Source organism: Rhodococcus indonesiensis, from assembly GCF_047782815.1.
Taxonomy (GTDB): Bacteria; Actinomycetota; Actinomycetes; order Mycobacteriales; family Mycobacteriaceae; genus Rhodococcus; species Rhodococcus indonesiensis.
Genome location: NZ_CP180630.1, coordinates 1,982,537 through 2,039,608 on the forward strand (window position 1 = coordinate 1,982,537; position 57,072 = coordinate 2,039,608).

Genomic DNA, 57,072 nt, shown 5'->3' on the forward strand with positions numbered 1-57,072 from the left:
GAGGCGACGACGTGGCCGGGGATCGTCTTGGCCAGATCCGAGAGTCGCGCAGCCTCGTTCACCGGGTCGCCGATGACCGTGTACTCGAATCTCTCGTGAGCCCCTACGTTTCCGGCCACCGCGAGTCCGGCTGCGACCCCGATACCGGCGTCGCACTCGGGGACGTCGGTGCGCAGTCGTCGTGCCATCGTCCGGGCTGCCGCGAGGGCGTTGCCTGCGGGATCGTCCATTGCCACCGGTGCACCGAAGATTGCCAGGGCCGCGTCGCCCTCGAACTTGTTGACGAAGCCCCCGGCCCGATGGACTTCCTCGACCACGACCTCGAAGAAGCGGTTGAGCAACTGTACGACCTCGGTCGGCGGACGATCCGCCGCCATCGCCGTCGAACCGATGATGTCGATGAACAGCACCGCGACATCACGTTCTTCGCCGCCGAGGCGCGGTGACGACGCCAGCGCCGCCCGAGCGACATCCTGACCGACGTGCCGACCGAAGACGTCGCGGATCCGCTCGCGCTCGCGCAGGCCGTCGACCATGCGATTGAATCCGGCCTGCAGCTCTCCGAGTTCCGTCCCGTCGTAGACGACGACCTCCGCATCGAGGTCACCCCGCTCGATACGGGCCATGCCGGCCCGCACGGACTCGATCGGCGCGACGCTCCTCCGGGCGGTGAGGAACATGAGCAGCGATCCCAGCACCAACGCCAGTCCGCCGATCGTCAGGATTGTCACCGCGAAGCGTACGGGCGACACGGGACGGACGAAGCTGAAGACCGCGACGAGCATCAATCCGATGACGGGAACGGCGCTGCCCAGCACCCACGCCACCATGATGCGTCCGCTGGTACCGGTGAGGCGGCGCCGCGGGGTCGCGCCGGCCTCGAGGGCCCGGGCCGCGATCGGCCGCAGTGCGAACTCGCTGAAGAGGAAGACGAAACCGCACACCGTCAGTCCCGCGAGAGCGATGGTGAATGCGACCTTCGGGATGGTGCGCGGATCGAGCACCCCGAAGGCGGTCGCGAACAGCACCAGCCCCAGGACCCAGAACGCGCCCTGCTGGGCGGTGAGCCGCATCGGCAACCGCATGGTGGCGCGACGTTCCTCCGGTGTGGGATCCCGGTCCTCGAGGATCCAGCGCAGTTGCGCGAGCCCACGCCGCGTCCCGACGATCGTTCCCAGGACGATCGCCCCCACGACGTAGACCGGCGCGACGACACCGGTGACGACGACGAACTCCGGGCGCAACACCGAGGGGCCCGGGATGACGACATTGATCAGCACCGCCGTGATCGCAGCTCCCGCGATGTTCGTGCCGAGCAACAGCAGGGTGAGCAACGTCTGCACGCGAACCCGTTGGCGCTGGACGGATTCCGCGGGTGCGCCGAGCAGCGGCGAGCCGAGTGGCGAGATGCGGCGAGTGCGAGGCATGGTCGTTCGAGAGTAGTCCGGGGCGATCCTCTAGGGTGGCAACGTGCGCCTTGTGATTGCCCGCTGTCGAGTCGACTACATCGGACGTCTGACGGCACACCTGCCGATGGCGCGTCGGCTGCTCCTGGTCAAAGCCGACGGATCGGTCAGTGTGCATGCCGACGACCGCGCCTACAAGCCCCTGAACTGGATGAGTCCGCCGTGTCGGCTGGTCGAGGAGTCTGCGGAAGAGGCGCACGCTCTGTGGGTGGTGACGAACAAGGCGGGTGAGCAACTGCGCATCACCATCGAGGAGATCGAGCACGATTCCAGTCACGAACTGGGCGTGGATCCCGGCCTGATCAAGGACGGGGTGGAGGCGCACCTGCAGGAACTGCTGGCCGAGCACGTCGAAACCCTCGGGCGCGGCTACACCCTCGTCCGGCGTGAGTACCCGACGGCCATCGGCCCGGTGGATCTGCTGTGCAGGGACGCGGACGGCGGCACGGTAGCCGTCGAGATCAAGCGACGCGGCGAGATCGACGGCGTCGAACAGCTCACGCGCTACCTCGAGCTGCTCAACCGGGACCCGCTGCTCGCCCCGGTCAGCGGAGTCTTCGCGGCACAACAGATCAAGCCGCAGGCCAAGACCCTGGCGACCGACCGCGGCATCCGCTGCCTCGTACTCGACTACGAGGCGCTGCGCGGCACCGAGAGCAACGAGTTCCGGCTGTTCTGAGATGCCTCGCCGCAACACCCCCCGATCACAGCGCAGGCGCCGGCCCGAGACCGGCGCGTCGGCGTTCTCCGGGGCGACGTCCCGTACCGAATCGGGCCCGTCGGGTGCGGAATCCGAGCGCTACACCGTGCGCACTGTCCCTGGCTCGCGAGCCACGAAGGCCTACCGGTGCCCCGGATGCGATCACGAGATCGCGCCGGGAACGCCGCATGTGGTCGCCTGGCCCACCGACGACATAGGGGGAGCAGACGAACGCCGGCACTGGCACAACGGCTGCTGGGCCGGCCGCGGGACCCGCGGCCCGACCCGTCGTTGGTCCTGACGGCTCGCCGTCGTGGTCCTGACGGCGACTCAGTCGTGGTTCGGACAGCGAGTCAGTTGCGGACCTTGCTGGCCACCGCGGGTGACCGGCCGAGCCGGTCGGTCGCAGGTGCTTGTGCTTCGTTGCCGGTTCGCTTCTCCTGCTCGCCCGCGCCGCTCTTCCGGCCGCTGTCCTCGGACGTGCCACCCGCCGGTAGTTCCTCGGTGGCCGGTTCCTTCTCGGATTCTTCGGTGGCGATCTCCGTGGTCGCCTCGGTGTCGCCCTCGGTGGTGGACGTGGTGTCCCGGTCGCGGTCGAGCAGCTCACCCTCGCGCGTCACAGCCGCCAGCATCGACGGCACCGCCTCGAGCTGACCGCGCACCCCGTCCAGCTGGCTGAGGATGCGGCCACGCAGCACCCGCAATTCCTCGGTCAGATCGCGAGCGTTGGCGATCTTCCGTTCGGACTGTTCGGTGGCGATCTCGAGCCGGCGCGCCGCCTCGCGTGAGGCGATCTCGAGACGCTGTTCGGCCTCGGCCTTGCTGGATCGTTCGAGTTCGTCGAGAGCGCCGAGGACCTTGCTGCGGCGCTCGCTCATGGCGATCTCGAAATCCTGCTGAACCTGGTCCCGCTTGGCCTCCGCCTCCGCCGCGAGACGATCGCGCTCGGCTTCGGCGGCGGCAATGATCCGGGCGGCATGGGCACGTGCCTCGGACATCGTCCGGGCATGCTCGGCTTCGAACGCCTTACGCCGCTCGGCGAGCTCGGCGATCATCGCCTCGTAGTCCCCGCGCAACCGGATGCCCTCCTGTTCGGCCAGGGAGATCATCTCGGCGGCATCGGCCTCGGCCCGGGCCCGCAGCTCGGACGCTTCGTCGGAGGCGAGGCGCAGCATGCGGGAGATTCGGTCGCTCATACCCTCGGCCGTGGTGGGCGGCACCGAGAGACGATCGACATCCTTGCGCAACTCGTCGATCTCGTTGCGAGCGTTCTCCAGCTGTCTCGCCAGGTCGCGAGCCTGGGCGGCGGCCGCATCCCGGTCCGTCGCGGTCACGCGCAGCTCGGCTTCGAATCTGGCGAAGTAGTTGGTCACCTCGTCGCGGTCGAAACCCTTGCGCACGATGGAGAAGGGCAGGTGGCTGGGGGTGCGATCGCGATCGAAAACCATGGCGCCAATCTACCTGCTCGCGGCAGCCGGAGCTGCGCGTGCCGCGTCGTTGTGCTAATGCTGCGGCAGCGCAAACCGGGTGGGTCGGCCGGGCGAGACGCGGGTTGTCAGTGCGATCCGTGTGCGGCCGGTTCGACGAGTTCGACCAGTACGCCGCCGGCGTCCTTGGGGTGGAGGAAGTTGATGCGCGAATCGGCGGTGCCACGTCGCGGGGCGTCGTAGAGCAGGCGCACGCCCCGAGCGCGGAGCTCGGTGGACACGGCATCGATGTCGCTGACGCGGTAGGCGAGCTGCTGCAGACCGGGGCCGCTGCGGTCGATGAACTTCGCGATCGTCGAGTTCTCGTTCAGCGGGGCGAGCAGCTGGATCGCGGTCGCGCCCGCCGGCGAGCCGGGAACCGACAGCATCGCCTCGCGCACGCCCTGCTCCTCGTTGACCTCCTCATGGGTCGAGACGAGTCCGAGGTTCTCGGCGTACCAGGTGAGAGCGGCGTCGAGGTCGGGGACCGCGATGCCGACGTGATCGATGGCGGTCACGAGCCCGGAGCTCAGAGCCGCAAGCGGAGTCGAAGTGGGGGACGTCTCAGTCATGAACAAAGACGTTAGCGCTAACGTTAGATCAGTATGCGTCGGGATGGGGCTCGTCCGCCCGCAGCCCCGCGCAGGAGCCGTGACCCCACCACCGGAGGAACCCTCGTGACCAGTTCTGTCATCGTTGCCGGAGCCCGGACCCCGATGGGGCGTCTGCAGGGCGCCTTGAAGGACTTCTCCGGCTCGGACCTCGGCGGGGTCGCCATCGCCGGGGCCCTGGCCAAGGCCGGGGTCGCCCCCGAGCAGGTCGAGTACGTGATCATGGGGCAGGTGCTCACCGCCGGCGCCGGGCAGATCCCGGCCCGGCAGGCCGCCGTCGCCGCCGGCATCCCGATGGACGTCCCCGCCCTGACCATCAACAAGGTGTGCCTGTCGGGCATCGACGCGATCGCGATGGCCGACCAGCTCATCCGCGCGGGCGAGTTCGACGTCGTCGTCGCCGGCGGCCAGGAATCGATGAGCCAGGCCCCGCACCTGCTCGAAAAGTCCCGCGCCGGGTTCAAGTACGGCGATGTCACCCTGCGCGACCACCTGGCCTTCGACGGGCTGCACGACATCTTCACCGACCAGGCCATGGGCGCCCTGACCGAGTCCGCCAACACCGGCGCGGCGGCGGTCTCGCGCGCCGAGCAGGACGCCTTCGCCGCCGCCAGCCACCAGCGGGCGGCCCGCGCGCACAAGGACGGGCTGTTCGACGCCGAGGTGGTGCCGGTGTCGATCCCGCAGCGCAAGGGCGACCCGCTCGTCGTCGCCGCCGACGAGGGCATCCGCCCGGACACCACCGCCGAGTCCCTGGCGAAGCTGCGTCCGGCGTTCGCCCCGGACGGCACCGTCACCGCCGGGTCGGCCTCGCAGATCTCCGACGGCGCGGCGGCGGTGGTGGTGATGTCCAAGGCCAAGGCCGAGGAACTCGGGCTGTCCTGGCTGGCCGAGATCGGCGCGCACGGGGTGGTCGCCGGTCCGGACTCGACGCTGCAGTCGCAGCCGGCGCGGGCGATCGCGAAGGCCTGCGCGCGGGAGGGCATCGACCCGAAGGATCTGGACCTGGTGGAGATCAACGAGGCGTTCGCCGCGGTGGGGATCGCCTCGACCCGCGAGCTGGGCCTGGACCCGGAGCGGGTCAACGTCAACGGCGGGGCGATCGCGCTGGGGCACCCGCTGGGGATGTCCGGGGCGCGGATCGTGCTGCACCTGGCCCTCGAGCTGGCCCGCCGCGGCGGCGGCGTCGGGGCCGCGGCCCTGTGCGGCGGCGGCGGGCAGGGCGACGCCCTCATCGTCCGCGTCCCCAAGGCGTAAACCGCTACTCACTACTCCTGTCACGGCCTCGGCGCAGCGCGTCGGGGCCGTGACGTCTCTCACAGCAACGACAGGTCGTCGTAGTCGATCGGCACAATGGTGTACATGGCGAACTTCTTCGATCTCAGCACCCCGGCCAAGCGGTTCCGCTTCGTCGCAATTCTCGAGGCCTTCACCTGGGCCGGCCTGCTCGTCGGTATGGCGTTCAAGTACCTGCCGGAGAACGGCAACGAGATCGGCGTGAAGATCTTCGGGCCGCTGCACGGCGGCGTGTTCGTCGCTTTCGTCCTCGTTGCTCTCCTCACCGCACGGGCGCTGAAGTGGAACCTGGTCACCACGGGCTTGGCTCTGATCTCGTCCATCCCGCCGTTCGGCACGATCGTCTTCGAGTGGTGGGCCGTGCGTACCGGGCGTCTCGCGGAGTTGTCCGCGCAAACGCGTCCGGCCGACGCGCCCGCACTCGCCTGACCTGCTGTCACCTGTCGCGCGGAACGTGACAGACTGGACACCGTGACTCGACCAGGTTCCCGTCCGTCAGCACGTTCCGCCGCGACCGCCGCGGCAATGTCCGGCGCGGTGGATCTCGCGCCCCTCAAAGAGCGGGCCACCGCACCCCCATCTCCGCCGCCGGCCGACTCCGGCGCCGGCACCGCGACCGGCCTCGCGCCCGTCGTCGACGTCACCGAGGCCACGTTCGAGGCCGAGGTGCTGCAGCGCTCGATGCAGGTCCCGGTCATCGTGGACCTGTGGGCCACCTGGTGCGGCCCGTGCAAGCAGCTCTCACCGGTTCTCGAGAAGCTGGCGCACGAGGGCGGCGGCAACTGGGTTCTCGCGAAGGTCGACGTGGACGCCAACCCGCGGATCGCTCAGGCGTTCGGCGTGCAGTCCGTGCCGACCGTCGTCGCGATCGCCGCGGGACAACCCCTCGCCGACTTCCAGGGCGTCCAGCCCGAACCGCAGCTCCGGCAATGGCTCGACGCCATCCAGGACGCGGTCGCCGGCAAGCTGTCCGGTCCGCCCGGTGCCGACGCCGCGGAGGAACCGGCGGAGGATCCGCGATTCGTCGCCGCCGAGCAGGCCCTCGAAGCGGGGGACCTGGCCGGTGCCGAAGCGGCGTACGAGCTGATCCTCAACTCCGAGCCCGCCAATGCCGACGCTCTGGCCGCGTTGCGGCAGGTCCGGTTCCTCGCCCGCGCACAGTCGGTGCCGGCCGACGCGATCGCCCGGGCGGACGCCGCCCCGGCCGATCTCGAGTCGCAGCTCGCTGCGGCCGACGCCGAACTGTTCGCGCAGCAGCCCGAGGCCGCGTTTGCGCGGCTGATCGGGTTCGTGACCCGCAGTGCGGGTGACGAGAGGAACGCCGCCCGTGCGCGGCTGCTCGAACTGTTCGAGCTGTTCGACCCGGCGGAGCCGTTCGTCGTCGCGGCGCGGCGCAAGCTGGCGTCGGCACTGTACTGAGGCGTCCCCTGTGCGGTGGGCGGTCCGTTTTCCGGATCGTCCACCGCACTGAGTTCTTTCAGCGGTGGCGTTCTTTCAGCGGGGGCGTTCTTCAGCGGTGGCGGATCAGTGGTAGCGCCCTGAGCAGGCGGCCTCCCCGCCGAGGACCCCGGTGCGGAACGCGTCGACCCGGGAGAATCCGCTCGGTACGGTGTTGCCGTTGACATCGCTGGCGGCGAGACCGTCGGCCAGCAGACCGGAGACGGCCTCGTCCAGGTCTCCCGGCGACAGCCACACCATGTCCTCGGCCGGTTGCGAGCCGGTGCTGTCGGGGCTCAGTTCGGCGCTGATCACACCGGCGAGGCAGGCCGCCCGCAGCGCCGTGCGTGGCTCGACGAGCGACTGACCGGCGGCGTTCTGCACTGCCAGCGCGTAGCGCGAGGCGAGCAGGACGTACGCGGCGTAGTCGCCCCGCACGTCGGTCGTGATGCCCCCGGCGCCGGTGTGCAACGGGGTGCCGCGGTCCGCCAATTCCTCGACGTCGACGCCGATGGTGTTCGTGGCGGGACAGTACGACACGGGCGACGTGGGCTTCGCGTCCGGACAGCCGAGGTCGGCCCCGGACAGGTCCAGTTCCGGCTGCTGCGGCAGATCGAACACCCGGCGGAACGACGCCATCAGCGCCTCCACCGATTCCTCGGTCACCGGAAGCTCGCCGTCGTCGGAACTGTCGAAGAACTGCGGCAGATCGGCACGCCGGGACTCGATCTCGCCGGCGTCGATGCGGGTGCACGATCCCGCACCGTCGGTGAAGCCGATCTGGAACGCGGTGACGCGTTCGAAAGCCGACCCGTGGATCGCACCCGGGTCGTTGGGGTCGCTGTCGCGGAACGACACCATCGACGCCAGCACCGAGTTCAGCCCGTCCGAGGTGTTGAGCCGGAAGTGCTCCGAGTTGCCGGCGGCGACGTGCCGCATGAATGCGCCCGCGAAGCAGTCCGCCTGTTGTTCGAACACGATGCCCGGATCGTCCTCGGCGACCGTCCCGGCCTTGAACTGCACGGCGTGGCCGTACTCGTGGGCGAGCACCGTCACGGCCGCCATGGGACCGAACGTCTCGATGAGCTGCGGCATGAGGTAGGTGCGGTCCCAGCCGATGACGTCGTCGCGGTTGCAGTATGCGGCGTTGACGAATTCGAAGGTGGATTCCCCGCAGAACTTCGGGCCGCGCTCGTCGGGATCCCACGAGACGATCGTGCCGACGGGCTCGAACCCTCCTCGGGCGATGCGGGGGAACTCTTCCTTCCAGTAGGCCTCGATGTCGGCGACGGCATTGCCGGCGAGCACGTCGACGTCCCCGCCGTCCGAGTTCTCGATCGTCACCTGCGCGTCCGTGGCGCCGGGCCGCGGACCGCTGGGGCCCGAGGACACCGGCAGGCCGGCCACGGAGAACGGGTTGTCGTAGATGGACACGGCGGTGCCCTCGATGCGAGCGGCACATCCGGCGAGCACCATCACGGCCAGCGCCGGTACCGCGAGGCGGAACGGCAGCCGCGTCCGAGTCACCTGGTCTTCTCCTGTCGTCCGAGGACGGCGGTCACCGCTGCAGCGTCAGCCAGATCGCACCGTAAGCAGGCAGCGTCACCTCCGCCGACGCCGGGCGCCCGTGCCAGGAGCGTGCCGTGGCCGTCACGGAACCGAGGTTGCCGATGCCGTTGCCCTGGTAAGCCGTCGAATCCGTGTTGAGGATCTCCGACCACTGTCCTGTTTCGGGTAATCCGACACGATAGTCCGAATGGGTCGATCCGGAGAAGTTGAACAGACACGCGACGACCGAACCGTCGCTTCCGTGCCGCAGGAAGCTCAGCACATTGTTGGCCGAGTCGTTGGCGTCGATCCACGAGTACCCGCTCGGCGAGGTGTCCAGCGTCCAGAGTGCGGGATGCTCCCGATAGATCCGGTTGAGGTCGGCCACGAGCCGGTGGACGCCCTGGTGCAGCGGTCCGTTGTGCGGATCGTCGAGCTGCCACCAGTCCAGGCCCCGCTCCTCGGACCACTCCGCGGTCTGGCCGAACTCCTGTCCCATGAACAGCAGCTGCTTGCCGGGGTGGGCCCACATGTACGCGAGCAGTCCGCGCAGACCGGCGGCCTGCTCGCGGTCGCCGCCCGGCATCCGGGTCCAGAGCGTGCCCTTGCCGTGCACGACCTCGTCGTGGCTGATGGGCAGGACGAAGTTCTCACTCCACGCGTACACCAGGGAGAAGGTGATCTCGTGGTGGTGGTACGTGCGATGCACAGGGTCCCGGCCGATGTACCCGAGCGTGTCGTGCATCCACCCCATGTTCCATTTCATGGAGAAGCCGAGACCGCCCGCATGGGTCGGCCGGGTCACGCCGGGCCAGGCCGTGGACTCCTCGGCGATCGTGACGACACCGGGGTGGAGCTTGTGCACGGTCGCGTTCATCTCCTGCAGGAACGCCACCGCTTCGAGATTCTCCCGCCCGCCGTACACGTTGGGTGTCCAGCCGCCCTCGGGCCGCGAATAGTCGAGGTAGAGCATCGAGGCGACGGCGTCGACACGCAGACCGTCGATGTGGAACTCGTCGATCCAGTACAGCGCGTTGGCGACGAGGAAGTTTCGCACCTCCCGGCGCCCGAAGTCGAACACGTACGTGCCCCAGTCCAGCTGTTCGCCGCGGCGCGGGTCCGGATGTTCGTAGAGGGCGCTGCCGTCGAACCGGGCCAGCGCCCACTCGTCCTTCGGGAAATGCGCGGGCACCCAGTCCACGAGCACGCCGATGCCGGCGGCGTGCAGCCGGTCGACGAACGCACGGAACTCGTCGGGCGTGCCGAACCGCGCCGTGGGTGCGTAGTACGAGGTGACCTGGTAGCCCCACGAGCCGCCGAAGGGGTGCTCGGCGACCGGCAGCAGCTCGACATGGGTGAAACCAGCCTCCGCGACGTAGTCGGCGAGCTGGTCGGCCAGCTCCCGGTATCCGAGACCGGGACGCCACGAGCCGAGGTGCACCTCGTAGACGCTCATCGGCTCCTGCCACGGGCGCGAGTCGGCCCGGGCGGCGAGCCACGCGTCGTCGCTCCACTCGTAGCTGCTCTCGTTGACCACCGAGGCCGTCGCCGGTGGTACCTCGGTGGCGAACGCCATCGGGTCGGCCTTGTCCTGGACGGAACCGTCGCGGCCGTGGATCCGGAACTTGTACAGCGCACCCGGCTCCACGTCGGGCAGGAACAGTTCCCACACGCCGCTGGAACCGAGGACCCGCATCGGCGCGAGCCGGCCGCCCCAGCCGTCGAAGTCGCCGACGACCGTGACGCCGCGCGCGCCGGGCGCCCACACCGCGAACGACGTGCCCCGGACCGGGCCGTCGGGGGTCTCGTACGCACGCTGATGCGCCCCGAGGATCTCCCACAGCCGCTCGTGCCGGCCCTCGGCGAACAAGTGCAGGTCCAGCTCCCCGAGCGTGGGCAGGAAGCGGTACGGGTCCGCGACGACGACGGTGTGCTCGAACGGGTAGGTCACCACGAGCCGGTAGTCCGACAGGTCGTGCACCGGGACGAGTGCGCTGAAGAGGTCGTGACCGAGGGGCTCGAGCGGATGATCGATGCCACCGATGCGCACTGCCACCTTCTCCGCGTGCGGACGCAGAGCCCGGATGATCGTGCCTTCGGGATGTGGATGGGCGCCGAGCACCGAGTGCGGATCGTGGTGCTCGCCGGCCGCCAGCCGGGCCAGGTCGTGCGGGCTGGGGGAGTAGCGTCGAGTCGGGGGCACGGTCACGAGTTCCTCCTGTAGGCGAGGGTGGTTCGCGTCGGCACCCCGATCGGCGGCAACGCCAGAATGTGCGCGACCGCGCGCCAGGGTTCGAGCCGGACGAAATTGGCCTGACCCCACGAGTACTGCGCGCCGGAGACCTCGTCGAACACCGTGAGCTGGTCGTGCCATTCGTGACCGAGCGCCGGCATGTCCAGCCAGATGGTGCCCTGCTCGGCCCCGAAGGGATTGAGGTTGATCACGGTGAGAACCGAATCCCCGGTCCGGGGATCGAATTTCGAGTACGCGATCAGGGCGTCGTTGTCGATGTGGTGGAAGTGGATGTTGCGCAGCTGCTGCAGTGCCGGGTGGGCCCGCCGGATGCGGTTGAGCGTCGCTATCCACGGCTCGAGCGATTCCCCGCGGCGGCGGGCCTCGTCGAACCGTCGCGGACGCAGCTGGTACTTCTCCGAGTCCAGATACTCCTCGCTGCCCGGTCGCAGCGGGACGTGCTCGTAGAGTTCGTAACCGGAGTACACCCCCCACGACGGGGCGAGCGTGGCGGCCAGTGCCGCGCGCAGCGCGAACATTCCGGGGCCGCCGTGCTGCAGCGTCTCGTGCAGGATGTCGGGGGTGTTGACGAACAGGTTCGGCCGCGCCTCGTCCGCCTTCGCCGCGATCTCCTGACCGAACTCGGTCAGCTCCCACTTGGCGACGCGCCACGTGAAGTACGTGTAGGACTGCGTGAACCCGCGCCGGGCGAGCCCGTACATGCGGGCGGGCCGGGTGAAGGCCTCGGACAGGAACAGTACGTCGGGGTCGGTGCGCTTGACCTCGGCGATCAGCCACTCCCAGAAGTTCGGTGGTTTGGTGTGCGGGTTGTCGACGCGGAAGATCTTGACGCCGAGGCTGATCCAGTGCCGCACCACGCGCAGTACCTCGGCATAGATGCCGTCCGGATCGTTGTCGAAGTTGACCGGATAGATGTCCTGGTACTTCTTGGGCGGGTTCTCCGCGTAGGCGATCGTGCCGTCCGGCAGGACCGTGAACCACTCCGGATGCTCCTTCGCCCACGGGTGGTCCGGGGCGCACTGCAGCGCCAGGTCGAGGGCGACTTCGAGATCCAGTTCGCGCGCACGTGCGACGAAGGCGCGGAAGTCGTCCTCCGTGCCGAGCTGGGGATGGATCGCGTCGTGGCCGCCCTCGTCGGAACCGATGGCCCAGGGCGAGCCCACGTCGTCGGGGCCGGCGGTGAGGGTGTTGTTCGGCCCCTTCCGATTGATCTTGCCGATGGGATGGATGGGCGGCAGGTACACCACGTCGAATCCCATCGCGGCGACCCGCGGCAGCTCCGCCGCGGCGGTGGCGAAGGTACCGTGCCGGGGTGTGCCGTCCTCGTTCCAGCCGCCCGTCGAGCGGGGAAAGAACTCGTACCAGGAACCGAACAGGGCCCGTTCCCGGTCGACCACGGCGGTGTACGCCTTCCCGCGGGTGACCAGCTCACGTAGGGGATTGGCCCGCAGGATCTCGGTGATGTCCGCGGCGAACGCGGGCGCGATCCGGTCGGACAGCGGCCGCTCCGAACGCAGCGCCGCGGCGACGGCGAGCAGGGCCGGCCGATTGGGACGCGGCGCGGTCCTGGCGGCCTTCTCGAACAACCGGGCGCCGGTCTCGATGTCGTTCGCCAGGTCTTCCGGGCCCTGCCCGGCGTCGACCTTCGCGTCCACCGCGTGCCGCCACGTGGTCACCGGGTCGCTCCAGGCCTCGACGCGGTAGGTCCACAGTCCCGGACTGGTGGGGGTGAACACGGCGTGGAAGGTGTCGGGTGCCTCACCGGGAACCATCGGGATCCGGATCAGCTTTCCCTCGCTCTCCGGGTCCGAGCCCGGGCCGCGCACGGCCAGGGTGGCGGCGACGGCGTCGTGGCCCTCTCGCCACACGACCGCCGACACGGGAAGCACCTCCCCGACAACGGCCTTCACCGGATGTCGCCCTCCCGAGATGTCGGGACGGACATCGTCGATGCCGATTCGACCTGTCACGCTCGCTCCGTTCCGTCTGTCACGCTGGCTCCGTTTCCTCGCACGGACTGCTGACGAGCCCGTCGGACGCGGCCCGTCTCCAACCGTAGTGGAGGGGCGCACCGCCGTCCCCTCGTGCGACGTGCTGTGTCGCCGGAGTTCCGACACAGCTGTTACCCGGGGTCGACGTGACTAAACGAAAGGAACGTCGGCACGTTCGTCGGGATCACCCGGTGGCACGAACCGCCCCGTCGAGACGCGGTGCGGAAACGCCCCCGGCCTGTCCTCCGGACACCCGGCCCGGCCGGCGGACACCTGCCGTATTTGCCGGTCTTCGCATACGGCGGATTGTCGGTAGTCTTCCCGGGGTGAGAGCCTTGCGTCGGTTCACCGTACGAGCCCACCTTCCCCAGCGGCTGGCCGGACTGGGCCCGCTCGCCGTCAACCTGCGCTGGTCGTGGCACACGCCCACGCAGGACCTGTTCGCCTCGATTGATCCCGGCCTGTGGCGCCGCGTCGAGCAGGACCCGGTGCGGATGCTCGGCGAGGTGCCGCCGGCCCGCCTCGACGCGCTCGCCGCGGACGAGGAGTTCCTCGCGCGGCTCGACGCCGAGTCGGCCGATCTCGACGACTATCTCGCGAGACCGCGCTGGTACCAGCACGAACAGAACGAGGGCGTCCGGCTGCCGTCCGGCATCGCCTACTTCTCCATGGAGTTCGGCGTGTCCGAGGTCCTGCCGAACTACTCCGGCGGACTCGGCATCCTGGCCGGTGACCACCTCAAGGCGGCCTCGGACCTCGGGCTGCCGCTCATCGGTGTCGGCCTGCTCTACCGTTCCGGCTACTTCCGGCAGTCCCTGACCGCCGACGGATGGCAGAGCGAGCACTACCCGAACTACGACCCGCAGGGACTGCCGTTGCGGCTGCTGACCGAGGCGGACGGCACCCCCGCGCTGATCCAGGTCGCCATGCCCGGCCATCGCACCCTCACCGCCAGAGTGTGGATCGCCCAGGTCGGTCGCGTCCCGCTGCTGCTGCTCGACTCGGACATCGCGGAGAACGACGAGGAGCTGCGCGGGGTCACCGACCGTCTCTACGGCGGCGACCAGGACCATCGCATCAAGCAGGAGATCCTGGCCGGGGTCGGTGGCGTGCGCGCCGTCCGGGCCTACACGCGCATCGCGGGACTGCCCGATCCCGAGGTGTTCCACATGAACGAGGGACACGCCGGGTTCCTGGGCGCCGAACGCATCCGCGAACTGGTCACGGGCGCCGGTCTGGACTTCGACGAGGCGCTCGCCGCCGTCCGCGCCGGCACCGTCTTCACCACGCACACCCCGGTTCCCGCAGGCATCGACCGGTTCCCTGCGGACCTCGTCCGGCACTACTTCTCCGGCCCGAACGGCGAGAACGAGTCGGCACTGCTGCCGGGCCTGGGGGTGGACCGCATCCTCGCCCTCGGCCGGGAATCGGATTCCCGGGTGTTCAACATGGCTCATCTCGGTCTGCGGCTCGGCCAGCGCTGCAACGGCGTGTCGAAGCTGCACGGCCGGGTCAGCCGCGAGATGTTCGTCGAGCTGTGGCCCGGCTTCGACGCCCGCGAAGTCCCGATCGGGTCGGTGACCAACGGCGTGCACGCGCACACCTGGGCCGCCCGTGAGTGGCTCGAGTTCGCCAACCGCCTCGCCGGTCCCGACCGGGTGGAGGAGGCCAAGGGCTGGGAACTGCTGCAGACGGTCGAACCGCGCGAGCTGTGGGCCACCCGCAACACGTTGCGCGCGCAGCTGGTGGAGGAGATCCGCCGGCGGCTGCGCCGGTCCTGGCTCCAGCGCGGCGCCACCGAGGCGGAACTCGGGTGGGTGGACGGGGTGTTCGACCCGCACGTCCTCACCGTCGGTTTCGCGCGCCGGGTGCCGACCTACAAGCGGCTCACCCTGATGCTGCGCGACCCGGAACGACTGCGTGCCCTGCTGCTCGACGAGGAACGCCCCGTGCAGCTCGTCGTCGCCGGCAAGAGTCACCCGGCCGACGACGGCGGGAAGGCACTGATCCAGCAGGTGGTGCGGTTCGCCGATGCCGCCGACGTGCGGCACCGCATCGTCTTCCTGCCGGACTACGACATGTCCATGGCCCGGTACCTCTACTGGGGCTGCGACGTGTGGCTGAACAATCCGCTGCGCCCGCTCGAGGCATGCGGGACGTCCGGGATGAAGTCGGCCCTCAACGGCGGGCTCAACCTCTCCATCCGCGACGGCTGGTGGGACGAGATGTACGACGGCGAGAACGGGTGGGCCATTCCCACCGCCGACGGGGTGATGGACGAACATCGCCGGGACGATCTCGAGGCCAGCGCCCTGTACGAGTTGCTCGAGCGGTCGGTCCTGCCGCGGTTCTACGACCGGGACGGCAGCGGGGTGCCCACGCGATGGATCGAGATGGTGCGGCACACGCTCCAGAACCTCGGTCCGAAGGTGCTCGCTTCCCGCATGGTCCGGGACTACACCGTGCAGTACTACGCGCCGGCCGCCGCCGCCGCACGGGAGGCGGTCGCCCACGGGTTCGCGGGGGCGCGGCAGCTCGCCCACTACCGGCGCCGCGTCGAGGCCGCATGGCCGGCCGTGCGGGTGGCCCAGGTCGACAGCGCCGGACTGCCGGACATCCCGGAAATCGGGTCCAAGCTCGCCCTGACGGCTCACGTGTACCTCGGCGGTCTGCGCGCCGACGACGTAGTCGTGCAGGCCGTCGTCGGCCGGGTCGGGCCCGACGACACCCTGTCCGACGTGGTGACGGTGCCGATGCGGCACACCGGTACGGACCCGCTCGGCGAGGTCTTCGAGGTCGAGGTCGCGTTGCCGATGGCGGGGTCGGTCGGCTACACGGTGCGCGCGCTGCCACACCACGAGCTGCTCGCGTCGGACGCCGAGCTGGGCAAGGTCGTGCTCGCCTAGCCGGCCGATCGGGACGGTTACCCGTTGTCGTGCGCGTACTCCCGGGTCCAGGTATAGCACCGCACTGCGGTGGGTATACAGCCGTTGCGCCCGACCGGGGTGCATCGGAGATCCGAGGAGGAGGATGTACTCGCGAGACGCCTCGCACGCATTCACATCGACCGGGTTGTTCTATCGCGGGGTCCGCGCCGAGCCGGGTCAGGTGACGATGCTGCGCCAGGCCCTGGACCGCTGGCTCGGCCGCCTCCGTCTCGGGGCGGAAGTGGGCCAGGACGTGCTGCTCGCCAGCTACGAAGCGCTGGCCAACGTCGTCGAGCACGCCTACTCCGACGGGCATGGAGATCGCCTCGGTGCGGTCGACCTGGAGGCCGTGTACCGACCCGACGAGTGCTCCGTCGAGGTGATCGTCACCGACCACGGCCGATGGCGTACCCCGGACGACGCGTCCGGCGACAGCTGCCGGGGCCGCGGGCTCGCGCTGATCCGGACTCTGACGTCGCACACCGATGTCGTCTCCGTCCCCGACGGCACCTCGGTCACGATGAAGTGGGACGTGTCGGGTTGCGCTGCGCTCGTCGCTGCACCGTGACCCGAGAGTGACGGATCACCGACTTCCGGAAGCGCCCCCCTGCGGCGCTGTCCGGAAGCCGGTGATCCGGTCGGAGACCACCGGCGCCGGGAGAACGCCGGTGGTCAGCTTCCGGTGCCGCGCCGACTCGACGCCCATCCCGGGCGCCGCCGGGCCGCGGCGGGTGTGCGGTCGGCGCGCGTGTGGTCGTCCGCGAACATCGCGTCGATACGAGCCTTGATTTCGATCGTGCTCATCGCCGAACCCGGGGCTGTGCTCCGGTGGGCGAGGTGATCAGGGTGGTTCATCGCGTCCTTGCTCGGGTGGGCCCGGCAGAGCCGGTCGGATCGGGTGATCAGGGGCGGATCATCAGGGCCGCGCCCGCGACGGTTGCGACGGTGAGAAGCGCCGCAAGCACGCCGAGGGCGAGAGATTGGCTGATCGCGACGACGAGCCCGCACGAGAGGGCGCCCGCGCCGGTGACGATCACCGGCACCGAGAGCAGCGGCGAGCCGTCGGTGTGAGTCGAGCGAGGAGCGACGTAAACCATGGGTGTTCCTTCTTCGCGGAGCATGTCCGGGAGGTACACCGCCGTGGAACGGCGAGCAGCCGGCCTAGCGCGGTGTTCTCCGAGACCTGTCCACACGATGCGTGGAGAGCGAGAGGGGGAGCACCGGGGGTCGGGGCGGCTCCGATTCGAGCGTCGCCGGGATCTGGGGCGGAAGCTCTGGCTACCAGGGTAGAGGATGTGACGTAGGCGGTGCCACGGAACCTGTGTGATTTGTGTCACTATCGAGGGGGCGACCGGAAGGAGCGCACCGGTGTTCGACCAGGACGAATTCATGGCGGTACTGTCTCGATTTGCGCGCCGGCTGCCGACCTCCTACGACGTCGGCGCGGCCCTCGACGAACTCGTCGACGGCGTGACCGCCGTTCTGGGCCTGCTCGGTTGCGGGGTGAGCCTGCAGTGCGAGGGCCGGCTGCAGTTCGTCACCGCGGCCGCGGAAGTGGTCGGGAAGATGGAACGCTGCCAGGAGGACGCCGGTGTAGGACCGTGCCGGTACGCGTTCGATCGGGGCGAACCCATCGCGGTCGCCGATGTACGGACACGGCCGGACCTGTGGCCGGAGTTCGCAGGGAAGGCGCGGGAGTACGGGATCGCGGCGGTGGCCGGGATCCCGATGCAACTCGCGGACGAGAAGATCGGCGCCCTCGACATGTATACCTGCGAACCGCGTGACTGGACGGATCGCGAGATCGCGGCGGCGCAGGTGTGCGCCGACATGGCCACCGGCTACATCGTCAACGCCAACAAGCTTCGGCAGCACGAGCAGTTGAACGCGCAACTGCAGACCGCCCTCGATTCGCGCATCGTGATCGAACAGGCGAAGGGCGTCATCGCGCAGGCCCGGAACATCACCCCGGACGAGGCGTTCCGGCTGATCCGCGGCCACGCCCGGCGGAATCAGGCACCCGTGCGCTCGGTCGCCAAGGCCGTTGTCGAAGTGGGCCTGCGGGTCTGAACACCGCGGGCGGCGGCAGCGCCCTGCGTTCTCACGCTGGGCGGACGTTCTCCGCCTGAGGTCCCTTCACGCCCAGCCCGAGTCCGAACTCCACGCGCCGGCCTTCCGCCAGCGAGCGGAAGCCCGTGCCGGCGATCTCCGAGTAATGGACGAAGCTGTCGGGGCCACCACCGTCCTGAGCGATGAACCCGAACCCTTTCTCCTCGTCGAACCACTTCACGATGCCCTGTGGCATATCCGAAAGCCCCTGTCCCTGCGACCACCGGGCCGCTGCGCCTTCTCCGATGCTGCCGCGAAACAGCCGTAAATTCAGGGGATCTCGGGAACATCTCGGGATCGGACCTGTGGCGGCACGATCAGCCGCGCAGCCGGGTGAGCGCTTTGCGCACCACCTGTGGATCGGTGGTCTCCCAGAACGGCGGCAGCGACGCGCGCAGGTATCCGCCGTACCGTGCGGTCGCCAGGCGGGGATCGAGCACCGCCACGACCCCCCGATCGTCCGTGCTCCGCAGCAGTCGCCCGACGCCCTGCGCGAGCAGCAGCGCCGCATGGGTGGCCGCCACCGACAGGAAACCGTTGCTCCCGCGCGCCTCCACGGCCCGCTGCCGCGCGACCAGCAGCGGATCGTCCGGCCGCGGGAACGGAATCCGGTCCAGGATCACGAGTGAGAGCGACGGCCCCGGGACGTCCACGCCCTGCCACAGCGACAGAGTCCCGAACAGCGACGTCGGTTCGTCGGCTGCGAACCTGTCCACCAGGGCGCCGGTCGCGTCCTCGCCCTGGCACAGAATGGGTGTGTCCAGACGCTCCCGCATCGCCTCCGCGGCCGCCTTCGCGGCCCGCATCGACGAGAAGAGGCCGAGCGTGCGCCCACCGGCCGCCTCGACCAGCTCCGCGATCTCGTCCAGGTACGCGGGGGAGAGCCCGTCGCGGCCCGGCGGCGGCAGATGCCTGGCGACGTACAGGATGCCGGACTTGGCGTGGTCGAACGGCGATCCCACGTCCAGGGAGTTCCACCGCAGGTCCCCGTCGTCCGACGGCGGTTCGGTCCCCGACGCTGCACCCGTGTCGCTGCGTGCCGGCGACTCCGGCGGCAGCCCCCAGTTGACGGCGAGCGCGTCGAACGAACCGCCCACCGTCAACGTCGCCGACGTCAGGACGACCGTCGCCTCGGCGAACAGCCGGGAGCGCAGCAGGCCACCGACGGACAGCGGCGCCATCCGCACCGTGTGACGGACGTTGCCGCGGAACTCGTCGGCGGCGTGCCACACGACGTCCCGCCGCGCGGCGGGATCGGTCTCCTCGAAGGCCGTCAGCACCCGCACCGCGCAGTCGTGCACCTCGTCGACGTCGGCGAGCGCCTGGTTGCGGGCGGCGGCGGCCTCGGCGTCGAGGCCGGGCTTGGGCGGCCCCAGCGCGGTGCGCACGGACCAGGCCGCGTCCCGGATCGCGGCCAGCGCCGCGCCCGCCCCCTCGGGCAACTCGTCCCACCGTCCCGGCGGCAGCTCCTCGAGCAGCGCCTCCCAGTTCTCGGCGGCGCCCTCGAGCCGGTCCACGTCCGCGTCCTCGATCAGTTTCACGCAGCGCCGGGCGGCGGCCGAGACGGTGCCGCCGGACAGCTCGGCCGTCGCGACCCCGGTGACGCGGTCCACGAGCTCGTGCGCCTCGTCGACCACCACCACGTCGTGCTCGGGGAGGATCGACAGCCCGCTGATCGCATCGATCGCCAGCAGGGCGTGATTGGTGACGACCACGTCGACCTGCCCGGCCTCTGCCCGGGCGATCTCCGCGAAGCAGTCCTCACCGACCGGGCAGCGCGACTTGCCCAGGCACTCGCGGGCACTGACACTCACCTGACGCCACGCCTGATCCGACACGCCCGGGACGAGGTCGTCCCGGTCGCCGGTGTCGGTGGTCGACGACCACTCCGTGACCCGCCGCACCTCCCGGCCGATCCGCGACAGCGCGAACGCGTCGAACAACTGGTCGTCCACCGGAGGCTCCTCCGCCAGACCGGTGTGAATCTTGTTCAGGCACAGGTAGTTACCGCGGCCTTTGAGAATCGCGAACCGGGGGCGCCGGCCCAGCTCCGTCGCCAGCGCGTCGGCCAGTCGCGGCAGATCCCGGTCCACCAGCTGGCGCTGCAGCGCGATCGTCGCGGTGGAGACCACCACGGTCCGGCCCGTCTGCACCGCATACCGCACCGCCGGCACGAGATAGGCGAGCGACTTGCCGGTGCCGGTGCCGGCCTGGACGGCCAGGTGCTCACCGGTGTCCAGCGAATGCGCCACGGCCGACGCCATGGTCAGCTGGCTGCGCCGTTCCTTACCGCCCAGCGCGTGCACCGCGGTGCGCAGCAGTTCCGGCACATTCGGGAGTTCGGGCACCGCGCCAGGGTACTGGGCACCACCGTCAGGCTCGCGGGCCGACCTGTCCCACCAGCTCCACACCCGCCTCGCGGAGCGACGAGAGTGCCGACTCGACGGTCGTCGCGCTCACCCCCGCGGTGTACGGCAGCAGCACGCGGGTCTCGAACCCCGCGGCCGCCGCGTCGAGCGCGGTCGCGCGCACGCAATGATCGGTGGCGATGCCCACGATGTCGACCTCGGTGACGCCGTGCCGGCGAAGCCACTCGTCGAGCGACTCGCCCGTGTCGTGACTGCCCTCGAAGCCCGAGTACGCGGCCTCGAACGCCCCCTTGGAGAAGATCGCCTCCACGCGGGTGGTGTCGAACGCCGGGTGGAACTCGGCACCCGGGGTTCCCACGCGGCAGTGCGGCGGCCACGAGTCGACGAAGTCCGGCTCGTCGGAGAAGTGCGCCCCCGGATCGACGTGGTGGTCCCGGGTGGCGACTACGTGCGCGTAGTCCTGCGCGTGCGCGGTCAGGTACCGGCTGATATCGGCGGCGACCGCGGCGCCGCCGGCCACGGCCAGCGACCCGCCCTCGCAGAAGTCGTTCTGAACGTCGACGACGACCAACGCCCGCGACATCGTCCTCACCTCACGAATCGGGTCGGCACCGCCGCGTCACCCGCCGACAGGGTCAGACCCTCCCAGGGGAGACTGATCAGCCCGTGGGCGAGCAACGCCCGGCTCTCCTCCAGCGTAGCCACGTCGTCGACCCGTTCGCCGTCGCAGATCAGAGGCACCATCAGCTCGTGCACCACCTCGCCGTCACCCTCCGGGACGGGTGCTTCCGCCGGGTAGATCACCTCTTCCACCAACGTGCCGGTCGGGCGCGCGAACCGCACCGCCCGCTTGGCGCCGCCCCGGGACTCCTTGTGGGCACTGCGCTTCTCCACCGGGATGCCGTCGACCTCGACCAGCTTGTAGACCATTCCCGCCGTCGGTGCGCCCGACCCGGTGACCAGCGACGTGCCCACGCCGTACACGTCGACCGGCTCGGCGCGCAGACCCGCGATCGCGTACTCGTCCAGGTCACCCGACAACACGATCTTCGTGTTCGTCGCGCCCAGCCCGTCGAGCTGCTCACGCACCTGCCGGGCCAGCACGCCGAGATCACCCGAATCGATCCGGACGGCCCCGAGACCGGTGCCGGCCACCTCGACGGCCGTGCGCACCCCGTTGGTGATGTCGTACGTGTCCACCAGCAGCGTGGTTCCCACCCCGAGCGTCTCGACCTGGCTGCGGAACGCCGCCGCCTCGTCGCGACCCGCGCCCGTCGTGTGCACCAGCGTGAATGCGTGCGCCGCGGTACCTGTGCCCGGCACCCCGTGCCGGCGCACCGCCTCGAGATTCGACGTCGCATCGAAGCCCGCCAGGTACGCGGCCCGCGCACACGCGACCGCCGCCTCCTCGTGGGTGCGGCGCGACCCCATCTCGATCAGGGTGCGGCCGTCCGCGGCGCTGACCATCCGGGCCGCCGCCGAGGCCACCGCGCTGTCGTGATTGAGGATCGACAGGATCAGCGTCTCGAGCAGGACGCATTCGGCGAACGTGCCGCGTACCGCCAGCACCGGCGAACCGGGAAAGTAGAAGTCGCCTTCGCGGTAGCCCTCGATGTCGCCGGAGAACCGGTAGCCCCGCAGCCACTCCACGGTCGACGCGTCGAGGAACTGTCCCGCCACCGCGAGTTCCTCCTCGCCGAAGCGGAACGTCTCGAGCGCGTCGACGAGCCGGCCGGTCCCGCCGACCACGCCGTACCGGCGCCCGGGCGGCAGACGCCTCGCGAACACCTCGAACGTGCAAGGGCGCGAACCGGTACCGTCCGCGAGGGCAGCCTCGAGCATCGTCAGCTCGTAGACGTCCGTGAACAGGGCGGTACTCGCCGTCGTGGTCGACCGAAGAAGGGAATCGGGCACCCGCTCACTGTAGAGGGGCACGGTGGGATGCCGCTGTATCGGCGGGCGCGGACGCCGTACCCTGGAGACATGGCGATGTGTTCCTCGACAAGCCCGTTCGACACCGCCCCCACGGAGCTGTCCGACGCAGTTACCGTGGCCTCGTTCCCCACGGTCACCCTGGCGGCAGGGCAGGCAATGCCGGCGGAAGCCGAAGCCGTCGAGGAGATCGAAGCCGTCGACCGGCCCTGGGTCACCGTCGTATGGGACGACCCGGTCAACCTGATGCACTACGTCGCATACATATTCCAGAAGCTGTTCGGGTACAGCAAGGCCAAGGCCACCGAACTGATGCTCAAGGTGCACAACGAAGGCAAGGCCGTCGTCTCGAGCGGTTCGCGTGACAAGATGGAACACGACGTGCAACGCCTGCACGCCGCCGGGCTGTGGGCGACGATGCAGCGGGCCGAGTGACCGGCCGCCCGCTCGCCGACAATTCCGACCGCGGAGCCAGGAGGAGCCGACCGACGTGCGGCAGTGGAGCAGGAAGAACTCGCTCGGAGGCGTGAAGCTGCGATCCGAGATGGACGCACACGAAGCGTCGGTGCTGCGCTCGCTCGTCGCATCCGTCCTCGGCATGCTCGAGGAACGCGCCGCCGGCGCCCCACAGGACGACCTCGCCGCGCTCACCGGTCTGCGCACCGGCAACTCCACCCCGCCGGACGTCCCCGCCCTGCAACGGCTGCTGCCCGACTTCCACCGACCCGACGCCGACGCCACCGTGCATCCCGACGACGAATCGGCCGACCTCAACGGCGCCCTGCGCAGCCTGCACGAACCCGACATCATCGACGCCAAGCTCGCCGCCGGAGCCGTCATCCTGCGCACCGTCCCCGAATCCGGCGGGAAGGTGGTTCTCAGCCCCGAGCAGGCCGACGCCTGGCTGTACGGGCTCAACGACCTGCGGCTTGCGCTCGGCACCACCCTCGGCATCGACGACGACACCCCCGAAGTGCTCGACGAGGACGACCCGCGAGCCCCCCACCTCGACGTCTACCACTGGCTGACCTGGATGCAGGACTCCCTCGTCCAGGCGCTCATGCCGTGACGGCCGCGCCCGGACCCACCGACTCGCTCACCGACGTCGCGGGTATGCGCGTGGGGCACTGGCACGCCCTCGACACCGACGTCACCCTCGGCTCCGACGACACCTACGGCACCGGACGGGCCACCGGGTGCACCGTCGTCGTCCCCGACCGCGCCGCCACCGCCGCCGTCGACGTCCGCGGCGGCGGCCCCGGCACCCGGGAAACCGACCTGCTCGACCCCAGCCACTCCGTGCAGCGCGTCGACGCCGTACTCCTCACCGGCGGCAGCGCCTACGGTCTCGCCGCCGCCGACGGCGTGATGCGGTGGCTCGAGGAACACGGGCGCGGCATCGCGATGGGACCGCCGGGAGCCGTCGTGCCCATCGTGCCGGGCGCAGTCGTCTTCGACCTGCCCGTGGGGGAGTGGACCGCGCGCCCCTCCGCCGACAGCGGATACCGGGCCGCCGCGGCCGCCGGCACGACCGTCGCGCGCGGCACCGTCGGCGCCGGGGTCGGCGCCCGCGCCGGCACCCTCAAGGGCGGCATCGGCACCGCGAGCCTGGCCCTGACCGACGGCCCCGCCGCCGGCGTCACCGTCGCCGCACTCGTCGTCGCCAACCCCGTCGGGGCCGTGTTCGATCCCGAAACGGGCCTGCCGTGGGGCCTCGGGCCCACCCGGGCCGCTCAGCTCGGACTCGTCGCCCCGGCCGCCGCCGAGATCGCCGCCGCCAACGCCCTCGCGCCGAAGGGTACCGCCCTCAACACCACCATCGGCGTCGTCGCCACCGATGCCGACCTGACCGCCGCCGCCTGCCGCCGGGTCGCCGTCGCCGGACACGACGGACTCGCGCGGGCCGTTCGCCCCGCGCACTCCCCGCTCGACGGCGACACCCTCTTCGCCCTTGCCACCGGCACCGCGACGGTGCCCGCGTCGGCACGTCCGATCCCCGACGCCTTCGCGCCCGAACTACCCGTGCTGGCCGCCGTCTGCGAGGTGGCCGCCGAGGTCGTCCAGCGCGCCGTCGTGGACGCGGTGCTGCACGCGACCGCGGTCGCAGGCATCCCCGCCTACCGCGACCTGTTCCCCTCCGCCTTCGCGACCGGGACCACCACGTCGCGCTGACGCGCTCAGCCCGGCGCACCCTCCGACACGCGCTTCATCTGGCCACCGCAACAGATCTCCGAATGTGCCATCTCCTCGTTGCACGGGCACGCCTTCTCGTAGACGAGCTGCGCACCGCACTTCTCGCAGATGTAGCGATCTCCGACGCTTCTGGGCACGACTGCCTCCCCGGGTCGACGGTGACCTCCACGGTAGCCACCGCACCGCCGGGATAGTGCGGTTTCACGCGGTCGCGCCCGGTGCCGATCAGGGCCCCCGTCGGTAGGCTCGAAATTCAGGAACACCATGCAGGACACACGCGAAGGGCGAGCGCATGACCGTACCCGACGGTTCCCGTCCCGGGCTCCGGCCCGTCTGGCAACGCGCGGCGCTGCTGATCGCCGGGTTCGTCGCCCTGCTCTACGCAATCGAGGCCGTCGACGCCGCCGCGCCCGCCGAGCTCGACACCGCCGGCATCGAACCGAGAAGCGCCGACGGACTGTGGGGCGTGCTGTTCGCCCCCGTGCTCCACGCCGACTGGGCGCACCTGAGCGCGAACACCATCCCCCTGCTCGTGCTCGGATTCCTCGTGCTCGTCTCCGGAATCGGCCGCGGCCTGGCCGCCACCGCGATCATCTGGGTCGTCGGGGGACTCGGGACGTGGCTCACCGCCGGAGCCGGCTTCGTGCACATCGGGGCGTCCATCCTCGTCTTCGGATGGCTCACCTACCTGATCACGCGCGGCATCTTCACCCGGCAGGCGAATCAGATCGTCATCGGGGTGATCGTGCTGTTCGTCTACGGCAGCATCCTGTGGGGCGTGCTGCCCAGCGACCCCCGCGTCTCTTGGCAGGGGCACCTCTTCGGTGCCGTCGGCGGCGTCCTGGCCGCCTGGCTGCTCTCCGCCGACGAGCGTCGCCGGCGGCGTTCCCCAGCTGTGCCGAGCTCCCCGTTCGGGTGAGACGCACCCCCGTCAGGTAACTGACCGATCGGTAGGATCACAGCGTCGGCGCGACTGTGACATCTCTCGATCAAAACCCGTGTTGGCTTCGTCGCAACCACAGGGACGTGGCAGCATGAGCCCATGCGCATGACCGTCCTGGGGTGTTCCGGCAGCGTGGCCGGGCCGGATTCCGCCGCGTCGGGCTACCTGATCACCGCCCCCGGCACCCCGCCCCTGGTGATCGACTTCGGTCCCGGGGTCCTCGGGGCCCTGCAGCGGTACGCCGATCCCGGCGAGGTCTCGCTGTTGCTCTCGCACCTGCACGCCGACCACTGCCTCGACATACCGGGCCTGCTCGTCTGGCGGCGCTACTCCCCGAACCGCCCGACCGGACGCACCCTCGTCTACGGCCCCGCGGACACCAGCGTCCGCGTGGGAGCCGCCTCCGCCGAGATCGCCGGTGAGATGGACGATGTCAGCGACACCCTGGACGTGCGAACCCTCGCGGACGGGGAAGCCTTCCGCTTCGGCGCGCTCACCATCCGCCCCGGCCGGGTCAACCACCCGCCCGAGGCCTACGGATTCCGCATCACCAGCGACTCCGGACGCACCGTCGTCTACACCGGTGACACCGGCATGTGCGACGAGGTCGTCGACCTCGCGCGCGGTGCCGACGTCCTGCTGTCCGAAGCCTCCTGGACCCATGCGCCCGATGACCGGCCCGCCGGCATCCACCTCTCCGGCGCCGAAGCCGGGCTCGTTGCCGCGCGTGCCGAGGTGGGAGAGTTGCTGCTCACCCACATCCCGCCGTGGACCTCGCGCGAGGACGTCATCGCCGAAGCCAAGGAGCAGTATTCCGGGCCCGTCCACGCGGTGTCCGCCGGAGACGTCTACCGCATCTAATAGGCTCGTCCGGGTGACCACACGAGAAGACGGCAGAGCGGACGACGAACTCCGCCCCATCCGGATCACCCGAGGATTCACCAACCACCCCGCGGGCTCGGTGCTCGTGGAATTCGGCCAGACCCGCGTCATGTGCACCGCCAGCGTCGAAGAGGGCGTACCGCGCTGGCGCAAGGGCTCCGGTCTCGGCTGGCTCACCGCCGAATACGCGATGCTCCCCGCCGCCACGCACACCCGTAGCGGACGCGAATCGGTCAAGGGCAAGCTCGGCGGCCGCACCCAGGAGATCAGCCGCCTCGTCGGCCGCGCCCTGCGCGCCTGCATCGACCTCGCCGCCCTCGGCGAGAACACCATTGCCATCGACTGCGACGTCCTGCAGGCCGACGGCGGCACCCGCACCGCCGCCATCACCGGCGCCTACGTGGCGCTCGCCGACGCCGTCACCTGGCTGAGCGCGGCAGGGCGCCTGACCGACCCGCAGCCCATCTCCTGTGCCATCGCCGCCGTGAGCGTCGGCGTCGTCGACGGCCGCGTCCGTCTCGACCTGCCCTACGAGGAGGACGTGCGCGCCGAGGTCGACATGAACGTCATCGCCACCGACACCGGCACCCTCGTCGAGGTCCAGGGCACCGGCGAAGGCGCGACGTTCGCACGCTCCACCCTCGACAAGATGCTCGACTCCGCGCTCGCCGGCATCGCCGAACTGTGCGAGATCCAGAAGCAGGCGCTCGAAGCGCCCTACCCGGGCACGCTCCCGCAGCCCGTGACACCCGAGCGCACCCGGAAGAAGTTCGGTGTCTGAGATGGTGCGGGTGCTCGTGGCCAGTCGCAACGCGAAGAAGCTGCGCGAGTTGCAGCGCGTCCTCGACTCCGCCGGAATCGACGGGATCGACCTCGTCGGCCTCGACGCGGTGCCGCCCTACGACGAAGCGCCCGAGACGGGCGCGACGTTCGAGGAGAACGCCGCCGCCAAGGCGCGCGACGGCGCAGCGGCAACCGGAATGCCGTGCGTCGCAGACGATTCCGGTATCGAGGTCGACGCGCTCAATGCGATGCCCGGGGTGCTGTCCGCCCGCTGGTCGGGACGGCACGGCGACGACCACGCCAACACCGAACTGCTGCTCGGGCAGCTGCAGGACGTCCCCGACGAGCGGCGCGGCGCGGCATTCGTCTCCGCCTGCGCCCTCGCCGTCCCCGGTGACGACGGCGAGACCGCGGTGCACGTCGTGCGCGGGGAGTGGCGCGGCGCCATCGTCCACAGCCCCCGCGGTGGCAACGGGTTCGGCTACGACCCGGTGTTCCGGCCGGAAGGCGAGGACCGCACCGCAGCCGAACTCAGCGCCGAGGAGAAGGACGCGTCGTCGCACCGCGGGCGGGCGCTGGCGCAGCTCGTACCGGACCTCGCCGCGCTCGCGCGCTAGAGGACCGTCGCGCCGAGCTGGGATTCGAGCGGAGAATCGGAATCCGCCCACGCCCTGGCGTGGGCGGATTCCGGTCGATCGCGTAAATATGGGCCGGCGTCAGACGCCGAAGTCGGACTTGACCTGCTTAGTGCGCTGGTGCTCGACGAAGAACGACAGGAACGGGATGGTGCCGGCGAGGAGGGTGCCGATCGTGCGGCCCGCGGGCCAGCGCACCTTGATCGCCAGGTCGAGCGTGAGCACGAGATACACCGCGTAGACCCAGCCGTGGACCACGGCGATCCAGCCGGGAACGTTCTCGACCTTCAGGATGTACTTCGCGACCATCTCGCCGGTGAGCACGAGCAGCCACACGCCGGTGATCCAAGCGAGCGCGCGGTACCGGGTCAGGGCCGAGGCGATCTTCTTCCGGTCGGCTTCCGGTCGAGACTGCGGCGCGGTCGAACCACTCGTCTGGTCGGGTGCCTGCTCGGGGGTCGTGCTCACTGAGCGCTCCTATCGGACCTGCGCGCCAGCTGCGCGAGGTAATCGTTGTACTCCAGCATCTGCCGGGCCTCGGGGTCGTCCGGATCGACATCCGCATTCGGGTCGATCTGTGCTCGGGGCCGCTGGGGGAGGAGATCCTCGGGAATCTCGGTGGGTTCCTTCGGTTCCGACGCGCGCGGCGCTCCCGTGGCCTGACTCTCGGCGTCCTCGGTCTCGAGCTTCACGAACCGGCGGTAGGCGTAGACGCAGAAGAAGGCGAACGCGGGCCACTGCAGTGCGTAACCGAGGTTCTGGAACGTGCCGCCCACTGCCTCGAACCGCGTCCACTGCCAGAAGCCGAGACCGAGACAACCGGCCGCGGCGACCGTCACCAGTACGACGAGGGCAAGGCGACGCGGCGGACGGTTTTCGGACACGTCATCAAAAGTACCCGAGCGGCCCCTCGACCTGCCAAGAGCGGTCGAGGGCCGTGGGGGAGGTCACGTGGTGCGCGAGGGGGGACTCGAACCCCCACGTCCTTTCGGACACCTGGACCTAAACCAGGCGCGGCTGCCGTTACGCCACTCGCGCAAGCACGTGTCACATTACGCGATATCGCTGTCCGGGCACGATTCGGCACTCCGATTCCCGAAGCGCCGCCGCCCGGCCCAGGTAGGCGTCTGGCTGTGGCAGTTGGGGCAGAGGAAGCGGACGTTCTCGGGACGGGAGTCGTTCGGATTGCCGTCGATGTGGTCGACGTGGAGCGTCAGGCTCCTCCCGTTCCAGTGTGGCTCGATGCCGCACGATTCGCACTGGTGGGGACGGCCGGACTCGAGCAATGCCCGGCGAAGCATCTTGGGTTTCGCGCGGGCCGCGCCGATTGGTTTGCAGACGAGGACAGCGGTCCATTCCATGCGGTTCCGCGGCGGTCGGCCAATCATGTGTCCTTGACCTGTGAAGTGGGAGGTGTCGATTCCGAACTTCTTGATTCGCCGGCTCAGATGCGCGTGAGCACCGCCGCTCGGGACCAGTCCGAGATAGCGCATGACCCCCGCCACGCTCACCGACTCGGCCACGGCCTCCTCCAGGACTTCCCGCGTGTACTTCATCCATACCCCCCTGGATCGAATGTGTGTTCGATACGAGGATCGTATCCGGCTGTTCTGACAAATCGCGGAAAACGCCCTCATGCACGCGTTTCACGGCCCGTCAAGATGGTAACGATTGTGTAACGATAAACGTGAGGCTTCCCTCAGGTTGATGGACGTCCACGTAGCCGTGCAGCCTGCGCCGACTCTCCCTACCGGCGAGTCACTTCTCTCGGCCGCTGTGAGTGATCTCACGCGCCCTTCCGCTGCCGGTAACCCGCGCGGAACAAAACATGAGGAACCCCTCATGATTTTGTGTCACTCTTGGGTAGCCCGAACGAGCAGATCAGAGCCATCAGAACGCCAACGGCGGCGCGGGCGGCCAACGAGAGAACCACGCCCTCGAGGTGTTCAGGAGAGGAACTACACGCGTGACGATCGACGAGACCACACCAGCCGACAACGGACGGAACTCGAAGGCATCACGACGCACCAGCGACCGGGGGATCGGCCCCGCCTCCCGAAAGGGTGCGCTGGTCGACAAGCTCCTCGCCGGGGAGCCGTACGCCCTCGCCTTCGGTGGCCAGGGTGCCCCGTGGCTCAGCTCCCTCGAGGAGCTCAGCCGCGACAACGGACTCGAGCCGGTCCTGACCGAACTGGTCAACGAGGCCGACGCGCTGCTCGCGCCCGTCGCACACGACCTCGTCGTGGTGCGCCCGAGCGGCTTCGACCCCATCGCTTGGATGCTCGAGCAGGAAGTCGCCGACGAGGACGAGACGCCCGTCGCCGGCCCCTCCGAGACCACACTGACCTCCGCCGCGGTGTCACTGCCCGGCGTGTTCCTGACCCAGGTGGCCGCGCTGCGCGCGCTGGCCAATCAGGGCCTCGACGTGACCGCGCAGGCCCCGGCCGCCGTGATCGGCCACTCCCAGGGCGTGCTCGCCGTCGCGGCCACCGAGGCCGCCGGCGCCAAGGACGGGCAGATCCTCGCGATCGCCCAGCTCATCGGTGCCGCTGCCACCCTCGTCGGCCGCCGCCGCGGCATCATCGCGGGCGCCGAGCGCTTCCCGATGCTCGCCGTCGCGAACGTCGACCCCGAGCGTCTGCGCGCCGTCGTCGCCGAGGTCTTCGCCGACCAGGATCCGCAGCGTTCCGCGGTCGTCGCCATCCGCAACGCCCGTCGCCGCGTCGTGCTGTCCGGCCCGCCGGCCGCCCTGGCGCGCGTGCAGCAGCGCTGCGAGGAGATCTCGGCCGCGGAGACCCGCGAGCGTGAGGCGAAGAAGCGCGGCGGTGCCGTGTTCGCCCCCACCTTCGAGCCGGTCTCCGCCGAGATCGGATTCCATCACCCCGCGCTGGCCGACGCGGTCGAGCAGGTCGCCGACTGGGCTTCTCGCTGCGGCCTGGACGCCGACCTCGCCCGTTCGCTGGCGCAGGAAGTGCTCGTCGACCCGGTCGACTGGGTCGCCCTCGTCGACGACGCCGTCGCGGCCGGTGCCTCGTGGATCCTGGATCTGGGTCCCGGTGAGCTGCTGACGCGTATGACCAGCTCGGGCCTGCGCGGCCAGGGTGTGGGCATCATCGCCGCCGCCACCCGCGGTGGTCAGCGCAACCTGCTGACCCCGGGCGCCGAGCCCGAGGTGCCGCAGCCGTGGTCCGCGTTCGCGCCGAAGCCGGTCACCCTGCCCGACGGCCGCCAGGGCGTCGAGACGTCCTTCACGCGCCTGACCGGCCGCTCGCCGATCCTGCTGGCCGGCATGACGCCGACCACCGTCGATCCGAAGATCGTCGCCGCCGCGGCCAACGCCGGCCACTGGGCCGAGCTCGCCGGCGGTGGCCAGGTCACCGAGCAGATCTTCGCCGACCACGTCGAGGAGCTGAAGGGGCTGCTCAAGCCGGGCCGCGCCGTGCAGTTCAACTCGATGTTCCTCGACCCGTACCTGTGGAAGCTGCACGTGGGCGGCAAGCGGCTCGTGCCGCGGGCCCGCGCCGCGGGCGCGCCGTTCGACGGTGTGGTCGTCACCGCCGGCATCCCCGAACTCGAGGAAGCCGTCTCGATCATCGAGGAGCTGACCGAGGCCGGCATCAGCTACGTCGCGTTCAAGCCGGGCACCGTGGCGCAGATCCGCTCGGTGATCCGCATCGCGAACGAGGTGCCGAACTACCCGGTCATCGTCCACATCGAGGGCGGCCGCGCCGGCGGCCACCACTCGTGGGAGGACCTCGACGACCTGCTGCTCGCCACCTACGCCGAGCTGCGCACCCGGTCCAACCTGGTGCTGTGCGTCGGCGGTGGCATCGGCACCCCCGAGCGGGCCGCCGACTACCTGACCGGCCGCTGGTCCACCGTCCACGGCTTCCCGGCGATGCCGCTCGACGGCATCCTGGTCGGCACCGCGGCGATGGCGACGCTCGAGGCGACCACGTCGCCCGAGGTCAAGCGGATGCTCGTCGAGACCCCCGGCACCCCGGACTGGGTCGGCGCCGGCACCGCCTCCGGCGGCATGGCCTCCGGCCGTAGCCAGCTGGGCGCGGACATCCACGAGATCGACAACGCGGCGTCCCGCACCGGCCGCCTGCTCGACGAGGTCGCCGGCGACGCCGAGGCCGTGGCCGCGCGCCGCGACGAGATCATCGCTGCGCTGGACGTCACCGCGAAGCCGTACTTCGGCGACGTCGCCGAGATGACCTACGGGCAGTGGCTCGCCCGCTACCTCGAGCTCGCAGTCGGCTCGCAGGAGGTGGCCGACGCGGCCGAGAACCCGTGGATCGACGTCACCTGGCGCGAGCGCTTCCGCGAGATGCTGCAGCGTGCCGAGTCCCGTCTGCATCCGGCCGATCGTGGCCCCATCCCGACGCTGTTCGCCGACGACGCGGCCCTCGACCGGCCGTACGCGGCGCTGGCGACGCTGACCGGGCAGTTCCCGGATGCCGATTCGGTGGTCCTGCACCCGGCCGACGTCCCGTTCTTCGTCGCGCTGTGCCGCACCCCGGGCAAGCCGGTGAACTTCGTGCCGGTGGTCGATCAGGACGTGCGTCGCTGGTGGCGGTCCGATTCCCTGTGGCAGGCCCACGATCCGCGCTACAGCGCAGATCAGGTCTGCATCATCCCGGGCACCGTCGCCGTCGCGGGCATCACCCGCGCCGACGAGCCCGTCGGTGAGCTGCTCGACCGGTTCGAGAAGGCCACCGTCGACGAGCTGGTCGCGGCCGGCGTCGAGCCGGTGCAGATCGCGGCTCGTCGTCACCAGGACTTCGCGTCCGGTCTGCTCGACGCGGTGCTGTCGGCTCCGGATGTGAACTGGGCCGGCCGCCAGACCGTGAACCCGGTGCACCGCCTCGGTGACCTGGACGAGTGGTCCGTCGAATCCGACACCGCCGCCGTGCACGCCGCGACGGGCGCCACCCTGAGCGTTCTCGACGCCGAGCACGTGGGCCTGACGGTGCCGCTCGCGGGGGACAAGACCGTCGAGATCCGCCTGACCGTGCCGGCCACCGTGCACACCGGTGGCGCTCCCGTCGTCACCGCGGAGGACGCGTCGGCGTCCATGTCGGCGCTGCTCGGTGTCGCCGCCGGCCAGGAGCTGCCCGCGGTGAAGAAGGGCGCGGCCCGCATCACTCTCGGCTGGCTGCCGGAGAAGATCGCCGACCATGCCGGTGTCACCGGTTCGGGACTGCCGTCGACGCTGACCCCGAGTGCCCACGGTGTGCCCGACGTCCTCGTCGGCGCGTGCTGGCCGGCGGTGTTCGCCGCGCTCGGCGCCGCGCAGACCGACGACAGCCTGTCGGTGATCGAGGGCATGCTCGACCTGGTCCATCTCGACCACGCCGTCGACGTGAAGGACGGTCTGCCGACCGAGCCGTCGATCCTGGGTGTCAAGGCCGAGGTGCAGGACGTGGTCGACACCGACCTCGGCCGGGTGGTCGAGGTGCATGTCGAGATCACCGCCGACAACGGCAACGGTTCCGGGGACGCCACGGTCGCGACGCTGATCGAGCGCTTCGCGATCCGCGGCCGCACCGGTAAGGCAGAGCTGGCCGATCCGGTTCGCGCCGGCGGTGCCGTGAGCGAGGACGCGGTGGAGACCCCACGTCGCCGCCGCCGCGACGCCGTGATCGTCGCCCCGATCGACATGAGCGCCTTCGCGCGTGTCTCGGGCGACCACAACCCGATCCACACCTCGGACAACGCTGCCCTGCTGGCCGGTCTGGGCACCCCGATCGTGCACGGCATGTGGCTCTCGGCCGCCGCCCAGCAGGTCGTGACCGCCCTCGAGTCCGACGCCAAGCTGCCGGCCCGCCGCCTGACGGCGTGGACCGCCCGGTTCCTCGGCATGGTGCGCCCCGGCGCGCAGATCGACGTGCGGGTCGACCGCATCGCGACCGACCGCGGCGCCGAGATCGTCGAGGTGGGCTGCCGCGTGGACGGCGACCTGGTGATGGTCGCCACCGGCCGCACCGCTGCCCCGCGCACGGTGTACGCGTTCCCCGGCCAGGGCATCCAGCGTCCCGGCATGGGCCTGGACGCCCGTGCCCGCAGCAAGGCCGCCCGGGAGATCTGGGATCGCGCCGACAAGCACACCCGAAAGGCCCTGGGCTTCTCCATCCTGGCCGTGGTGCGCGACAACCCGACCGTGCTCAAGGCCCGCGGGGTCACCCACAAGCATCCGGACGGCGTGCTGCACCTGACCCAGTTCACGCAGGTCGCGATGGCGACCTTGGGCGTCGCCCAGATCGCGGAACTGCGTGAGGCCGGCGCCTTCGTCGAGGGCGCGTTCCTGGCCGGACACTCGGTGGGCGAGTACAACGCCCTCGCCGCCGTGGCCGGGGTGCTGCCGCTCGAGGCGGTGCTCGAGGTGGTGTTCAGCCGCGGATCGGCGATGCACGCCCTCGTGCCGCGCGACGAGCACGGCCGTTCGGACTACCGCATGGCCGCGATCCGCCCGTCGCAGTTCGGTGTCGCCGACGCCGATCTCGAGGCGTTCGTCGCCGGGGTCGCCGAGGAGACCGGCGAGTTCCTGCAGATCGTCAACCTGAACCTGCGCGGCTCGCAGTACGCGATCGCCGGCACGGTCGCCGGCCTCGAGGTCCTCGAGTCCGTGATCGAGCGCAAGGTCGCCGAGTTCGGTGGCAAGCGTGCGTTCATCCTGGTCCCGGGGATCGACGTGCCGTTCCACTCGACCGTCCTGCGCGGCGGCGTGGACGACTTCCGGGAGCGCCTGCTGAACCTGCTGCCGGAGCAGATCGATCCCGACATCCTCATCGGCCGCTACATCCCGAACCTGGTGCCCAAGCCGTTCGACCTGGGCCGGGAGTTCGTCCAGGAGATCGCCGACCTGGTGCCGTCCGAGCCGCTGGCCGAGGTCCTCGCGGACTTCGACACCTGGGCGGCCGATCGCTCGAAGCTGTGCCGCGTCGTGCTCGCCGAGCTGCTCGCGTGGCAGTTCGCGTCCCCGGTCCGCTGGATCGAGACGCAGGACCTGCTGTTCGCCGACGAGGCCGACGGCGGCCTGGGCGTCGAGCGGTTCGTCGAGGTCGGCCTCGGTGCCGCCCCGACGGTGGCGAACCTGGCGTCGCAGACGCTGAAGCTGCCGGGCCGCTTCGGGCAGCCGGTCGAGGTGCTCAACATCGAGCGCGAGGCCTCGGTCGTGTACTCCACGGACGTCGATCCGGCGCCGGTGGAGGACGACGAGCCGGCCTCGGCCGAGACGTCCGCGGCCGCCCCGGCTGCGGCTGCCGCTCCGGCCGCCGCACCTGCCGCTCCGGCGGGTGGCCCGCGTCCGGACGACATCGCGTTCAAGGCCGCCGACGCCACGAAGGTGCTCATCGCCCTGTGGACGAAGCTGCGCCCGGATCAGGTCGGTCCCGCCGACACGATCGAGGCGCTGTGCGACGGTGTGTCCTCGCGGCGCAACCAGCTGCTCGTCGACCTCGGTTCGGAGCTGTCGCTCGGCGCCATCGACGGTGCCGCCGACGCCGACATGGGCGCGCTCGCCGCCACGGTCGATCGCCTGGCCCGCACCTACCGGCCCTTCGGTCCGGTGCTGTCGGATTCCGTCAACGACCACCTGCGCAAGGTGTTCGGTCCGTCGGGCAAGCGTCCCGCCTACGTCACCGACCGCGTCACCAAGGTGTGGGGCCTGGGCGAGGGCTGGGCGTCGCACGTGACCGCGGAGGTCGCGCTCGGCAGCCGGGACGGTTCGTCCGTCCGCGGCGGTGCGCTCGGCGGCCTGTCCGACGGCACGCTGTCCGACGGCGGCGCCGTCGACAAGCTGATCGATGCTGCGGTGCAGTCGGTCGCCGGCCGCCGCGGTGTCGCGGTGTCGATGCCGTCCGCCGGTGGCGGCGGCGGTGCCACCGTCGACGCTGCCGCGCTCGGCGAGTTCGCCGAGGGCATCACCGGCTCGAACGGTGTGCTCGCCAAGACCGCGCGCCTGATCCTGTCCGAGCTGGGCCTGGCCGACGCGGCCTCGGACCTCGCGGACAAGGCGGACACGGAACTGGTCGATCTGGTCTCGGCGGAGCTGGGCTCCGACTGGCCGCGGCTGGTCGCGCCGGCGTTCGATGCCCGCAAGGCCGTGCTGATCGACGACCGGTGGGCGACGGCTCGTGAGGACCTGGCCCGCGTGTGGCTCGGTGCCGAGATCGCCGCGGAGCGCTTCGCCGGTGCGGGCGCCACGGTGGCTGCGCACGCCACGTTCTGGGCGGGCAAGGCCACCGAGGCGGGCCGCACGGAACTCGCGCGGACCTTCGAGGCGATCGCGACGGCTGCCCGGCAGACCGGCGACGCCGAGTACGCCGGCGAGGTCGCCGTCGTCACCGGCGCCAGCAAGGGCGGGATCGCGGCCGCGGTCGCGGCGAAGCTGCTCGCCGGCGGCGCGACGGTCGTGGTCACCACCTCGAGCCTGAACGACAGCCGCCTCGGCTTCTACAAGGAGCTGTACGCAGGCAACGCGCGGTCCGGTGCGGCCCTGTGGGTGGTTCCGGCCAACATGGCGTCCTACTCCGACGTCGACGCCCTGGTGCAGTGGCTCGGCACCGAAACCGTGGAGACCGCGGGCGGCGCCAAGAAGCTGATCAAGGAGGCCCTGACCCCGACGCTGCTGTTCCCGTTCGCCGCGCCGCGCGTGGTCGGGTCGATGGCCGACGCCGGTGCCCGCGCCGAGATGGAGATGCGGGTCCTGCTGTGGTCGGTGGAGCGCCTCATCGCGGGGCTGGCCGACATCGGCTACGACCGCGACGTCGACACCCACCTGCACGTCGTGCTGCCGGGTTCGCCGAACCGCGGCAAGTTCGGCGGCGACGGTGCGTACGGCGAGGCGAAGGCCGCGCTGGACGCGATCGTCAACCGCTGGCACGCCGAGCGCACGTGGGCCGAGCGGGTCACCCTCGCTCACGCCCTCATCGGCTGGGTCCGGGGCACGGGCCTGATGGGCGGCAACGATCCGCTGGTCGAGGCCGCCGAGGCCGCCGGTGTGCGCACCTGGTCGACCGACGAGATGGCCGTCGAGCTGCTGAAGCTCGTCACCGCCGGCTCCAAGGAGTCCGCTGCGGTCGAGCCGCTGGTGGCGGACCTGACCGGGGGTCTGTCCGAGGCCGACATCGACCTGCCGGCCCTGGCCAAGCAGGCTCAGGAGGAGGCCGAGGCGCAGGCCGCGGCCGAGACCGAGTCCGACGAGGTCACCATCGCGGCGCTGCCCGCGCCGCCGCGCCTGGACGCGACGGCGCCCGCGCCGGAGTGGAAGCCGCTCGACGTCGATCCCGCCGATCTGGTGGTCATCGTCGGCGCCGGCGAGCTCGGCCCGTACGGCTCGGCCCGCACCCGCTTCGAGATGGAGGTCGACGAGGAACTGTCGGCCGCCGGTGTGCTCGAGCTGGCCTGGGTCACGGGTCTGGTGGCATGGGAGAACGATCCCACCCCGGGCTGGTACGACGCGGAGACCGGCGAGCTGGTGCCCGAGGCGGAGATCGCCGACCGGTACCACGATGCGGTGGTCGAGCGCTGCGGCATCCGCCGCTACGGCGACGACGGCGCGATGATCGACAATGCGGCGCCGCTGCTGACCTCGGTGTTCCTGGACAAGGACCTGTCGTTCGTGGTCGGGTCCGAGGCCGAGGCCCGCGCGTTCGTCGACGCCGACCCGGAGAACACCGTCGCGCAGTCGGTTCCGGACAGCGGTGACTGGACCGTCACCCGTAAGGCCGGCACCGAGATCCGGGTGCCCCGCAAGATGAACCTGACCCGCACGGTCGGTGGTCAGATCCCGACCGGGTTCGACGTCACCAAGTGGGGCATCCCCGCCGACATGGCCGAGTCCGTGGACCGGGTGGGCCTGTGGAACATCGTGACCACGGTGGACGCGTTCCTCTCGAGCGGTTTCACCCCGTCGGAGCTCATGCGCTGGGTGCACCCCTCGTACGTGGCGAACACCCAGGGCACCGGCATGGGCGGCATGACCTCGATGCGGTCGCTGTACATCGACACGCTGCTCGGCGAGTCCCGCGCGAACGACATCCTGCAGGAGGCCCTGCCGAACGTCATCGCCGCGCACGTCGTGCAGTCGTACGTCGGTGGCTACGGCGCGATGGTGCACCCGGTGGCGGCGTGCGCGACGGCCGCGGTGTCGGTCGAGGAGGGTGTCGACAAGATCAAGCTGGGCAAGGCGCAGCTGGTCGTCGCCGGCGGCTTCGACGACCTCGGTATCGAGGGCATCGTCGGGTTCGGTGACATGTCGGCCACCGCGAAGTCGGACGACATGACGGCCAAGGGCATCAGCGATCGCCGGTTCTCCCGCGCCAACGATCGCCGGCGCGGTGGGTTCGTCGAGTCCGCCGGTGGCGGCACGGTCCTGCTCGCCCGCGGCGACCTGGCACTGGAGATGGGCCTGCCCGTCCTCGGTGTGGTCGCGTGGGCCGGCTCCTTCGCCGACGGCGTGCACACCTCGATCCCGGCTCCGGGCATCGGTGCCCTGGGCGCCGGCCGCGGTGGGCTCGAGTCGGGCTTGGCGCGGGAGCTGCGCAAGCTCGGTGTCACCGCAGACGACATCGCGGTGATCTCCAAGCACGACACCTCCACTGCGGCCAACGACCCGAACGAGGCGGAGCTGCACGAGCGCCTGGCGGGGTCGCTGGGCCGCAGCGACGGTGCGCCGATGTTCGTGGTGTCGCAGAAGTCGCTGACCGGTCACGCCAAGGGCGGCGCGGCGGCGTTCCAGCTGATCGGCCTGTGCCAGGTCCTCAGCCAGGGCATCGTCCCGCCGAACCGCAGCCTGGACTGCGTCGACGACAAGATGGCCGGGTTCGAGCACCTGGTGTGGCCGCGCACCCCGCTCCGCTTCGGCGAGCAGTACGCGCTCAAGGCCGGTCTGCTGACCAGCCTCGGGTTCGGCCACGTGTCGGGGCTGATCGCGGTGGTCCACCCGCAGGCGTTCGTCGAGGCGATCCCGGCGGAGCGCCGGCAGGCCTACGTCGAGCAGGCTCAGGCCCGCGCCGTCGCCGGTAAGCGCCGCCTCGCGGAGGCCATGACCGGGGGTGCGGCCCTGTACCAGCGGCCCGCCGACCGCCGCTTCGGCGGGGACTCGGTGCCGGCCGACGCGGCACGCCAGCTCGAAGCGGACGTGCTGCTCTCGCCGCAGGCACGACTGGGCGACGGCGACGTGTACCGTTCGGGTCTGCCCGGCTGCAAGTAGCCGCCGGCCGCACGGTCACAGAGAGCGGGTCACAGGACGGATGGGAGTTGCGGGGATCGGGTTCGACCTGGTCACGGTGTCGGAGTTCGAGGAGCAGCTGGGCCGCGCAGGCACGGCGATGCTCTCGAACTTCACGCCGGGCGAGCGTCGGGACGCGAACACCCGCAGCTCCCGTCCCGGCCGCCACTTCGCGGCCCGGTGGGCTGCGAAGGAGGCGCTGATCAAGGCGTGGTCGGCGTCGCTGTTCGGCAGCCCGCCGGTGCTGCCGGAGACCGTGCACCGGCAGATCGAGGTGGTCTCCGATGCGTGGGGCCGACCCGGGATCCGGCTGCACGGCGATGTCGCCGCGCACCTGACCGGGGTGCGGATCCACGTCTCGCTCACGCACGACGGAGACATGGCGGGGGCGTTCGTCGTGCTCGAGGAGGACCCACAGGTGTAGAGCCCGGGTGGTGGTTTCAGGCGGAGGAAGTGCGGACTTCCTCCGCCTGTTGCGTTTCGGAGTCGCGGTCGTCGGCCCGGCGGGACTCCTCCGCCCGGGCGGCCTCTTCGCGGCGCTTGCGCCGCTTGGCGCTCGTCCGGGACTCCTTCTCGGCCACCATCAGGTACGCGCCCATCAGCCGCTTGAGTTCGACGACCGCGTCGGCGTGGCTCTGGTTGTCCTGCACGGAGAAGTTCAGCATCGAGTACACGACGTGCACGAGCACCTCGGCCATCAGGGTGCGGCGCTCGCGCGGGGTGTCGGGCATGAGCGGAGCCAGCATCCGCGCGATCTGCTCGGCGAACTCCTTCTCGTGGATCGCGCCGGTCGCCCGCGTCGACGGGGTGGACTGCATCGCGAGCCACACCTCCCGCCGCGACGGGTCCGACATCCACAGACCGGCGAGATGGTCGACGAAGGCGTTGAGGAACCGCAGCCAGTCCACGGACGGGACGACGCCGTCGAACTTGGCGAGTTCGTCCTGCACGCCCACCAGGTCCTGCCGGTTCAGTTCACAGACGATGACGTACTTGTTGGCGAAGAACTGGTAGAGGGTGCCGATGGGTACGTCGGCCCGGGCGGCCACCTCTTCGCAGGTGAACGACTCGAAGCCGACCTCGGTGAGCAGTTCGCGGGACGCGGCGAGCAGCGCGTCGAACTTGCGCCGGCTGCGCTCCTGCGTCGGGCGGCGGCGCGGCACGAGCTCCTGGGGCGCCGCCTGGACCTCCAGCGCCGGGTCGATTCGGCGTGGGGTACGGCCGCGCTTCGTTGCAGACTCCACGCGCCCAGGCTAGCCGGAGGTTGTCCGAATTCCGAACTTCTAGCTGTGAGGGCGAGTCCCAGCTAACACCTCCGGAGTCGCCGTCGGCTCACTTGACGAGGGTGAACTGCATGACGTCGATGTGGCCGGTCCGGAAGTGCTCGGCGGAACCGTTCAGGTACTTCATGAACCGCGCGTACATCTCCTCCGAGGACAGGGCGATCGCCTCGTCGCGGCGGGCCGACAGGGCTGCGGCCCAGTGTTCGAGGGTGCGGACGTAGTGCGGAGCCAGGGCCTGGATGCGTTCGACCCGGAACCCGGCCCGCTCCGCGCCTTCGACCACGGTCTCGGGCTGCGGCAACTGCCCGCCGGGGAAGATCTCCCGTTTGATGAAGATGTGGAACAGCGCGTTCTCGCGGGTCACCGGGATTCCCCGCTCGCGCAGTGTGGTGAGCCGGTGCCCCACGATGGTGTGCAGCAGCATCCTCCCGTCCGGCGGCAACATGTCGTGGCACTTGGTGAAGAACTGGTCGTAGCGTTCGCTCCGGAAGTGCTCGAATGCGCCGATGCTCACGATGCGGTCCACCCGCCCGTCGAATTCCTCCCAGCCCTGCAGGCGCACGTCCACGGTGCGGGGGCCGGGCAGTCGCGCAGCGAGGTCGCGGACGTGCTCGTACTGGTTGCGGCTGAGGGTGAGCCCGATCGTGTCCACGTCGTAGTGCGTGGCCGCGCGCAGCATCGTCGAGCCCCAGCCGCATCCGACGTCGAGCAGTGTCATGCCCGGGTGCAGGTCGCACTTGCCGAGCGACAGGTCGACCTTCGCGGCCTGGGCCTGCTCGAGCGTCATGTCGTCCCGCTCGAAGTATGCGCAGCTGTAGGTCATGGACGGATCGAGGAACAGGGTGAAGAACTCGTCCGAGAGGTCGTAGTGGGACTGGACCTGCCGGTAGAAGGGCGTGAGTGCGGTCTGCGGACTGGGTGGCATCGCAGTGCCTTCCGTTCGAGGGTCGGCCGGCCCCCTGCCTCTTGTGGACCGTTCCGCCCGTTGGCGACCCCGACATCGCGAAATGTACGCCGGAATCCGGCGGGACGAGCATGCTTCGATCCGGACGGGCTGTACCCGTACCGAAAACGAGACACAACGATCGGGAGGTGCCGTGGACGTCGCGGAGATGTGCGAGCGGGTGCGCCGGCTCATGCCGGCGGCACGCGAGGATCTCGAGGAACTGGTGGCCTTCCGGTCGGTGGCGGATCCGCGTCTGTTCCCGCCCGAGCAGTGCGTCGCGGCCGCGGAATGGGTGCGCGACGCGTTCGCCGCCGTCGGCATCGAGGGCACGGAGCTGATCGAGACCTCCGACGGCTCCCTCGCGGTGCTCGGGCACACCCCCGCACCGCCGGGGGCGCCGACCGTGCTGCTCTACAGCCACTACGACGTGCAGCCCCCGGGCGACGAGTCGCTGTGGCACAGCCCGCCGTTCGAGCTCACCGAACGCGACGGCCGCTGGTACGGCCGTGGCGCCGCGGACTGCAAGGGCAACCTGGTGATGCATCTGCTTGCGCTGCGGGCGCTGCGTGAACTCGGGCCACTGCCGGTGGGGGTCCGGATCGTCGGTGACGGCTCGGAGGAGACCGGCGGCGGTGGTCTCGAAGACCTCGCCCGGGCACGGCCCGAGTTGTTCGCCGCCGACCTGGTTCTCGTCGCGGACTGCGGTAACGCCGAGGCGGGACGGCCCACCCTCACGACGTCGCTACGCGGCCTGGCGAACGTCGTCGTCCACATCGAAGCTCTGGCTGGGGAAATCCACTCGGGGCAGTTCGGCGGCGCGGCCCCCGATGCCCTCGTTGCGTTGGTACGCCTGCTGTCGAGCCTTCGCGACGAGGCCGGTGACACCGTGATCGACGGCCTCGACTCCCGCGGCACGTGGGCGGGCGAACCCTATCCGGACCAGACGTTCCGCGCGGATGCCGGTGTACTCGAGGGCGTCTCGCTGCTCTCGGCCGGGACGGTCGCCGACGCCGTGTGGGCACGGCCCGCCGTGACGATACTCGGAATCGACGCGCCCCCCGTCGTCGGCTCGGCGGCCGCGGTCGTGCCGCGCGCATCCGCGCGGCTGAACCTGCGGGTCCCGCCGGGGACGGATCCGCTCGCCGCGCAGGATGCCCTCGTCGCGCACCTGCACGCGCACGCGCCCTGGAACGTGCGGGTACGGGTCGACCGGGAGGGTGTGAGCGAACCGTTCCGGGCGGCGACCGACGGGCCGGGATACGCCGCGCTGCGACGGGCGCTCGCCGCTGTCTACGGACGCGAGGTCGGCACGGTCGGACAGGGCGGCTCGATCCCGCTGTGCATCGTGCTGCAGCAGGTGCTGCCGGACGCGGAGATCGCGCTGCTGGGCGTGGAGGAACCCGCCGCCCGCATCCACGGGCCCGACGAGAGCGTGGACCCGTCCGAACTCGAGCGCATGGCCGTCGCGGAGGCGCTGGTGCTCGCCTCCCTCGGCCGGTGAGCCGGGAGTCAGACCGACAGGTCGCGGCGCAGTTTCGCGACGTGCCCCGTGGCGCGGACGTTGTACTGCGCGACCTCGATCCGGCCGTCCTCGTCGACGACGAACGTCGAACGGATCACTCCGGTGACGGTCTTGCCGTACATCTTCTTCTCGCCGAACGCACCCCATGCCGTCAGCGTGGCCCTGTCCGGATCCGACAGCAGCGGGAACGTCAGCTGCTCGGCGTCCCGGAACTTGGCGAGCTTGGCCGGCTTGTCGGGGGAGATGCCCACGACGGCGAGCCCGGCGCCGTTCAGGTCGGCGAGGCTGTCGCGGAAATCGCAGGCTTGCTTGGTGCACCCGGGAGTGCTTGCCGCGGGGTAGAAGTACACGATCACCTTGCGTCCGCGGTAGTCCGACAGGGACACCTCGTTGCCGTCCGCGTCGGGGAGGGTGAATTCGGGAGCCGTGTCGCCGGGAGCGAGCCTGCTGCTGTTTTCCGTCACCTCCGAGAGGGTAACGGACCTGTGCGTCCACTACCGTGGTCGCAGCACAGTGCAGCGACCAACTGGAGGATCACGTGGGTAGGGACACCGAGGCCATCGAACGGGACATCGAGAACGCCCGCAACCAGCTTGCGAGCACCCTCGACGAATTGAGTGTGCGGGCCAGCCCGAAGAACGTGATGGCCCATACCAAGCAGACCGTGATGGAGAAGGTGAACCAGCCCAACGTCAAGTACGCGCTCGTCGCCGTGGGCGCCGTCGTCGGCGCGCTGGTGCTGCGCAAGCTGTTGCGCTGAGTTCTGTTGCGCTGAGTTCCGGCCCGAAGGGCACCGTCGTCCGGCGTATCGGACCGCGGTGCCCTTCGTCGTCTCCCGGCGACGTCGTCGCGCGGGGCCGATGTGACCTTGGACCGTTCCGAGTTCGATCATGGCGTGATTGACTGAGGGTGAGCCAACCGCGCCATCTCGGAGGGGGCTGACGGCCATGCCGACCGCACAGCGGGTTGCACGACTTCTTCTCGTCTCGATCCTGACCGCCGTGGCCCTGCTCGGCTCCGGGGTTGCGGCCACTGCGGGGACGCTGGGCGGTGCTCCGCCGACACGGCTGCCCACGTCGGCGCTCGAGCCGGCGAACGGCGCGGTGGTGGGGGTCGGACACCCGGTGACCGTCCGGTTCGGCGCCCCCGTCGCCGACCGCGCCCGCGCCGAGCGGGCCGTCGAGATCACGACGTCGAAGCCGGTGAGCGGCCACTTCACGTGGCTCGACGACCGCCGGGTGCAGTGGGTTCCCGACGGTCTCTGGCCGGGGCACACCACCGTGACCGTCGCCGTGGCTGGAGCGCGGACCCAGTTCCAGGTCGGCGACGAGTTCGTCGCCGTCGCGAACCGCTCGACGCACCAGTTCACGGTCATCCTCAACGGCGAGGTGGTCCGGACGATGCCGGCGTCGATGGGCAAGCCCGGCTACGAGACGCCCGTCGGCACGTTCTCGGTGCTCGAGAAGTTCCGCGACCTCGTCATGGACTCGTCCACCTACGGCGTCCCGATCGACGCCCCGGAGGGCTACCGCATCGACACCGAGTACGCCGTGCGACTCACGTGGGGCGGCATCTTCGTCCATGCGGCGCCGTGGTCGGTGGACTCGCAGGGTTACGCGAACGTGAGCCACGGGTGCATCAACCTGAGCACCGAGAACGCGCAGTGGTACTTCGACCGGGTGAAGATCGGCGATCCCGTGATCGTGGAGGGCTGACCGGTGACCTGCTCCCGCCGGCACACCGGACCCGAGACGGCTACTTGATCACTGCGCCCGCGTCGATCGGCAGCTGCACACCGGTGACGTAGCGACCCGCGTCGCTGACCAGGAACAGGATCGCGTTGCTGATGTCGACCGGTTCGACCCATTCGATCGGCAGGGCGTTCATGGTCTTGAACGACTCGCCCGCTTCCTCCCGGGTGATCTCGGACGGCTTCTTGTCCGGGTTGAAGACCGCGTAGGTCTGCTCGTTGTGGATCATGTCCGTATCCACCGACGTGGGATGCACCGAATTGACCCGGATCATGTGCGGGGCGAGTTCGTTGGCGAGGGTCTTCGTCAATCCCACCACGCCGTGCTTGGCCGCGACGTAGTGCGCGAGGTTCGCCAGTCCCTTGATGCCCGCGGTGGAACTGGTGAGCACGATCGCGCCGCCGCCGTCGTTGGCCTTCAGGTGCGGCACGGTCGCCCGCACCGTCTTGAACACCCCCGTGAGATTGATGTCGATCATGTCGTCCCACATCTCGTCGGTGAGTTCCTCGACGGGCGCGAAGCTGGCGATGCCGGCGTTCGCGAGGACGATGTCGAGCCGGCCGAGCTGGGCCACGCCGTCGTCGACCGCCGACTTCAGGGCGGCACTGTCGCGGACGTCGGCCTGGGTGGCGACGATCCGGCGGTCCAGCGCCTCGACCTGCCGGACCGTCTCGGCGAGGTCGTCCGACGTGGCGAGGGGATAACCCACGGAATCGACCTGCGCGCAGAGATCGATCGCGATGATGTCGGCGCCCTCCTCGGCCAGCCGGACCGCGTGACTGCGGCCCTGCCCGCGTGCAGCACCGGTGATGAATGCGACCTTGCCCTCGAGCTGACCCATGGTGGTACTCCTCCGGCGTTCGGTGTGATGTTCGTCCCACAGTAGGTGGGTTCGACGGGCATCGGACCGAAATCGCAAGGCGGCTCGGCACACTCAGTCGTCGCGGCATGCCGGTGCGAGCCGGACACGCACGCCTCGTCGTCATCTGATGTGCGGCGCGGATACTGCCTCGTTCACGAGGGAGAGGAAGCGCCGTCCTCCTTTCGGGGGGAGCGGTGGGGTCGGGCACACCTGTCGGTGGGGTCGGTTAGCGTGCCGGGCATGGGGATCGAGGTGGTGCGCTACAACTACCGGTTGCGGCCGGGCACCACCGCCGAACATGCACTGATGCAGGAGTGGCATCGCTGCCGATTCCTGTGGAACGAGGCGGTGCACCAACACAAGGCCGGTCGCCGGCCGACGTTCGGGAAGCTGGCCAAGCAGTTGACCGAGGCGCGGGCCCGCTCGTCGTGGTTGCGGGACGGCTCCCAGGTCGCCCAGCAGCAGATGCTGCGCACCTACGCGCAGGCGCTCGACGCGTCGCGCACGGCCCCGGGCCGGGGCCGGCCGCGGTTCAAGGCGCGGAGGAAGACCCTGCCGTCGCTCGAGTACACCCGCCGCGGGTTCCGGGTCCGCGACGGGCGGTTGGTGCTGCCCAAAGGTGTGAGTGTGCCGGTGGTGTGGTCGCGGGCACTGCCGGCGGAGCCGTCGAGTGTGCGCATCACCCGCGATTGCCTGGGGCACTGGTATGCCTCGTTCGTGGTGACCCGCGAGGCCGAGCCGATCCCGGCCGCCGACCCGGGCAGCGCGGTCGGGATCGACTGGGGCGTGGCCCGCACCGCGACGGCCACCGAGGAGCGGTTCGATCTGCCGCAGCACGGGCACCGGAAACGGTGTGCGGCGGAGGTGGCGAGAGCGCAGCGGACGATGGCCCGGCGCCGCCGGGGGAAGGGGCTCCCACCCTCGAGGGGCTATCGCCGGGCCCGCACCCGGGCCGCGAAGGTGCAGAAGAAGGCGGCCCGGCAGAACCGGCACGACGGCCGGATCTGGGCCAGGGCCGTGGTCGAGGCGCATCATCTGGTCGCGGTGGAGGATTTCCGACCCCGGTTCCTGTCGAGGTCGACGATGGCGCGCACGGCCGCCGATGCCGCGATCGCGACGGTGAAACGGGAATTGCTCGAGCAGGGCAGGCGGGCCGGCCGGAAGGTGGTGCTGGTGCGGCCCGCGTACACGACCATGACGTGTTCGAGGTGTTTCGCGAGAGCCAAGCAACGCCTCGGACTCGAGGAACGTATCTTCCGGTGCCGGGCGTGCGGGCATACCGCGTGCCGGGACCGGAACGCTGCCAGAGTGATTCTGGCTGTGGCGGAGCGTGGCCACACCGGTGTCGACGACGTGAGTCAAGCGGATCACCTCCCTCCGGGTGGTGGTGCGGTTGCGGTCTGAGCCGGGAATCTCCTGCCTTCAGGGAAGGAGAGACGTTAACGGAGGAAGTCGAGGATCACGGCAGCTGTCTGCGCGGGCTGCCCCAGCCAGGGCACGTGTCCGCCCGGGAGGACCGCCGACGTCGCCGACGGGATCAGGTCGGTCACCCCACGGGCCACGGCGACGCCGCCGAGCGGCTCGTCGCGGCCCCAGACGAGCAGCGTAGGCATGGTCAGGCGGCCGAGTTCCTCGGGACGTACGCGCGTCCGCCGGCGGAACCCGGACGGCGTCAGCAATGCCACGGGCGACACGAGTGCATGTATCTCGTCGCGCGCGGCCGACTCGGCGACGGGGTCTCTGCGCGTGGCAACGAGCAGATCGATCAGGTCGGGATGCCGGACCAGCGTCGCGCGTTCCCCCATGACGGCGGCAAACCGGAGTACGGACTCCCGGCCGGGCGGAACGAGACCGGCCGCCAGCCTGCCGAGCCCCGGAGTGGCGAGTACCCGGTGCGGCAGCGGGCACCGCGTCCCCGGAAAGGCGGGCGGCCCGACGAGTACGAGCCGGCCGACCCGCTCCGGGTGCGCGAGTGCGTACCAGGTGGCCCACACACCGCCCGCGGAGTGCCCGAGCAGCACGGTCTCTTCGAGGCCGAGGACGTCGAGCAGGCGATCCAGCCACCCGATCGCCGCTGTGCGGAAGTGCCGTCGGGGGTGGTCGATCGGGTCGCTGAGGCCCCGGCCGGGCAGGTCCGGGGCAATCGCGCGGACGCCGTCGAGTTCGGCGAGTAGCGGCAGGAAGAATCCGGCAGCGACCCCAGTGCCGTGGAGCAGGATCATCGGCGGTCCGGCGCCCTTCTCCAGGACGTGCACTCGGGTGGGCAAGTCCGATTCCACCCTGCGGCTGTATCCCGAGCCGTCCGGAAGCACTCGTTCGTACCATGCCCGCAGGCCCGCGTGGCCGTCGTCCGCCGACGTCCCAGCGTCTCGCACAGTGCTCTTCGTGAACATGGCCCCAGTTTGTTCGCGACGGCCGAACGCTCGCATCGGGCGAATTGTGCAGTCCGCCATCCCGCACAGGGGAAATCTGTGTACGACACCGCCGGCGAAGTGCCCGGACGGCGGGACCTGCTTCGCGGGAGGCACGAGTTCGTGTCGGGCTGGACGGGGATGACAGCGGACACGACGGAAAGAAGAAGGAAGGCCGGCGATCTCGCAGATCGCCGGCCTTCCTTCGTGCTGTGCGCCATCAGGGACTCGAACCCCGAACCCGCTGATTAAGAGTCAGCTGCTCTGCCAATTGAGCTAATGGCGCTTGGCGGTGCGTCTCCGGTCCGTTGTCCCGGCGACGAAGGAAAGACTACACATCTTCCAGGAGCGCACCAAATCGGCAGGTCATGCTGCATTTCGGCGGACGCGGGACGTAACGCGGAAGGGGTCGGCGGCGATTGGTATTCGAACGTTATTCGCGTCGTCGACGTCGCGGCAGCTGTGTCTCGAGCAGGGCTGGCATCATCGAGCGCACGCGCATCGACGTGCAGTTTTGCGGCCCGGGGGAGGCCCGGAATCGGAGGGTGAGAGTGGTTGGGAACAGTGCGGCGCCGGGCCGTCGGCGGAATCGGCGTGCCGTCGCGGCGGTGCTCGGGGCGGTGTTGGTCGGAGTCATGACCTTCGTCACGGCCTGCTCCGGCGCGTCCGGCGCCGGCGGGGCCGAGGAGGTGCCGATCGATTCGAATCCCCTCGCCGCGCTCATCAAGCCCACGGTCTCGGCGAGCGTGGTCGACGGGGGAGTCGGCTTCTCGCCCATCGAGCCGGTGACCGTCTCGGTGGTCAACGGCAAGCTCGAGTCCGTCACCCTGCTCAATCCGGACGGGGAAGCGGTCGCCGGGGCACTCGGGCCGGACGGAGCCACGTGGGCGAACACCGAGCCGCTCGGCTACAGCCGGCAGTACCGGCTCGAGGCCGTCGCGTACGGGCTCGGCGGAGCGACGACGACCGTCGCCTCGTTCACCACCAGCGCTCCGGGGAACCTCACCCAGCCGTACGTGATGCCGGGCGAGGGTGCGGTCGTCGGCATCGGCCAGCCCGTCGCGATCCAGTTCGACGAGAACATCCCCGATCGTCTCGCTGCCGAGCAGGCCATCACCGTCGTCACCGAGCCGCCGGTGGAGGGCGCGTTCTACTGGCTGAGCAACCGCGAGGTGCGGTGGCGGCCCGAGAACTACTGGGCGCCGGGCACCAGGGTGACCGTGGATGTGAAGGTCTACGGTCGCGATCTGGGTGACGGCCTGTTCGGCCAGTCGGACGTGCACTCGAGCTTCACGATCGGTGATGCGGTGGTCATCACCGCCGACGACAACACCAAGCAGGTCACCGTCAACCGCAACGGGGTCGACGTGATGACGATGCCCACGTCCATGGGCAAGGACAGCACGCCCACCCCCAACGGCGTGTACACGATCGGCGACCGGTTCGAGCATCTGGTGATGGACTCGTCGACCTACGGCGTCGCCGTCGACTCCGCGGAGGGTTACCGGACCCCGGTGGACTGGGCGACGCGGATGTCCTACAGCGGCATCTTCTTCCACTCGGCGCCGTGGTCCCTCGGCGACCAGGGCGTGCGCAACGTCAGTCACGGCTGCCTCAACCTGAGCCCGGCCAACGCCAAGTGGATCTTCGACAACACCAAACGCGGCGACATCGTCGTCGTGCAGAACACCGTCGGCGGCATCCTCTCGGGCACCGAGGGGCTCGGGGACTGGAACATCCCGTGGTCGACGTGGAAGGCCGGGAACGCGCGCATCTGATCGGCCGCCCGGCGCGAGCAGGCTGGGGCCGCGTCCTGTGGCAGGGATCGGCACGAGACCCCCGGGATCGACGATCCCGGGGGTCTTCCCATGTCCGGCGCCGACTTCCGGGCAGCCCGTCCCCCGCGGAAGGTCGACATGCGGTCCTGCGCGGCGGAGAATCAGGGAAAGGGCATGCCTACCTGTGACATCGACCGACCGTGGACCACCGAGGGTGGCCCGGCGGACAGGTCCGAGTCGAGGAGGATTCATGCCTGCGACGACAGATCCCACGTTCTACCGCAGCCCGAGTGAGGCCGTGGCTGCCGCGCCCGAGCGGCTTGGCTATGTGGCTGCGTTCGATCCGGCCGGCCGGGCGAAGGACGCGATCGCAGTGGTCGATTGCGAGACGGGTTCGCCGACGTTCGGTGGTGTGGTCGGCTGGACCGAGCTGCCGACGGCGGGCAACGAGTTGCACCACTTCGGGTGGAACGCCTGCTCGAGCGCGCTGTGTCACGAGGGGCACGGTCACGAGGGGCACGGCGATCAGCACGGGCAGCCGCTCGAACGGCGATACCTGGTGGTGCCGGGCATCCGCTCGTCGAGAACGTACATCCTCGACACCAAGCCCGATGCGCGGCACCCGGTGGTGACACACACGATCGAGGCCGCCGAGCTCGCCGCGAAGGCCGGATACTCGCGTCCGCACACGGTGCACTGTGGACCGGGTGGCATCTTCATGTCCGCCCTGGGAAGCGCCGACGGCGCCGAGGGTCCGGGTGGTGTCGCGCTGCTCGACCACGACACGTTCGACGTCGTCGGGGCCTGGGAGGCCGAGCACGGCGAGCAGTTCCTGGCGTACGACGTGTGGTGGCACCTGAAGTACGACACGGTGATCACCTCCGAGTGGGCCACGCCGTCGATGATCGAGAACGGACTGAACCCCGAAGACCTCCTCGGCCGCAGGTTCGGACACCATCTGAACTTCTGGAGCATGTCCGAGCGCAAGCTGACCCAGCGCATCGATCTCGGCGACGAACATCAGATGGTTCTCGAACTCCGCCCGGCGCACAATCCCTCCCAGGCGTTCGGGTTCGTGGGAGTCGTCGTCAGTGTGGAGGATCTGTCGGCCTCCGTGTGGATGTGGCACAAGAGCGACGACCGGTGGGCGGTCGAGAAGGTGATCACCATTCCGGCGGAGCCGGCCGACACCGACGATCTGCCGCCGGCACTGAAACCCTTCGGCGCGGTACCGCCGCTCGTCTCCGACATCGACCTGTCGGTCGACGACCGTTGGCTGTACGTCTCGTGCTGGGGCACAGGAGAGCTCAAGCAGTACGACGTCGCCGACCCGTTCCATCCGCGGGAGACGGCATCGGTGCGCCTGGGCGGGATCGTTCGCCGCGCGCCGCACCCGGCGGTTCCGGACCTCCCGATCTCGGGAGGCCCGCAGATGGTGGAGATCAGTCGCGACGGGCGCCGGGTCTACGCCACCAACTCGCTGTACGCGGCCTGGGACGAGGTCTTCTACCCGGACGGCGTCGGAGCGTGGATGGCGAAGTTCGATGCCGATGTCTCCGCCGGCGGCCTCGTCGTCGACCGCGGGTTCTTCCCGCACGGCGACGACTTCCACGGACTCAGGGTGCATCAGACGCGCCTGCAGGGCGGGGATGCGTCCAGCGACTCGTACTGCTTCACCGGATGACCGCCGTGGCACGCCACTGAATAAGGCAAGTCCCTGACCGGATACCGGTCAGGGACTTGCCCTGTGGGGGTGAGTGACGGGACTCGAACCCGCGACAGCCAGGATCACAACCTGGTGCTCTACCAACTGAACTACACTCACCATCGCATTCGCGATCGGCCTGGGCCGGTTGCGCCTGCGGTACAGATACTAGCCTGTGTTTGCCGGAAAGGGCGAATCCGCAGGTCAGGCCGGACCCAACTCCTTCGTGACGGCGGCGATCTCGGCCGACGGAGGGCCCGGAGGCGCGACGAACGCGGTCCGCCGGTAGTACCGCAATTCGCGAATCGACTCCTTGATGTCGGCGAGCGCCCGGTGCGAAAGGCCCTTCGCCGGTTGCCCGAAGTAGATCCGCGGATACCAGCGGCGGCACAGCTCCTTGACGGAGCTGACGTCCACCATCCGGTAGTGAAGGTAGGCGTCGAGCTCGGGCATGTCACGAGCGATGAACCCGCGGTCCGTCGCGATCGAGTTGCCGGCCAGCGGCGCGGTACCGGCCTCCGGGACGTGAGCCCGGATGTAGTCGAGCACCATCTTCTCCGCCTCTGCGACGCTGACCGTGGACTTGCGCACCTCCTCGGTGAGCCCGGAGCGCTCGTGCATCTCGGTGACGACGTCGGGCATCGCGGCGAGTGCCTCGTCGTCGGCGTGGATGACGATGTCCACCCCGTCTCCGAGCACGTTGAGATCACTGTCGGTGACGAGGGCGGCGATCTCGATCAGCTGGTCGCTGTCGATCTGCAAGCCGGTCATTTCGCAATCGATCCATACAAGTTTGTCCTGCACGAAACACAGCGTAGTCAGCCCGGTCGCGGCGATATGGTCACGGTGACCATTCCGCGGCCGCATGTGGACGAGGAGGACACCGGATGACAGCCGATCCGACACCGCCGGCATCGTCGCCGGCCGAGAAGGCGGCGGCCGCCCGCGCGGCCGCCGAGGAAGCGGCGCGCGTCGCCGCCGCTGCCCTGGAAGCCGCCGAGCAGGCGCAGCGAGCGGCCGAGGCGGCCCAGCGCGAGGCCGACGCGGCGGACGTCGCGCCCGGCCCGGCCGGACAGATCGCCGCGGCATACTCCGTCGACGGGGTCGCCCTCGACCTCGGCGCTGTCGTCCACGACGGGGTGGTCGATTCGTCGGCTCGGATACGGATCCCGCTCGCCACGATGAACCGGCACGGACTGATCGCCGGTGCCACCGGTACCGGCAAGACCAAGACCGTGCAGGGCATCGCCGAGCAGCTCTCCGCCGCCGGAGTCCCGGTGGTGATGGCCGACATGAAAGGCGACCTGTCGGGCCTGTCGGCGCCCGGCGAGGACACCGACAGGGTGCGGACCCGCGCCGCCGAGACCGGCGATTCCGAATGGGTGCCGAGCACCTACCCGGTGCAGTTTCTCTCCCTCGGCACCGAGGGGATGGGCGTTCCGGTCCGAGCCACGGTCACCGCGTTCGGTCCGATCCTGCTCGGCAAGGTCCTCGGCCTCAACCCCACCCAGGAGTCCACCCTGGGGCTGATCTTCCACTGGGCCGACCGCCGGGGACTGCCGCTGCTCGACCTGAAGGACCTGCGGCAGGTCGTCACCCATCTGACCAGTGACGAGGGGAAGGCCGACCTGAAGGGCATCGGCGGAGTCTCCCGGGCCACCGCCGGCGTGATCCTGCGGGCGCTGGTCAATCTCGAGGCCGACGGCGGGGACACCTTCTTCGGGGAACCGGAGTTCGAGACCGAGGACTTACTGCGCGTCGACGGTGGACGCGGCGTGATCAGTCTGTTCGAGCTCGGCACCCACGCCGCCCGGCCGGTGCTGTTCTCGACGTTCCTGATGTGGGTGCTCGCGGACCTGTTCCAGACGTTGCCGGAGGAGGGCGACCTCGACAAACCGAAGCTCGTGTTCGTCTTCGACGAGGCCCACCTGCTGTTCGCGGACGCCTCCAAGGTGTTCCTGCAGCAGATCGAGCAGACGGTCAAGCTCATCCGTTCGAAGGGCGTGGGAGTGTTCTTCTGCACGCAGCTGCCCGCGGATGTGCCCGACGCGGTGCTGTCCCAGCTCGGTGCGCGGGTGCAGCACGCCTTGCGCGCGTTCACCCCGGACGATCAGAAGGCGCTGGCCAAGACCGTCCGGACGTATCCGGAGACGGACTTCTACGATCTCGAGGAGGCACTGACCACCCTCGGGATCGGCGAGGCCGTCGTCACGGTGCTCTCCGAGAAGGGCGCGCCGACACCTGTCGCGTGGACGCGGATCCGGCCGCCGCGCTCGCTGATGGACACGATCGGCGAGCCGGCGATCCGCGCGGCCGCGCAGGGCAGCGCGCTGTACGGCAGGTACGGGCGGACGGTGGACCGCGAGTCGGCGTACGAGCTGCTCACCGCCAAGGTGTCCGGCGCGCCCGCGCCGGACCCGCGGGTGGACCTGCCGCCGCTGCCGGACCTGCCCAGCGCGCCGCCGCCGCGGGACGAAGGGCCGAGCGTTGTCGAGCAGGTCCTCGGCAATGCGGCCGTCAAGAGTTTCCTGCGCTCGGCGGCGTCGGCCGCGGGACGCGAGATCAGTCGCAGCATCTTCGGCACCGGCCGGCGCCGCCGGCGCTGACGCCCCCGGTGTGTCGTTTGGGCTACTCCCGCAGCCCAAACGGCACACCGGCGCTATGCGCCCAGCTTCTTGTAGAAGGCGCCGACGATCGGCGCGACGACACCGCGCGGGGTGTAGTTGCCGGCGACGGACATCGCCTTGCTGATCAGGCCCGGCACGATGCGCATCTTGTTCTCGGCGAGCGCGTCGAGCGACACCTTCGCGGTGTGCTCGCTCGAAATCCACAGGAAGTCCGGCACGAGCCTGTCGACGATCGACGCCTCGGTCGGGTCCGGGGTCTCGGTGCGTACCGGGCCCGGCGCCAGCAGCGTCACGTGCACGCCGCTGTCCTTCAGTTCCCCGCGCAGCGACTCGGAGAAGGTGTTGACGAACGCCTTCGTCGCCGCATAGGTCGCGTTGTTGGGGATCGGCATGTTGCCCGCCGCGGAACCGACCATCAGGATCGCCCCGGATCGGCGCTCGACCATCTGCGGCAGCACCGCGAGGGTCAGGTCGTGCACGGCGACGGCGTTCAGTTCGACCTGGGCCCGTTCGTAGGCCGGATCGAGCTGGGCCACCGGGCCGAACGTCGCGATGCCGGCGTTGTTGCACAGGATGCTGATCGGGCGCTTGCCGAGTTCGTCGACGAGCTCGGTTCGTGCGTCGCGGTCGGACAGGTCGCAGGCGCGGACCTCGACGGTGACGCCGTGCTTCGCCCGCAGCGTCGCCGCGAGCTCCGCCATCACGTCGCCGCGGCGGGCGACGAGGATCAGCGAGTGCCCGCGCGCGGCGAGTTCGGCGGCGAGAGCCTCGCCGATGCCGGAGGAGGCGCCGGTCACGACGGCTCGGGCGTCGGGGGTGGGAGTCGGCAGAGTCATGGTCGCTCAGCGTAGCGGCGGCCGGTTCAGATGCGGTCCGCGAGGCGGGTGCCCTGCTCGATCGCGCGCTTGGCGTCGAGTTCCGCGGCGACGTCGGCCCCGCCGATGACGTGGGTGGTCACGCCCGCAGCGGTGAGCCGATCGACCAGGTCACGGACCGGTTCCTGCCCTGCACAGATCACCACGTTGTCCACGTCGAGCACCTTCGGGTCCCGGCGATCCTCGCCGAAGCTGATGTGCAGGCCGGCGTCGTCGATCCGCTCGTAGTTGACCCCGCAGACCTCGTGCACCTTCTTGTGCTTCAGGGACGCCCGGTGCACCCATCCGCTGGTCTTGCCGAGGCCCTTCCCGATCGGGCCGGGCTTGCGCTGCAACAGGAACACCTCCCGCGGCGACGGCGACGGGCGGGGCTCGGTGAGCGCCCCCGGGGCGGTCTTCGGGTCGGTGACGCCCCACTCGCGTTTCCATTCGGCCAGGTCGAGGGTGGGGGAGTGGTCGTGGGTGAGGAACTCGGAGACGTCGACGCCGATCCCGCCCGCCCCGATCACGGCGACGCGCGCCCCGACGGGCGCCCCGTCCCGGACGACCTGCGGGTAGGACAGCACGCTCGGATGGTCGATGCCCGGGATGGCGGGCACGCGGGGGGTGACGCCGGTCGCGACGACCACCTCGTCGTACGCGCCGATCAGATCGTCGGCGCTCGCGCGGGTACCGAGACGGAGTTGCACCTTCGTCAGCTCCAGCTGGCGGCGGAAGTACCGTACGGTCTCGGCGAACTCCTCCTTGCCGGGGATGCGGCGGGCGATGCCGAACTGGCCGCCGATCTCGTCGTCGGCTTCGAACAGGGTGACGGAGTGGCCGCGACGGGCCAGGTTCACGGCCGCCGCGAGCCCGGCAGGACCGGCGCCGACGACCGCGACGGTCTTGCGGCGGCGGGTGGGGGCGAGCAGCAGTTCGGTCTCCCGGCCGGCTCGGGGGTTGAGCAGGCACGAGACGTGCTTGTTGACGAACGCGTGGTCGAGGCAGGCCTGATTGCAGGCGATGCAGGTGTTGATCTCGTCGGGTACGCCGGCGGCGGCCTTGCGGACCCATTCCGGGTCGGCCAGCATCGGCCGCGCCATCGAGATCAGTTGTGCGTCGCCGCGGGCGAGGATTTCCTCGGCCGTCTCGGGCATATTGATCCGGTTGGACGCGGCGACCGGGATCCCGACGTGCTTCGCCAACTCGGCGGTCACGTCCGCGAACGCGGCACGCGGGACGGACGTGACGATGGTGGGCACCCGCGACTCGTGCCAGCCGATGTCGGTGTTGATCAGCGTGGCGCCCGCGCGTTCGAGTTCCTGAGCGAGGGCGACGATCTCGTCCCAGTGCTGGCCGCCTTCGACGAGGTCGGCCATGGACAGCCGGAAGCAGATCGCGAAGTTCGGTCCGACGGCTTCGCGGGTGCGGCGGACGATCTCGACGGGCAGCCGGCGACGGTTCTCGGCGCTGCCGCCCCACGCGTCGGTGCGGCGGTTGGTGCGCTCGGCGAGGAACTGGTTGATGAAGTAGCCTTCGCCGCCCATGATCTCGACGCCGTCGTAACCGGCCTGCTGGGCGAGGCGGGCGCAGCGGACGTAGGCGCGGATCTGCCGGCGCACACCCCACGAGGTCAGCCTGCGCGGGCGGAACGGGTTGATCGGTGCCTTGATCGACGACGCAGACACGCTCAGGGGCCAGTAGCTGTAGCGCCCGGCGTGCAGGATTTGCAGCAGGATACGGCCACCTTCGGTGTGGACCGCATCGGTGATCGTCCGGTGCCGGCGGGCCTCGAGCCGGTTGGTGAGTTTGGCGCCGAACGGCAGCAGCCAGCCGGTCCGGTTGGGGGCGTAGCCGCCGGTGACGATGAGGCCGACGCCGCCGCGGGCGCGCTCGGCGAAGTACGCGGCGAGGCGACCGGTGTTCTTGGCCCGGTCCTCGAGACCGGTGTGCATCGAGCCCATGACGACCCGGTTGGGGACGGTGAAGGGTCCGAGGTCGAGAGGGGAGAGCAGGTGGGGGTACGGGTTCGTCACGAGTTGTCCTCGGTGGTGAGGGCGTCGAGCACTTCCTGGCACCAGTCCGCGAATCCCTGTTCGACGCGGATGCCGCCGCGCAGAACCAGATACTGGTGCAGTGAGGGCCCGGTGAGCCGGTCAGGTGCGGGGAAGTCGCGCTTCTCGATGGTGCGGTACACCTCGAGACGTGCGGCGTGGGCGTCGCGGTGGCGGGTGAGCTCCGCGAGGAGGGCGGGGAGGGTGGCGGGCCCGGCGGCGCGGATCTTCACCGCCAGGTCGCTGCGTAGCTGCTCGGGGTCGGAGGGCTGGGAGATCCAGCGGTCCAGTTCGGTGCGTCCGGCGGCGCTGACGCGGTAGACCTTCTTGTCGGGTCGCCCGTCCTGGGGCACGGTGCGGCCGGTGATCCAGCCGCGCTCGTCCATCCGCCGCAGGACGCGGTAGATCTGCTGGTGGGTTGCGCTGTGGAAGAAGCCGATCGACTTGTCGAACCGGCGAGCGAGTTCGTAGCCGGAGCCGGACCGCTCGTCGAGTGCG

Annotated in this window: 49 protein-coding genes and 3 tRNA genes (2 of these 52 only partly in view); 24 read left to right on the forward strand and 28 right to left on the reverse strand. The window is 70.2% G+C overall.

What is annotated here, in order from left to right; all coding sequences use genetic code 11:
* A protein-coding gene (locus tag ACM26Y_RS09310) for an adenylate/guanylate cyclase domain-containing protein (protein ID WP_416063286.1) crosses the window boundary here: on the reverse strand, nt 1-1,427 show its 5' portion. It extends 118 nt beyond the left edge of the window; only the first 1,427 of its 1,545 coding nucleotides appear in the window; its start codon is at nt 1,425-1,427; the stop codon falls past the left edge of the window.
* A gap of 43 nt (nt 1,428-1,470) precedes the next feature.
* Here ACM26Y_RS09310 and nucS point away from each other — a divergent pair, with 43 nt between their 5' ends.
* Nucleotides 1,471-2,145 carry an endonuclease NucS gene (gene nucS, locus ACM26Y_RS09315; protein ID WP_054375343.1) on the forward strand — a complete coding sequence of 225 codons (675 nt, stop codon included), beginning with the start codon at nt 1,471-1,473 and terminating at the stop codon, nt 2,143-2,145.
* Nucleotide 2,146: 1 nt separating this feature from the next.
* Nucleotides 2,147-2,467, forward strand: a complete 321-nt coding sequence (locus ACM26Y_RS09320; protein WP_416063287.1) for an ATP/GTP-binding protein — start codon at nt 2,147-2,149, stop codon at nt 2,465-2,467.
* A 52-nt stretch (nt 2,468-2,519) separates the two neighbouring features.
* On the opposite strand, the gene ACM26Y_RS09325 is transcribed toward ACM26Y_RS09320, so the two are convergent.
* Together ACM26Y_RS09325 and mce are read right to left on the reverse strand one after the other, a co-directional pair.
* Nucleotides 2,520-3,614, reverse strand: coding sequence for a hypothetical protein (locus ACM26Y_RS09325; RefSeq protein ID WP_416063288.1), 1,095 nt, complete (start codon nt 3,612-3,614; stop codon nt 2,520-2,522).
* A gap of 107 nt (nt 3,615-3,721) precedes the next feature.
* On the reverse strand, nt 3,722-4,204 hold the full coding sequence (gene mce, locus ACM26Y_RS09330) for a methylmalonyl-CoA epimerase (RefSeq protein WP_054375345.1): 483 nt from the start codon (nt 4,202-4,204) through the stop codon (nt 3,722-3,724).
* Nucleotides 4,205-4,309: 105 nt separating this feature from the next.
* Here mce and ACM26Y_RS09335 point away from each other — a divergent pair, with 105 nt between their 5' ends.
* From ACM26Y_RS09335 to ACM26Y_RS09345, 3 genes are all read left to right on the forward strand, one after another.
* On the forward strand, nt 4,310-5,500 hold the full coding sequence (locus ACM26Y_RS09335; protein ID WP_416063289.1) for an acetyl-CoA C-acetyltransferase: 1,191 nt from the start codon (nt 4,310-4,312) through the stop codon (nt 5,498-5,500).
* 96 nt (nt 5,501-5,596) lie between these two features.
* Complete coding sequence (locus tag ACM26Y_RS09340; RefSeq protein ID WP_416063290.1) at nt 5,597-5,968, forward strand: DUF3817 domain-containing protein; 372 nt, start codon at nt 5,597-5,599, stop codon at nt 5,966-5,968.
* Between the two features lie 96 nt (nt 5,969-6,064).
* Complete coding sequence (locus ACM26Y_RS09345; protein WP_416063648.1) at nt 6,065-6,958, forward strand: tetratricopeptide repeat protein; 894 nt, start codon at nt 6,065-6,067, stop codon at nt 6,956-6,958.
* A 105-nt stretch (nt 6,959-7,063) separates the two neighbouring features.
* On the opposite strand, the gene ACM26Y_RS09350 is transcribed toward ACM26Y_RS09345, so the two are convergent.
* From ACM26Y_RS09350 to ACM26Y_RS09360, 3 genes are read right to left on the reverse strand one after another with little or no spacing between them, the layout of a single operon-like run.
* Nucleotides 7,064-8,503 (reverse strand): metallopeptidase, encoded by a 1,440-nt coding sequence (locus ACM26Y_RS09350; RefSeq protein WP_416063291.1) that lies wholly within the window; start codon nt 8,501-8,503, stop codon nt 7,064-7,066.
* Nucleotides 8,504-8,534: 31 nt separating this feature from the next.
* Complete coding sequence (gene glgB / locus ACM26Y_RS09355) at nt 8,535-10,733, reverse strand: 1,4-alpha-glucan branching protein GlgB (RefSeq protein ID WP_416063292.1); 2,199 nt, start codon at nt 10,731-10,733, stop codon at nt 8,535-8,537.
* Nucleotides 10,730-12,748 (reverse strand): alpha-1,4-glucan--maltose-1-phosphate maltosyltransferase, encoded by a 2,019-nt coding sequence (locus ACM26Y_RS09360; RefSeq protein ID WP_003938806.1) that lies wholly within the window; start codon nt 12,746-12,748, stop codon nt 10,730-10,732. Before ACM26Y_RS09360 ends, glgB begins: the two co-directional genes overlap by 4 nt.
* A 347-nt stretch (nt 12,749-13,095) precedes the next feature.
* Between ACM26Y_RS09360 and glgP the strand changes: the two genes are divergently transcribed.
* Both glgP and ACM26Y_RS09370 read left to right on the forward strand, forming a co-directional pair.
* The gene (gene glgP, locus ACM26Y_RS09365) at nt 13,096-15,675 is read left to right on the forward strand and encodes an alpha-glucan family phosphorylase (protein ID WP_416063293.1); all 2,580 of its coding nucleotides are present in this window, start codon (nt 13,096-13,098) and stop codon (nt 15,673-15,675) included.
* Nucleotides 15,676-15,799: 124 nt separating this feature from the next.
* Nucleotides 15,800-16,264 carry an ATP-binding protein gene (locus tag ACM26Y_RS09370; protein ID WP_416063294.1) on the forward strand — a complete coding sequence of 155 codons (465 nt, stop codon included), beginning with the start codon at nt 15,800-15,802 and terminating at the stop codon, nt 16,262-16,264.
* A 104-nt stretch (nt 16,265-16,368) separates the two neighbouring features.
* On the opposite strand, the gene ACM26Y_RS09375 is transcribed toward ACM26Y_RS09370, so the two are convergent.
* Together ACM26Y_RS09375 and ACM26Y_RS09380 are read right to left on the reverse strand one after the other, a co-directional pair.
* A complete protein-coding gene (locus ACM26Y_RS09375; RefSeq protein ID WP_235157647.1) occupies nt 16,369-16,500 on the reverse strand; it encodes an AMP-binding protein in 132 nt (43 codons plus the stop codon).
* A 98-nt stretch (nt 16,501-16,598) separates the two neighbouring features.
* Entirely contained in the window at nt 16,599-16,793 is a 195-nt protein-coding gene (locus tag ACM26Y_RS09380) for a hypothetical protein (protein ID WP_003938813.1), read from the reverse strand.
* A 271-nt stretch (nt 16,794-17,064) separates the two neighbouring features.
* Between ACM26Y_RS09380 and ACM26Y_RS09385 the strand changes: the two genes are divergently transcribed.
* Nucleotides 17,065-17,766, forward strand: a complete 702-nt coding sequence (locus tag ACM26Y_RS09385; protein WP_003938814.1) for a GAF and ANTAR domain-containing protein — start codon at nt 17,065-17,067, stop codon at nt 17,764-17,766.
* 31 nt (nt 17,767-17,797) lie between these two features.
* On the opposite strand, the gene ACM26Y_RS09390 is transcribed toward ACM26Y_RS09385, so the two are convergent.
* The 4 genes from ACM26Y_RS09390 to ACM26Y_RS09405 form a co-directional block, all read right to left on the reverse strand.
* Nucleotides 17,798-18,001, reverse strand: coding sequence for a cold-shock protein (locus ACM26Y_RS09390; RefSeq protein WP_416063295.1), 204 nt, complete (start codon nt 17,999-18,001; stop codon nt 17,798-17,800).
* 121 nt (nt 18,002-18,122) lie between these two features.
* A complete protein-coding gene (locus ACM26Y_RS09395) occupies nt 18,123-20,153 on the reverse strand; it encodes an ATP-dependent DNA helicase (protein WP_416063296.1) in 2,031 nt (676 codons plus the stop codon).
* 25 nt (nt 20,154-20,178) lie between these two features.
* Nucleotides 20,179-20,757 (reverse strand): isochorismatase family protein, encoded by a 579-nt coding sequence (locus tag ACM26Y_RS09400; RefSeq protein WP_416063297.1) that lies wholly within the window; start codon nt 20,755-20,757, stop codon nt 20,179-20,181.
* A gap of 5 nt (nt 20,758-20,762) precedes the next feature.
* Entirely contained in the window at nt 20,763-22,109 is a 1,347-nt protein-coding gene (locus ACM26Y_RS09405; RefSeq protein WP_416063298.1) for a nicotinate phosphoribosyltransferase, read from the reverse strand.
* A 48-nt stretch (nt 22,110-22,157) separates the two neighbouring features.
* Here ACM26Y_RS09405 and clpS point away from each other — a divergent pair, with 48 nt between their 5' ends.
* Genes clpS through ACM26Y_RS09420 form a run of 3 tightly spaced genes read left to right on the forward strand, consistent with a single transcriptional unit; the run spans nt 22,158 to nt 24,278 of the window.
* Entirely contained in the window at nt 22,158-22,541 is a 384-nt protein-coding gene (gene clpS / locus ACM26Y_RS09410) for an ATP-dependent Clp protease adapter ClpS (RefSeq protein WP_003938819.1), read from the forward strand.
* Nucleotides 22,542-22,596: 55 nt separating this feature from the next.
* Nucleotides 22,597-23,175, forward strand: a complete 579-nt coding sequence (locus tag ACM26Y_RS09415; RefSeq protein WP_003938820.1) for a DUF2017 domain-containing protein — start codon at nt 22,597-22,599, stop codon at nt 23,173-23,175.
* Nucleotides 23,172-24,278, forward strand: coding sequence for a P1 family peptidase (locus ACM26Y_RS09420; protein WP_416063299.1), 1,107 nt, complete (start codon nt 23,172-23,174; stop codon nt 24,276-24,278). The genes ACM26Y_RS09415 and ACM26Y_RS09420 overlap by 4 nt, the downstream gene beginning before the upstream one ends.
* A gap of 5 nt (nt 24,279-24,283) precedes the next feature.
* Here ACM26Y_RS09420 and ACM26Y_RS09425 read toward each other — a convergent pair whose 3' ends face one another.
* Nucleotides 24,284-24,436, reverse strand: coding sequence for a hypothetical protein (locus ACM26Y_RS09425; protein WP_193788823.1), 153 nt, complete (start codon nt 24,434-24,436; stop codon nt 24,284-24,286).
* Nucleotides 24,437-24,591: 155 nt separating this feature from the next.
* On the opposite strand from ACM26Y_RS09425, the gene ACM26Y_RS09430 reads away from it, so the two are divergent.
* The 4 genes from ACM26Y_RS09430 (at nt 24,592) to rdgB (ending at nt 27,524) form a co-directional block, all read left to right on the forward strand.
* The gene (locus ACM26Y_RS09430) at nt 24,592-25,218 is read left to right on the forward strand and encodes a rhomboid family intramembrane serine protease (RefSeq protein ID WP_371383377.1); all 627 of its coding nucleotides are present in this window, start codon (nt 24,592-24,594) and stop codon (nt 25,216-25,218) included.
* A gap of 123 nt (nt 25,219-25,341) precedes the next feature.
* Complete coding sequence (locus ACM26Y_RS09435) at nt 25,342-26,103, forward strand: cyclic nucleotide-degrading phosphodiesterase (RefSeq protein WP_371383376.1); 762 nt, start codon at nt 25,342-25,344, stop codon at nt 26,101-26,103.
* Nucleotides 26,104-26,116: 13 nt separating this feature from the next.
* On the forward strand, nt 26,117-26,905 hold the full coding sequence (gene rph / locus ACM26Y_RS09440) for a ribonuclease PH (RefSeq protein WP_010596763.1): 789 nt from the start codon (nt 26,117-26,119) through the stop codon (nt 26,903-26,905).
* A gap of 1 nt (nt 26,906) precedes the next feature.
* The gene (gene rdgB, locus ACM26Y_RS09445; RefSeq protein ID WP_416063649.1) at nt 26,907-27,524 is read left to right on the forward strand and encodes an RdgB/HAM1 family non-canonical purine NTP pyrophosphatase; all 618 of its coding nucleotides are present in this window, start codon (nt 26,907-26,909) and stop codon (nt 27,522-27,524) included.
* A gap of 99 nt (nt 27,525-27,623) precedes the next feature.
* On the opposite strand, the gene ACM26Y_RS09450 is transcribed toward rdgB, so the two are convergent.
* From ACM26Y_RS09450 to ACM26Y_RS09465, 4 genes are all read right to left on the reverse strand, one after another.
* Nucleotides 27,624-28,010, reverse strand: coding sequence for a DUF3817 domain-containing protein (locus ACM26Y_RS09450; RefSeq protein ID WP_416063300.1), 387 nt, complete (start codon nt 28,008-28,010; stop codon nt 27,624-27,626).
* The gene (locus ACM26Y_RS09455) at nt 28,007-28,426 is read right to left on the reverse strand and encodes a hypothetical protein (RefSeq protein ID WP_003938948.1); all 420 of its coding nucleotides are present in this window, start codon (nt 28,424-28,426) and stop codon (nt 28,007-28,009) included. The genes ACM26Y_RS09450 and ACM26Y_RS09455 overlap by 4 nt, the downstream gene beginning before the upstream one ends.
* A gap of 68 nt (nt 28,427-28,494) precedes the next feature.
* A tRNA-Leu gene (locus ACM26Y_RS09460) sits at nt 28,495-28,580 on the reverse strand.
* A gap of 14 nt (nt 28,581-28,594) precedes the next feature.
* Nucleotides 28,595-29,098: an HNH endonuclease gene (locus tag ACM26Y_RS09465; RefSeq protein ID WP_416063301.1), complete on the reverse strand. Its 504-nt coding sequence runs from the start codon at nt 29,096-29,098 to the stop codon at nt 28,595-28,597.
* A gap of 410 nt (nt 29,099-29,508) precedes the next feature.
* Here ACM26Y_RS09465 and ACM26Y_RS09470 point away from each other — a divergent pair, with 410 nt between their 5' ends.
* A complete protein-coding gene (locus ACM26Y_RS09470) occupies nt 29,509-38,763 on the forward strand; it encodes a fatty acid synthase subunit beta domain-containing protein (protein ID WP_416063302.1) in 9,255 nt (3,084 codons plus the stop codon).
* A 40-nt stretch (nt 38,764-38,803) separates the two neighbouring features.
* Entirely contained in the window at nt 38,804-39,205 is a 402-nt protein-coding gene (locus ACM26Y_RS09475; RefSeq protein ID WP_416063303.1) for a holo-ACP synthase, read from the forward strand.
* Nucleotides 39,206-39,221: 16 nt separating this feature from the next.
* Here the strand turns inward: ACM26Y_RS09475 and ACM26Y_RS09480 are convergent, their stop codons facing one another.
* Nucleotides 39,222-40,025 (reverse strand): TetR family transcriptional regulator, encoded by an 804-nt coding sequence (locus ACM26Y_RS09480; RefSeq protein WP_040784145.1) that lies wholly within the window; start codon nt 40,023-40,025, stop codon nt 39,222-39,224.
* Between the two features lie 88 nt (nt 40,026-40,113).
* A complete protein-coding gene (locus ACM26Y_RS09485; RefSeq protein WP_416063304.1) occupies nt 40,114-40,989 on the reverse strand; it encodes a cyclopropane mycolic acid synthase family methyltransferase in 876 nt (291 codons plus the stop codon).
* A 187-nt stretch (nt 40,990-41,176) separates the two neighbouring features.
* On the opposite strand from ACM26Y_RS09485, the gene ACM26Y_RS09490 reads away from it, so the two are divergent.
* Complete coding sequence (locus ACM26Y_RS09490; protein ID WP_416063650.1) at nt 41,177-42,511, forward strand: dipeptidase; 1,335 nt, start codon at nt 41,177-41,179, stop codon at nt 42,509-42,511.
* 8 nt (nt 42,512-42,519) lie between these two features.
* Here the strand turns inward: ACM26Y_RS09490 and bcp are convergent, their stop codons facing one another.
* Nucleotides 42,520-42,996, reverse strand: coding sequence for a thioredoxin-dependent thiol peroxidase (bcp, locus tag ACM26Y_RS09495; RefSeq protein WP_054373808.1), 477 nt, complete (start codon nt 42,994-42,996; stop codon nt 42,520-42,522).
* Nucleotides 42,997-43,070: 74 nt separating this feature from the next.
* On the opposite strand from bcp, the gene ACM26Y_RS09500 reads away from it, so the two are divergent.
* Nucleotides 43,071-43,292: a DUF3618 domain-containing protein gene (locus ACM26Y_RS09500; RefSeq protein ID WP_003938940.1), complete on the forward strand. Its 222-nt coding sequence runs from the start codon at nt 43,071-43,073 to the stop codon at nt 43,290-43,292.
* Nucleotides 43,293-43,479: 187 nt separating this feature from the next.
* Entirely contained in the window at nt 43,480-44,247 is a 768-nt protein-coding gene (locus ACM26Y_RS09505; RefSeq protein ID WP_416063305.1) for a L,D-transpeptidase, read from the forward strand.
* A gap of 40 nt (nt 44,248-44,287) precedes the next feature.
* Here the strand turns inward: ACM26Y_RS09505 and ACM26Y_RS09510 are convergent, their stop codons facing one another.
* Nucleotides 44,288-45,124 carry a mycofactocin-coupled SDR family oxidoreductase gene (locus ACM26Y_RS09510; protein WP_003938938.1) on the reverse strand — a complete coding sequence of 279 codons (837 nt, stop codon included), beginning with the start codon at nt 45,122-45,124 and terminating at the stop codon, nt 44,288-44,290.
* Nucleotides 45,125-45,385: 261 nt separating this feature from the next.
* Here ACM26Y_RS09510 and ACM26Y_RS09515 point away from each other — a divergent pair, with 261 nt between their 5' ends.
* Nucleotides 45,386-46,549, forward strand: coding sequence for an RNA-guided endonuclease InsQ/TnpB family protein (locus ACM26Y_RS09515; protein WP_416063306.1), 1,164 nt, complete (start codon nt 45,386-45,388; stop codon nt 46,547-46,549).
* Between the two features lie 35 nt (nt 46,550-46,584).
* On the opposite strand, the gene ACM26Y_RS09520 is transcribed toward ACM26Y_RS09515, so the two are convergent.
* Nucleotides 46,585-47,424: an alpha/beta fold hydrolase gene (locus ACM26Y_RS09520; protein ID WP_416063307.1), complete on the reverse strand. Its 840-nt coding sequence runs from the start codon at nt 47,422-47,424 to the stop codon at nt 46,585-46,587.
* Between the two features lie 345 nt (nt 47,425-47,769).
* Nucleotides 47,770-47,842, reverse strand: a tRNA-Lys gene (locus tag ACM26Y_RS09525).
* A gap of 349 nt (nt 47,843-48,191) precedes the next feature.
* On the opposite strand from ACM26Y_RS09525, the gene ACM26Y_RS09530 reads away from it, so the two are divergent.
* The gene (locus tag ACM26Y_RS09530) at nt 48,192-49,334 is read left to right on the forward strand and encodes a L,D-transpeptidase (protein WP_289381862.1); all 1,143 of its coding nucleotides are present in this window, start codon (nt 48,192-48,194) and stop codon (nt 49,332-49,334) included.
* Nucleotides 49,335-49,584: 250 nt separating this feature from the next.
* Nucleotides 49,585-51,018 carry a selenium-binding protein SBP56-related protein gene (locus tag ACM26Y_RS09535; protein ID WP_289381860.1) on the forward strand — a complete coding sequence of 478 codons (1,434 nt, stop codon included), beginning with the start codon at nt 49,585-49,587 and terminating at the stop codon, nt 51,016-51,018.
* A gap of 64 nt (nt 51,019-51,082) precedes the next feature.
* On the opposite strand, the gene ACM26Y_RS09540 is transcribed toward ACM26Y_RS09535, so the two are convergent.
* Nucleotides 51,083-51,160: transfer RNA gene (locus tag ACM26Y_RS09540), tRNA-His, on the reverse strand.
* Nucleotides 51,161-51,243: 83 nt separating this feature from the next.
* Nucleotides 51,244-51,843, reverse strand: a complete 600-nt coding sequence (gene orn / locus ACM26Y_RS09545) for an oligoribonuclease (protein ID WP_289381859.1) — start codon at nt 51,841-51,843, stop codon at nt 51,244-51,246.
* Between the two features lie 83 nt (nt 51,844-51,926).
* Here orn and ACM26Y_RS09550 point away from each other — a divergent pair, with 83 nt between their 5' ends.
* Nucleotides 51,927-53,645: a helicase HerA-like domain-containing protein gene (locus ACM26Y_RS09550; RefSeq protein WP_289381856.1), complete on the forward strand. Its 1,719-nt coding sequence runs from the start codon at nt 51,927-51,929 to the stop codon at nt 53,643-53,645.
* Nucleotides 53,646-53,698: 53 nt separating this feature from the next.
* On the opposite strand, the gene cmrA is transcribed toward ACM26Y_RS09550, so the two are convergent.
* The 3 genes in view from cmrA to ACM26Y_RS09565 are tightly spaced (at most 26 nt apart) and all read right to left on the reverse strand, a layout consistent with a single transcriptional unit that may run on beyond the window.
* On the reverse strand, nt 53,699-54,502 hold the full coding sequence (gene cmrA / locus ACM26Y_RS09555; protein ID WP_289381855.1) for a mycolate reductase: 804 nt from the start codon (nt 54,500-54,502) through the stop codon (nt 53,699-53,701).
* Between the two features lie 26 nt (nt 54,503-54,528).
* Nucleotides 54,529-56,556 (reverse strand): NADPH-dependent 2,4-dienoyl-CoA reductase, encoded by a 2,028-nt coding sequence (locus tag ACM26Y_RS09560; protein ID WP_289381853.1) that lies wholly within the window; start codon nt 56,554-56,556, stop codon nt 54,529-54,531.
* Nucleotides 56,553-57,072 carry the 3' portion of a PadR family transcriptional regulator gene (locus ACM26Y_RS09565; protein WP_416063308.1) on the reverse strand. It continues 26 nt past the right edge of the window, so 520 of the gene's 546 nt are visible here — the last part of the coding sequence; its start codon lies beyond the right edge, outside the window; its stop codon occupies nt 56,553-56,555. Before ACM26Y_RS09565 ends, ACM26Y_RS09560 begins: the two co-directional genes overlap by 4 nt.

What these genes read in the sequence shown, in the direction of transcription:
- ACM26Y_RS09550 (WP_289381856.1), top strand. Translation starts at nt 51,927, where the DNA reads ATGACAGCCGATCCGACACCGCCGGCATCGTCGCCGGCCGAGAAGGCG.
- ACM26Y_RS09400 (WP_416063297.1), bottom strand. Translation starts at nt 20,757, where the DNA reads ATGTCGCGGGCGTTGGTCGTCGTCGACGTTCAGAACGACTTCTGCGAG.
- ACM26Y_RS09380 (WP_003938813.1), bottom strand. Translation starts at nt 16,793, where the DNA reads ATGGTTTACGTCGCTCCTCGCTCGACTCACACCGACGGCTCGCCGCTG.
- ACM26Y_RS09320 (WP_416063287.1), top strand. Translation starts at nt 2,147, where the DNA reads ATGCCTCGCCGCAACACCCCCCGATCACAGCGCAGGCGCCGGCCCGAG.
- ACM26Y_RS09390 (WP_416063295.1), bottom strand. Translation starts at nt 18,001, where the DNA reads ATGCCACAGGGCATCGTGAAGTGGTTCGACGAGGAGAAAGGGTTCGGG.
- ACM26Y_RS09340 (WP_416063290.1), top strand. Translation starts at nt 5,597, where the DNA reads ATGGTGTACATGGCGAACTTCTTCGATCTCAGCACCCCGGCCAAGCGG.
- ACM26Y_RS09530 (WP_289381862.1), top strand. Translation starts at nt 48,192, where the DNA reads ATGACCTTCGTCACGGCCTGCTCCGGCGCGTCCGGCGCCGGCGGGGCC.
- mce (WP_054375345.1), bottom strand. Translation starts at nt 4,204, where the DNA reads ATGACTGAGACGTCCCCCACTTCGACTCCGCTTGCGGCTCTGAGCTCC.
- rdgB (WP_416063649.1), top strand. Translation starts at nt 26,907, where the DNA reads ATGGTGCGGGTGCTCGTGGCCAGTCGCAACGCGAAGAAGCTGCGCGAG.
- ACM26Y_RS09535 (WP_289381860.1), top strand. Translation starts at nt 49,585, where the DNA reads ATGCCTGCGACGACAGATCCCACGTTCTACCGCAGCCCGAGTGAGGCC.
- cmrA (WP_289381855.1), bottom strand. Translation starts at nt 54,502, where the DNA reads ATGACTCTGCCGACTCCCACCCCCGACGCCCGAGCCGTCGTGACCGGC.
- ACM26Y_RS09435 (WP_371383376.1), top strand. Translation starts at nt 25,342, where the DNA reads ATGCGCATGACCGTCCTGGGGTGTTCCGGCAGCGTGGCCGGGCCGGAT.
- ACM26Y_RS09515 (WP_416063306.1), top strand. Translation starts at nt 45,386, where the DNA reads ATGGGGATCGAGGTGGTGCGCTACAACTACCGGTTGCGGCCGGGCACC.
- ACM26Y_RS09430 (WP_371383377.1), top strand. Translation starts at nt 24,592, where the DNA reads ATGACCGTACCCGACGGTTCCCGTCCCGGGCTCCGGCCCGTCTGGCAA.
- ACM26Y_RS09375 (WP_235157647.1), bottom strand. Translation starts at nt 16,500, where the DNA reads ATGAGCACGATCGAAATCAAGGCTCGTATCGACGCGATGTTCGCGGAC.
- clpS (WP_003938819.1), top strand. Translation starts at nt 22,158, where the DNA reads ATGGCGATGTGTTCCTCGACAAGCCCGTTCGACACCGCCCCCACGGAG.
- ACM26Y_RS09325 (WP_416063288.1), bottom strand. Translation starts at nt 3,614, where the DNA reads ATGGTTTTCGATCGCGATCGCACCCCCAGCCACCTGCCCTTCTCCATC.
- ACM26Y_RS09505 (WP_416063305.1), top strand. Translation starts at nt 43,480, where the DNA reads ATGCCGACCGCACAGCGGGTTGCACGACTTCTTCTCGTCTCGATCCTG.
- ACM26Y_RS09465 (WP_416063301.1), bottom strand. Translation starts at nt 29,098, where the DNA reads ATGAAGTACACGCGGGAAGTCCTGGAGGAGGCCGTGGCCGAGTCGGTG.
- ACM26Y_RS09345 (WP_416063648.1), top strand. Translation starts at nt 6,065, where the DNA reads ATGTCCGGCGCGGTGGATCTCGCGCCCCTCAAAGAGCGGGCCACCGCA.
- ACM26Y_RS09510 (WP_003938938.1), bottom strand. Translation starts at nt 45,124, where the DNA reads ATGGGTCAGCTCGAGGGCAAGGTCGCATTCATCACCGGTGCTGCACGC.
- ACM26Y_RS09370 (WP_416063294.1), top strand. Translation starts at nt 15,800, where the DNA reads ATGTACTCGCGAGACGCCTCGCACGCATTCACATCGACCGGGTTGTTC.
- ACM26Y_RS09490 (WP_416063650.1), top strand. Translation starts at nt 41,177, where the DNA reads ATGTGCGAGCGGGTGCGCCGGCTCATGCCGGCGGCACGCGAGGATCTC.
- ACM26Y_RS09485 (WP_416063304.1), bottom strand. Translation starts at nt 40,989, where the DNA reads ATGCCACCCAGTCCGCAGACCGCACTCACGCCCTTCTACCGGCAGGTC.
- ACM26Y_RS09475 (WP_416063303.1), top strand. Translation starts at nt 38,804, where the DNA reads ATGGGAGTTGCGGGGATCGGGTTCGACCTGGTCACGGTGTCGGAGTTC.